Here is a 57,671-nt window from a genome sequence, read left to right as displayed (position 1 = left end):
CGAGGAGCCCCTGCCCGTGCCGGGCGTCTCCGACGTGGAGGTCACCGCGGAGTTCTCCGCGATCAGCCGCGGCACCGAGGCCCTCGTGCTGGCCGGGGCCGTGCCGCCCAGCCAGCACGACGTGATGCGCGCGCCGTACCAGTCCGGGGAGTTCCCCTTCCCCGTGAAGTACGGGTACCTGTCGGTGGGCACCGTCACCGCCGCGGGCGGGCGGGTGCCGGAGCTGCTGGGGCGGCGGGTGTTCTGCCCGCACCCGCACCAGGACCGCTACGTCGTGCCCGCCTCGGCGGTGCTGGCGGTGCCCGCCGCGGTGCCGGCGCCGCGCGCGGTGCTGGCCGGGATGATGGAGACCGCGGTCAACGGTGTGTGGGACGCGCAGGTCGGCGTCGGCGACCGCGTCAGCGTCGTGGGCGCCGGCGTGCTGGGGATGCTCGTGGCGGCCCTGGCCTCCCGGGTGCCCGGCACCGACGTCGAGCTCGTGGAGGTGCGCGCCGACCGCGCCCGCGTCGCCGCCGCGATGGGGGCGCGGCTGGCGGCCCCCGACGACGCGCGCCGCGGGCGCGACGTCGTCCTGCACACCAGCGGCACCGGGGCGGGGCTGTCCACGGGCCTGGCGCTGCTGGGCGACGAGGGCGTGCTCACCGAGCTGAGCTGGTACGGCGACCGGCCCGTCGAGGTGCACCTGGGGGAGGGCTTCCACTCCCGGCGCCTGGCGGTGCGGGCCAGCCAGGTCGGGCGCGTGCCGCCGTCGCGGGCGCCGCGCTGGACGCCGCGCCGACGCCTGGCGCTGGCGATGCAGCTGCTCGACGACGCCGCCTTCGACGTGCTGCTGGACGGGGAGAGCGCCTTCGAGGACGCCGCGGACGTCGTCCCGGCCGTCGCCGGGCCCGGCGGGGCGGCCCTGTGCCACCGGCTGCGCTACGCCGCGGCCGACGCCCCCGCGAGCTGAGCGGCCCCCGCGCGCAGCCCGGCGCGCCCGGTGCGGGCGCGGGTGCCGCCACGGGCGCCGGGCAGCACGATGGGCGGGTGCAGCCGCCGGCCGTCCCCGGGTGCGGGTGCCGCACCTGCGCCGGGCGCCGCCGCGCGGGCGCGTCCGGGGGCTGCGCCGGGGGCTGCGCCGGGGGCGCGGTGGTCCTGGTCCTGGTGGGGGCCGCGGGCAGCGGCAAGACGACGCTGCGCCGGCGGCTGCTTGCCGCGGTGCCCGCGCTGCCCGTCGTGAGCCTGGACGACCTGCGCCGCGAGCTGCGCGCCGCCGACGCCGCCGCGCACCGGCCCGTGCGCGGGCTGCAGGCGTACTCGCCGGCCGCGGTGCGCCGGGCGCAGCGCCGCTGCCAGGCGCTGGCGGGCCTGGGCGCCGGCTACCTGGCCGACGCCACCCACCTGCGCCGCGCCGAGCGCACCGGGCACCTGCGCGCCGCGGCCGCCGCGCACCTGCCCGCCGAGGCGGTGCTGCTGCCGGACCTGCCGCTGGCGGAGCTGCTGCGCCGCGACGCGGCACGGCCGGCGGACGAGCGGGTGCCCGCGGACGTGCTGGCCCGCCACGCCCACCGGCGCTCGCTGCTGTCGGCGCCGGCGCTGCTCGCCGACGGCTTCGCGGTGGTGCACGAGCTGCCGACCCGGCCGCGGTGCACGAGCATGGCGGGCGGGTGCAGCCGGTCGCCCGGGACGGCACGGGACGGGGACGGCGGGACGGACGTGGAGCGAGCGGTGGGGACGGGCGCGGGGCGGTCGAGGGGCGCGGTGCTGCTGTCGGCGGCCGGGCGCGGGGCGCTGGCCGGGCTGGCGGGGGTGGCCGCGATGACGGCCGGGGAGAAGGTGGAGCAGGCGCTGACGCACCGGCCGGACTCGTACGTGCCCGGGCGGGCGCTGCTGGGCCTGCTGGGGCGCCGGGCCGGGGACGGCGAGCGGCCGCTGCTGGCCAACCACGCCATGCACTGGGGCACCGGCGCGACGCTGGGCGCGCTGCGCGGGGTGTGGTCGGCACTGGGGATGCGCGGCCCGCGCGCTCACCTGGCGCACACCGCGGTGCGGCTGTCCTTCGACCAGACCGCGGAGAACGTCTCCGGGGCCGGTGCGCCGCCGCACACGTGGCCGGTGCGCGAGCAGGTCGTCGACGTGGCGCACAAGGCGGTGTACTCGCTGGTGACCGGGCTGGTCGCCGACCGCGTCGTGGCCCCGGCGCTGGTGTCGCGGCGCGGCACCGGCAGCCGCTGAGGGGCGGCGTGGACCGGCGGCGGGAGGACGCGGGGGCCGCCGGACCGGGCACGGGCACGGGGCCGGGCGGCGGGCCGCAGGACGAGCCGGGTGCCGGGCCGCCGGTGACGCCGGACGGTCGCTACCTGGTGGTGCGCGGGCGGTTGTGGCGCCGCGCGGACCCGGCGCTGGGCGAGGAGCGCCGGGCCGCGCTGGTGGCCGAGCTGATGGCGGCGCGCCGGGCCAAGGGCGCGGCCCTGCGCGCCGGCGACGAGGAGGGGGTGCGCTCGGCCAGGGAGCGCGTGCAGGCCGCCAAGGAGGCCCTGGGCGAGCGCGGGCCGGTGTGGTGGTCCGACGGCGCCCCGGACTTGACCCGCCGGATGGCCCGCACCACCGCCTACGCGGACTGGTTCGCCGCCCTGGGGGAGCCGAGCGGGGCGCAGGAGCCGGGCCGGGCGCAGCGGCGCTGAGCGCGGGCGCTCAGGACACGCCCGGCAGGCGGTGCCCCATCCGGTCGCGCTTGGTGCGCAGGTAGCGCACGTTGTCGGTGGTCTGCGCCACCGGCAGGTCGCGGCGGGCGGTGACCGGCACGCCGTGGGAGCGCAGCGCCTCCACCTTCACGGGGTTGTGCGTCATCAGCTCCACGCTGCGCACGCCGAGGTCGCGCAGCACGGCCGCGGCGCCGGTGTAGTCGCGCGCGTCCACGGGCAGGCCGAGGTCGAGGTTGGCCTCGACGGTGTCGCGGCCGCGCTCCTGCAGGGCGTAGGCGGCGATCTTCTCCGCCAGGCCGATGCCGCGGCCCTCCTGGCCGCGCAGGTACAGCACCACGCCGCGGCCGCGCTCGCGCACCGCGGCCAGCGCGGCGTCGAGCTGCGGGCCGCAGTCGCAGCGCAGCGAGCCCAGCACGTCGCCGGTGAGGCACTCGGAGTGCAGCCGCACCAGCACCTCGCGCCCGTCGCCGAGCTCGCCGGCCACGAGCGCGAGGTGCTCCACCCCGTCGGCCTGGCGGTACGCCACCGCGCGGAACGTGCCGCGCGCGGTGGGCAGGTTCGCCTCGGCGACCCGCACCACCGGCAGCGCCGGGTGCTGCGCCGGCAGTGCGCCGCGCTGCTGCGGGGCGGTGCCCGTGGGGTCCTGGACCTCGGTCACGTGCGTCTCCTCGTGGCGCCCGCGGGCGGGCGGCTCGTCGTCGCCCGCGCGCGGGCGCTCGTCGTCGGGGCGGTGGCCGGCGGGCCGCCCGTTCAGCCCGCCGCGGTGGCCAGCCGGACCTGGCGCTTGACGCGGGCGAGCATGCCGGTCATGCCGCGCATGCGCAGCGGGCTGACCGCCTGCTCCAGGCCCAGGCGCGAGCACACGTCCGGGGGCAGGTCGAGCACCTGCTCGGCGGGCAGGCCCTCCAGGCCCTCGCGCAGCACGCCGGCGAAGCCGCGCGTGGTCGGCGCCTCGGGCGGGGCGGACACGTGCAGGTGCACCGCGGAGGTCTCGTCGACCTCGACGTTGACGAACACCGGCGACTGGCACTCGTCGACGCGCTCCATGAGCTCGGGGTGCCCGGCCAGGTGTTCCGGCAGCGGCGGCAGCCCACGGCTGAACTCCAGCAGCAGCTGCAGGCGCTCGCGCTCGGGCAGCGCCCGGAAGTCCTCGACGATCTCGGCCATGGCCGGCGGCAGGCCGGCGGTGGGGGAGAAGGGGTCCTCGTCCACGGCGCTCACCGGCGCACCGCCGGGGCCTGGCCCTTGTCCGGGCCGGTGGCGATGGGCACGCGCACCGCGTTGCCCCACTCGGTCCAGGAGCCGTCGTAGTTGCGCACCTTCTCGAAGCCGAGCAGGTGCGTCAGCACGAACCAGGTGTGGCTGGAGCGCTCGCCGATGCGGCAGTAGGCGATGACGTCCTCGTCGGGCGACAGGCCCTTCTCCTGCTGGTAGATCGCCTCCAGCTCCGCGCGGGGCTTGAACGTGCCGTCCTCGGCGGCGGCGCGCGCCCACGGCACGCTGTCCGCGCCGGGGATGTGCCCGCCGCGCACGGTGCCCTCCTCGGGGTAGTCGGGCATGTGGGTGCGCTCGCCGGTGTACTCCTGCGGGGAGCGCACGTCGACGAGGCGCCCGCCCAGGTGGGCCAGCACGTCGTCCTTGAAGGCGCGCACCGCGCCGTCCCGGCGCGCCACGACGGGGTAGTCCGCCGGCTCGGGCTCGGGGGCCTCGGTGGTCGTCGGGCGGCCCTCGGCGATCCACTTGGCGCGCCCGCCGTCGAGCAGGCGCACGTCGGGGTGCCCGAAGAGGGTGAACACCCACAGCGCGTAGGCGGCCCACCAGTTGTTCTTGTCGCCGTAGATCACCACGGTGTCCTCGCGCGAGATGCCCTTGCGCGACATCAGCGCCGCGAAGCCCTCGCCGTCGACGTAGTCGCGGGTGACCGGGTCGTTGAGCTCGGTGTGCCAGTCGACCTTCACCGAGCCGGGGACGTGGCCGGTGTCCCACAGCAGCACGTCCTCGTCGCTCTCCACGACCTTCAGGCCCGGTGCGCCGAGGTGCTCGGCCAGCCAGGCGGTCGTGACGAGCTTCTCGGGGTGGGCGTAGGCGGCGAGCTTCTCGTCACCGTCGTGGGGCAGGGCCACTGTCTCGTCCTCCTGGGTGGGGGCGTCCGGCGTCCGCGGGCTCGGGCCCGCTCGACGGGACAACACCGCGCGGCGCGCTCGCGTTCCCCGTCGCGGCGCGATCCTGCCAGACGGCGCGGACACCGCCGCGCCCCGCCGCGGCGGCCCGGCTCGCCCGCCGCGCGCGGCTCACTAGGGTGTCGCGGGTGAGCCGACCCGAGCAGACGCCCGTGCAGGCCGGGCAGCCGCAGCGCCCGGGCGCGGCCTCCCTGGCCGAGCGCGACCCGAGGGTGCCGCCGCAGCAGCTCGTGGCCGAGCTGGTGCCGCCGCCGCGCTTCGCCGACGTGCGCTTCGCCAGCTACGTGCCCGCCCCGGACCAGCCCACCCAGGCCGAGGCGGTGGCGGGCATGAGCGCCTTCGGCGAGCGGGTGCTCGCCGGCGGCGGGGGCCGCGCCGGCGGGCTGGCCGGGCTCTTCAAGCGCCGCAGCGCCCCGCAGGGCGCCCCGGGCATCTACCTCGACGGCGGCTTCGGCGTGGGCAAGACGCACCTGCTGTCCTCGCTGTACCACCAGGTCGTCACCGAGGGGGGCCGCACCGCGGCGTACGGCACGTTCGTGGAGTACACCAACCTCGTCGGCGCGCTGGGCTTCCGGCAGGCCGTGGACGCCCTGGCCCCGCACGACCTGGTGTGCATCGACGAGTTCGAGCTGGACGACCCCGGCGACACGGTGCTGATGTCGCGGCTGATGCGCGAGCTCGTCGACCGCGACGTCAAGCTGGCGGCCACGTCCAACACGCTGCCCGGCGCGCTGGGCGAGGGGCGCTTCGCCGCGCAGGACTTCCAGCGCGAGATCCAGGCCCTGGCCGGGCAGTTCGCCGTGCAGCGCGTCGACGGCGAGGACTACCGCCACCGCGGCCTGCCCGCCGCTCCGGCGCCGCTGGACGACGCCGCCGTCGAGCGCACCGCCGCCGGGAGCCCGGGCGCCACCCTGGACGACTTCGGCGCGGTGCTGGCCCACCTGGCCCGGGTGCACCCCAGCCGCTACGGCGCGATGGTGCGCGACACCGCCGCGGTGTGCCTGCGCGGGGTGAGCACCGTCTCGGACCAGATGGTGGGCCTGCGGCTGGTGGTGCTCGCCGACCGCCTCTACGACCGGGACATCCCCGTCGTGGCCTCCGGCACGCCCTTCGACGCGGTGTTCACCGAGGAGCTGCTGCAGGGCGGCTACCGCAAGAAGTACCTGCGGGCGGTCTCGCGCCTGTCGGCGCTGGCCCGCGACGGCGCGGCCCTGGCCGGCCCGGCGGCCTAGCCGCCGGCGCGCCGGCCGGCGGGTGCGCGCCGCGCCAGGCGCCACCACAGCAGGGCCCCCAGCCACACGAGCACGAACAGCGCGACCACCGCGTAGCCGACGCGCCCGGTGTCCAGCCCGGCCACCCAGCCGGAGAACGCGTCGTGCAGACCCAGCGCGTCGCGGGCGACGGAGACCAGCTGCACGGTGCCCACGCCCAGCGCCACGGCCACCGACACCCCGGTGACCACCGCGTTGTACGCCAGCCGGCGCAGCGGCTCGGCCAGCGCCCAGTCGTAGGCGACGTTGACCAGCGCCCCGTCCAGGGTGTCGAACAGGCTCATCCCGGCGGCGAAGAGCACCGGCAGCACCAGCACGGCGTACCAGGGCAGCGCCACGGCGGCGGTGCCGGCCAGCACCAGCAGCGCCACCTCGGTGGCGGTGTCGAAGCCCAGGCCCATGAGCAGCCCGGCGGGGTAGACCTGCCGCGGGGAGCGGATGCGGGCGGTGAAGCGGCGCAGCAGCCGCGCCAGCGCCCCGTCGACCGCCAGGTGCTGGTGCAGGGCCGCGTCGTCGAGCTGCCCGCGCCGGCGGCGCGCCGCGGTGCGCGCGATGCCGGCCAGCGCGGCGAGGTTGACCAGGCCGATCACCCACAGGAACACCCCGGCGGCGGTGGTGCCGAAGGTGGCCAGCGCGTCGTGCGCGGCGCTGCCCTCGCGCACCAGCCCCGAGGCCGAGCGCACCCCGGCGGCCACGAGCAGCGCCATGGCGAACACGACGCTGGAGTGGCCCAGGGAGAACCAGAAGCCCACCGACAGCGGCCGCTGCCCGTCGGCGGTCAACTTGCGGGTCGTGCCGTCGATGACGGCGATGTGGTCGGCGTCGAAGGCGTGGCGCACCCCGAAGACGTAGGCGGTCAGCCCCAGGCCCCAGCCGAAGACCTGCTCGCCCACGCTGAACCCGCGCGGGACGACGAGCAGGCCCAGCACCCCCCAGCCGACCGCGTGCAGGGCGGCGACGACGCCGAGCAGGCGCAGCAGCCGCCGGGTGTCGCGGCGGTCCCAGCGCCGGCCGGCGGCGCGCGCGGCGGGGGAGGTGCTGGTGGGGGTGGCGGGCACGGGCGGCTCCTCGCTGGCGCGGCGCCGCGGTCGGGCTTGTTGCGAACCGCTGGCGACAGCGGCGGATCCTAGTCCCACTCCGCGGGCAGCGAGGGGTCCCGGTGGTGCGCGAGCACCCGCTCCAGCTCCGCGCGGGTGACGCGCGAGGTCGACAGCGCCGGCAGCTCGTCCAGGCCGAACCAGCCGACCTCCAGCGTCTCCAGGTCCTGCGGGGGCACCGGCTCGCCGACGACCCGGCACAGGAAGAACAGGTGGAAGACCGCCACCGGCAGCGGCGGCTGCTTGCCGCGCACGTCGCGCTCCCACACGGCGACCAGCTTCACGACCTCCACGGGCAGGCCGGTCTCCTCCAGCACCTCCCGCACGGCGGACTCGCCGGGACGGTCGCCGGGGTCCACCCAGCCCCCGGGCAGCGACCACAGCCCGTCGCTGCGCTCGCGCAGCATCAGCAGCCGCTCGCGCTCGTCGACCACGCCGGCGCGCACGTCGACCTTGGGGGTGGCGTAGCCGGCGTCGCGGCCCAGGACCAGGCGCAGCTCCTCCACGGGCGTGGCGGAGACGGTGGCCAGCAGGGACGCGGCCAGCTCGGCGATCTGCCGGTAGCGCGCGGTGTCGTAGTCCTTGGTGGCGTCGCCGACGGAGTACGCCAGGCCGTCCTGGGCCAGGGCGGCGAGCCGCACCGCGGCCCGCCGCACCTCCTCGGCCCGCTGCGGGCCCGCGCTCACGCCACGCGCACGACGGCGACGCCCTCGCCGAGCAGGCGCACGCCCCCGGCCAGCAGCTCCGGCTGCGGGCCGGAGGGGAACGCCGCCAGCACCTCCACCGGCGCGCCGTCGACCTCGACGTCGTCCCCGCCGCCGAGGGAGACCACGACCCGGTGCGCGCCGCGGTGCAGCACCAGCGCCCCGCCGGCCACGTCCACCCGCACCGCGCTCAGGTCGTCGGCGCGCAGGTCCGGCACCTCGCGGCGCAGGCGGATCAGGGTGCGGTACCACTGCAGCACCCGCTCGTGCGGCTCGGCGCCCACCTCGTCCCAGCGCAGCACCGAGCGCTCCTTGGTGGCGGGGTCCTGCGGGTCGGGCACGTCCTCGGCGCTCCAGCCGTGCTCGCCGAACTCCGAGCGGCGGCCCTTGCTGACGGCCTCGCCCAGCTGCGGGTCGGGGAAGGAGGTGAAGAACTGCCAGGGGGTGGAGGCGTTCCACTCCTCGCCCATGAAGAGCATGGGGGTGAACGGGCCCAGCAGGTACAGCGCGGCGCCGGCGGCCAGGCGCGCCTCGCTCAGCAGGTGCCCGATGCGCTCGCCCACGGCGCGGTTGCCGACCTGGTCGTGGGTCTGCAGGTAGCCCAGGAACGCCGTGCCCGGCACCCGCTCCCGGTCCACCCTCCTGCCCCACACCTCGCCGCGGAAGGTGGAGAAGCGCTCGGCGTGGAAGAACGCCTCCTCGAAGGTCGTCTTGAGCACCTCGGGGGAGCCGAAGTCGCCGTAGTAGCCCTGGCGCTCGCCGGTCAGCAGCGCGTGCAGGGCGTGGTGCACGTCGTCGTCCCACTGGGCGGTCATGCCCTGGCCGCCCTCGGCGGTGGCGGTGACCATCGCGGCGTCGTTGAGGTCGGACTCGGCCACCAGCGACAGCGGCCGGCCCAGCTCGGCCGACAGCGCGGCGACCTCGTCGGCGAGCTGCGCCAGGACGTGGGTGGGGGAGTCGTCGACGAGGGCGTGCACGGCGTCCAGGCGCAGCGCGTCGACGTGGAAGTCGCGGAACCAGCGCAGGGCGTTGTCGCAGATCCAGCGGCGCACCTCCACCGAGCCGGTGTCGTCGAGGTTGACCGCCGCGCCCCAGGGGGTGTCGTGCTTGTCGGTGAAGTACGGCCCGAACTCGCCCAGGTAGTTGCCGCTGGGGCCGAGGTGGTTGTAGACGCAGTCCAGGGCGACGGCCAGGCCCTTGCCGTGGCAGGCGTCGACGAAGGCCGCGAAACCCTCCGGGCCGCCGTACTCGTGCTGCACCGCGTAGGGGGCCACGCCGTCGTAGCCCCAGTTCCAGGCCCCGTCCCACGCCGAGACGGGCAGGACCTCCACGACGTCCACGCCGAGGTCGACGAGGTGGTCCAGCCTCTGCGCAGCCGCCGCGAACGTGCCCTCGGGCGTGAAGGTCCCCACGTGCATCTCGTAGAACACCGCGCCGCGCGCCTCGCGGCCGGACCAGCCGGCGTCGCTCCAGGAGAACGCCGAGGGGTCGACCACCGCGCTGGCGGCGTGCACGCCCTCGGGCTGCCAGCCCGAGCGCGGGTCGGGGCGCGCGTCGCCGCCGTCGAGGGAGAACGCGTACCGGGTGCCGTGCCCGGCCCCGTCGACCTCGGCCGTCCACCACCCCTCGCGCGGGGAACCGCTGCGGCGCATCGCGTGCCGCTGCGCGTCACCGCCCGTGCCGACGAGAAGGTCCACCTGCTGCGCCTCGGGCGCCCACACCCCGAACTCCATGGCCCCAACCCTGGCGGACGCGGCGGCCTCCGGCGAGTCGGCGCGACCGCACCGGGCGGGCACCCGGTGGGCGCGCACCCCCGGTGGGCGGGCGGGACCCGCCCACCGGGGGGGGTCAGCCCTCGCGCACCAGCAGCGCCACCGGCAGCGCGCCCAGCACGTCCGCCACGCGCGCGGGACCACCGGTGACGACCGCGCCGGTGAACGCGTCGCGCCAGGTGCCCTCGGGCAGCGAGAGCGTGTGCTCCCCCCAGCCGCCCAGGCGCTCCAGGGACACCGGCAGCCGGGTCGCCACCGCGATCGCGCCCGGCGCGCCGACCGGGCCGCGGGCGAAGGCAAGCACGTTGCCCGTGGTGGTGGGCACGGGAGAGTAGCCCGCCTCGTCCCCGATGAACCACTCGGCGTGGTCGCGGCGCACGCGCAGCGTGCGCGAGACGACCAGCAGCTTCTCGTCCTCCAGGTCCGCCGGGTCCGAGCCGCCGTCCAGCGCCGCCAGGCGCCGGTCGCGCTCGGCGTAGTCCACCGGGCGGCGGTTGTCCGGGTCCACCAGCGACAGGTCCAGCAGCTCGGTGCCCTGGTAGACGTCGGGCACGCCCGGCATCGCCAGCTGCACGAACTTCTGCCCCAGCACCGCCACCCGGGCCGCCGCCGCGGTCTCCTCCACGAACTCGCCGACCGCGGCCAGGACGGCCTCGTCGCCCAGCACGCCGGTGGCGAAGCGCTCCACCGCGGACTCGTACGCCTCGTCCGGCGCCGTCCAGGTGGTGTGCTCCTTGGCCTCGCGGGTGGCCTTCTGCAGGTACCCCAGCAGCCGCTCGGCGCTCAGCGGCCCGCGGCCCCAGGTGCCGAACACCGTCTGCCACACCAGCAGCTCGGTGCGCGCGTCCAGCTCGCCGGCCCGGTGCTCGGTGGCCAGCTCGCGCCAGCGCGCCAGCGCCGCGCCCCACTCCTCGGTGCGCTCGGAGAGCACCGACAGGCGCGCGCGCACGTCCTCGCTGCGCTTGGTGTCGTGGGTGGTCAGGGTCGTCATGGCCGCCGGCCACTCGCGCTGCAGCGTGGAGCAGAACGAGTGGAACTCCTCGGGCGAGCAGCCGAAGCGGGTGGGGTCGCCGCCCACCTCGTTGAGCGAGGACAGCCGGAACCAGCGGTAGAACGCGGTGTCCTCGATGCCCTTGGCCATCACCGGCCCGCAGGTCTGCTGGAAGCGCACGACGAACTCCGCCACCCGCCGGTCCCCGTCGGCGCCGGCGCGCCCCAGCGCCAGGTCGACGACGACCTGCAGCGTGTCGTGCCGCTCCTCGGGCAGGTGCGCGCGGGCGTGCTCGGCGGCGTGCTCCACGACGCGCACGGCCTCCGCCGGGGCCTGCTCCCCGGGCACCACGTACGCGCGGTACTGGTCGAAGGCCACCAGCAGCTCCACCACGCACTCGTGCAGCCCGCGGCGGGTGTGGTCGCGCAGGTCGACGTCGTCGTGGCAGATGCCCGAGAGCAGGTCCACCAGGCGGTGCACCTCGGCGTACAGGCCGTGCTCGACGATCTCGCGCTTGGCGTTGTCCACCACGGCCTGGAAGGTGCCGGTCTCGCCGGTGAGGGCCACGTACTGCTCGGTGAGCGGTTCCGCGCCGGCCGGGTCCAGGAAGAGCCCGCCCACCCGCTGCAGGGCGTCGTAGCCGGTGGTGCCGGCGCACGCCCAGTCCTCGGGCAGGCCCTCCTCGCCCTCCAGGATCTTCTCCACGACCACCCAGGCGCTGCCGTCGCCGGTGGCGTTGGAGGTCGTCTCGGCCAGCCACCGCAGGTAGCCGCGCGGGTCGGCCAGCCCGTCCGGGTGGTCGATGCGCAGGCCCTGCAGGTCGCCGCGGCCCACCAGCTCCAGCAGCAGCGCGTGCGAGGCGTCGAACACCTCGCGGTCCTCCACGCGGATCGCCGCCAGGGTGTCCACGTCGAAGAAGCGGCGGTAGTTCAGCTCCTCGTCGGCCACCCGCCAGTGCGCCAGGCGGTACCACTGGCGGTCCACCAGCTCGGCCATCGGCAGGTCCTCGGTCCCAGGGCGCACCGGGAAGACGTGGTCGTAGTAGCGCAGCACCCGCTCCTCGCCCTCGGGCGTGGAGCGCGTGCCCAGGCTGAGCTCGCCGGCGGCCAGGACCTGGCCGATGCGCTGCCCGAGCACCGCCATGAGGATCGCGCGGTCCTGCACCGACCAGTCCACGTCGAACCAGCGGGCGTAGGGCGAGCGCGGGCCCTCCTTGAGCACCGACCACAGCTGCGCGTTCTCGTGCGCCGGCGTGGGCACCGCCATGTGGTTGGGCACCACGTCGGCGACCGCTGCCAGCCCCGCGCCGCGCAGCGCGCTCACGAGGCGGTCGAAGCCGGCGCGGCCGCCGGCCTCCTCGTTCAGGCGCGAGTGGTCCACCACGTCGTAGCCGTGGGTGGAGCCCTTCGCCGGCGCCAGGATCGGCGAGAGGTAGGCGTGGCTGACGCCCAGGCGCCGCAGGTGGTCCACCTGCGCGGCGGCGTCGTCGAAGGTGAAGGCCGGCTGCACCTGGAAGCGGTAGGTGCTCACCGGCACGACGGTCGGGCGGTAGGTCGGGTCGGTCACTTCTCTCCCAGCGGTCCACGGGCCAGCACGAGCACGGAGCGGGCGGCGACGGGCAGCGTCGTGCCGGGCGAGAACGCCGACTCCTCGGTGAAGATCGAGACCAGGCCGACCTGGTCGTCGGCGGTGTCCAGGCGCGGGCGCCAGTCGTCGCCGTACGCCTTCTCCGGCAGCGTGAACTCCACCGGCTCGTGCCAGGGGTTGTACATGACGAGGAAGGAGTCGCCGACGATGCGCTCCCCGCGCCGGTCCGGCTCGGGGATGGCCTCGCCGTTGAGGAAGACCATGACGCAGCGGTTGGCGCCATCGCCCCAGTCGGCGCCGGTCATCTCGGTGCCGTCGGCGGCGAACCACTCGATGTCGCCGATCTCGCTCTCGCCGCCGTGCTGGGCGTCGCCGGCGAAGAAGCGCCGGCGCTGGAAGACCGGCTCGGTGCGGCGCAGCTGCACCACGCGCCGGGAGAACTCCAGCAGCTCGCGCTGCGGGGCGCTCAGCTTCCAGTCCACCCAGGCCAGCTCGTTGTCCTGGCAGTAGACGTTGTTGTTGCCCGCCTGCGTCCGGCCCAGCTCGTCGCCGTGCAGGATCATCGGCACGCCCTGGCTCAGCAGCAGCGTGGCCAACAGGTTGCGGTGCTGGCGCGCGCGCAGCGCGACGACCTCCGGGTCGTCCGTGGGGCCCTCCACGCCGCAGTTCCACGAGCGGTTGTGGCTCTCGCCGTCCGCGCCGCCCTCGCCGTTGGCCTCGTTGTGCTTGTCGTTGTACGAGACGAGGTCGCGCATGGTGAAGCCGTCGTGCGCGGTGACGAAGTTGATGCTGGCGATCGGCTTGCGGCCGGAGTGCTCGTACAGGTCCGAGGAGCCGGTGATGCGGCTGGCGAAGTCCGCCAGGGTGCCGGGCTCGCCGCGCCAGAAGTCGCGCACGGTGTCGCGGTAGCGCCCGTTCCACTCCGTCCACAGCGGGGGGAACCCGCCGACCTGGTAGCCGCCCTCGCCGACGTCCCACGGCTCGGCGATGAGCTTGACCTGCGAGACGATCGGGTCCTGCTGCACCAGGTCGAAGAAGGCGCTGAGGCGGTCGACCTCGTGGAACTGGCGGGCCAGGGTGGCGGCGAGGTCGAAGCGGAAGCCGTCGACGTGCATGTCCGTCACCCAGTAGCGCAGCGAGTCCATGATCAGCTGCAGGACGTGCGGGGAGCGCATGAGCAGGCTGTTGCCGGTGCCCGTGGTGTCGAAGTAGTGCTTCTGGTCGCCGTCGACGAGGCGGTAGTACGCCTGGTTGTCGATGCCGCGGAAGCACAGCGTCGGGCCCATGTGGTTGCCCTCGGCGGTGTGGTTGTAGACCACGTCGAGGATGACCTCGATGTTCGCCTCGTGCAGCGCGCGCACCATCGACTTGAACTCCTGCACCTGCTGGCCGCGCTGGCCGGTGGAGGAGTACGCGTTGTGCGGGGCGAAGAAGCCGATGGTGTTGTAGCCCCAGTAGTTCGACAGGCCCTTGTCGACCAGGTGGGTGTCCTGCACGAACTGGTGCACCGGCATCAGCTCGACCGCCGTGACGCCCAGCGCCGTCAGGTGCTCGATCATCGCCGGGTGCGCCATGCCGGCGTAGGTGCCCCGGATCTCCTCGGGGATGTCCGGGTGCAGCTGGGTGAGGCCCTTGACGTGCGCCTCGTAGATCACCGACTCGTGGTACTCGTGGCCCGGGCGGCGGTCGCTGCCCCAGTCGAAGAACGGGTTGACGACCACCGAGAGCATCGTGTGGCCCAGGCTGTCGTCGGTGTTGACGACCGAGTTGTCGCCGAAGCGGTAGGAGAAGAGGGACTCGTCGCCGTCGACCTGCCCCTCGATCGCCTTGGCGTAGGGGTCCAGCAGGAGCTTCTCCGGCTGGCAGCGCGCCCCGCTCTCGGGGTGGAAGGGGCCGTGCACGCGGTAGCCGTAGCGCTGGCCGGGCAGCACCGAGGGCAGGTAGGCGTGCCAGACGAAGCCGTCGACCTCGGGCAGGTCGATGCGCTGCTCCTTCCCGGACTCGTCGATCAGGCACAGCTCGACGCGCTCGGCCACCTCCGAGAAGAGGGCGAAGTTGGTCCCCGCACCGTCGTACGTGGCGCCCAGGGGGTACGGCCGTCCGGGCCAGATCTGCATCGCGGGTCCTTCCAGTGCCTAGCTCGTGCCCGGCTCGTGCACCGGGCGTGGGCGGTCGACGGTCATCATCGCGGGTCCGGGCCCCGCGCACACCCCGGCCGCCGCCGGGCACCCGCCCGCCCGCCCCGAGCGCCCCGAGCGCCCCGCCCGGACGGGTGCGCCCGCCGCGCGCACCCCGGCGCCGCGGCTACCCTGCCGCGGTGCCCGAAGACCGGCCCCGGCCCGCGGGCGCGCACCGCCGCCCCGTCCAGACCCCCGTCCCCGCCACCGCCGCCCCGGCCGTCCCCGCGTCGGCCCCCCCGCGGGCGCGGCGCGCCCTGCGGGCCGCGCGCGAGCTTGTCGTCGGCACAGTCGGCGCCTGCCTGCGCTTCCGCGTCACCGGCCTGGCGGCCGAGGGCGGCTTCTTCGCCCTGCTGTCCCTGCCGCCGCTGGTCTTCGGCCTCGTGGCCAGCCTGGGCTACGTCGGGCGCTGGCTGGGCGCGGCCGAGGTCGCCGCGGCGCGCGGGGAGCTCACCCGCCTGACGGAGACCTTCTTCACGCCCGAGGTCGTCGCCGAGGTGGTCCTGCCGACCTTCGACTCGGTGACCACCACCGGCCGCGCCGACCTGACGCTGCTGGCCTTCGCCTTCAGCGTGTGGTCCGGCTCGCGCGCGCTGAACGTGCAGGTCGACACCATCTCGATCATGTACGGCCTGGGCGGGCACCGCGGCGTCGTGCGCACGCGGCTGCTGTCGCTGTCGACGTACCTGGTGGGCCTGCTGGCCGCGGTCGTCGTCGTGCCGCTGCTGCTGGTGGGCCCGCGCGCGGCCGCCCGCTGGCTGCCCAGCCACCTGGAGGTGCTCTCGGACGCCTACTGGCCCGCGGTGCTGCTGCTGTCGGTGGCCACCCTGACCACCCTGTACCACCTGGCCACCCCGGTGCGCAGCCGCTGGTGGCGCGACGTGCCCGGCGCCGTGCTGGCCCTGGTGCTGTGGCTGGTGACGTCCTCGGTGCTGCGCACGCTGCTGTCGGCGTCCGTGGGCGGCACCTCCACGTCCATCTACGGGCCGCTGGCCGCGCCGATCGTCGTGCTCGTGTGGTTCTACTTCCTGGCCATCGCCGTGCTGATCGGGGCGGCGCTGAACTCCGCGGTGGACCGGGTCTGGCCGGACCCGACGAAGGCGGCGGCGCGCGAGGCCGCCCGGGCGGAGGCCGTCCGGCGGCGCCGCTGGGTGCCCTGAGGGCGCCGGCCCACCGCCCACCGCACCGCCGCCCCCGCCGGGGCCGGGAACGCCGGGGCACCCCCGCGGCGTTATGCGGGCAACGACGACCCCGGGAGGACCCGTGCGCAGCGCCGCGACCACGTTGACCTTCGCCGCCCTGATCGCCCTGCTGGGCGCGACGGGCGCCGCCGTCCAGGACGGCGCCACCGACGGACCGGTGGCACCGCGGGAGGACTACGCCTCCCGCGCCCCCTCGGTGCCGCCGGCGGCCTCCGAGCCGTCCGGCTCAGAGGCCGCCGAGCCCTCCGAGCCGTCGGCAGGGGACGCCGAGCCGGTCTGAGCACCGTTCCCGCCGCCCCCGCCGCCGCGCCGCCGCACCGGGGGCGGTGCGGCGCTCCACGAGCGCAGGACCAGGCGGGCCGCCGCCCGGCGGTGGCGCTGCGCCGCGCGCTCGGAACCGGCCGTGCGCGCGCGCCAGTCGTGCCAGCGCACCCGCCAGCCCGGCCGCTCGTCGTCCACGCCCCACGCTCCTCGGGGTGCGCCGACCGCGCCGCACCCGGCTCCAGCGTGCTCCGCCCGGGGCGCGGTGTCACCCCGCACCGGCGGGTCCCGCGCACCGGGGCGGTGCGGGAACGCGGAAGGCCCCGTCCCCCTCGAGGGGGACGGGGCCTTCCGGCGGGACCTGCTGCGTGGGCGATACTGGGATCGAACCAGTGACCTCTTCCGTGTCAGGGAAGCGCGCTACCGCTGCGCCAATCGCCCTCGAGCACACCGGGAGCTACCCGATGGGCTGTGAGGTGGAGACGGGATTCGAACCCGTGTGGACGGCTTTGCAGGCCGCTGCCTAACCTCTCGGCCACTCCACCGCGAGGCTCGCGCCTGTGAGCCGGCCTCCGAGCGGACGACGGGACTCGAACCCGCGACCCTCACCTTGGCAAGGTGATGCGCTACCAACTGCGCTACGTCCGCACGCCTCCGGTTCCCCGCCCTTCCGGCCGGTTCCCCGTGACGTCGTAGACATTAGCCGACGGGTGAGGGTCCAGTCCAACCGCCCCCGCGCGGGCCGTTCACCCGCCGTTCGCCCGGGGTGGGGGCGGACGTGCGGAGGGGCCCGCGTCCCGGCGTCGGTGCCGGGGGCGGGCCCCTCCTCGAGCGTCGTGCTGTCGCTGCTCCTCAGGCGGTCAGCCGGGCGATCAGGTCGTCCAGGTCCAGGTGACGCGCCTCGCGGCCCGGGGGCACCAGGGCCTCGGCCCGGCGCAGGAAGCGCCGGACGTCGGCCTCGTCGGCCTCCAGCTCCGCGTTGCCGTCCGGGGACGACAGGCGCAGCAGGACCCGGGGGCGACCGTCGGGGGAGTCCGTGCACGGGCGCACTTGCACGTCGCCGTCGCCGGCGGGTGCGGTGAGCCCCTCCCTCAGCAGGTCGCGGGCGAACACCCACTCGACGTCCGCGTCACCCCCGCGGAAGACCGCGTGGATGGCGAAGGGGTCGTCAGCCCCGTAGTGGAGGCTGGCGGGGACCGGGAGCCCGGGCCCGCTGGTGGTGCGTAGGCGCAGCGACACGTCGACGTCGACCTCGGTCTTGCGGTGCGGCAGTGCAGGCACGTCGACCTCCGTGTGCTCATGGCCGCTGACGGGCTCCAGCGACCGTGCCCAGGAGTTTCCCACCATCCGCGCCCTTCAAACACCGGAACGCGCAACTCGGCGCCCGGCGCGTCGCGGCGGGCCCGCGACCGGGGCGCACCGTCACGGGCGGGTCGCCGCGCGGTCGCGGGCGGGTCGCGGTGGCGGCCCGGCGCCGACCCCGCCCACTCCGGGTCATGATTGGTCACCCGCCGTGGTCGCCGGGGGCCGTCGGGAGGTGGTCGCGCCGGCGCGGGAGCGCTGCGGGCCCCTCGCGCGTTGCACCGTCGGCGACCCGCGCGGGCGGGGGCGAGCGGGGAGGGCGAGTGCGGGTGACGGCGGGCAGCCAGGACGGTCGCGGGGCGGCGCACGGCGACGCGCGGAGCGCGCCGGGCGGGGCCGGCGGGGAGCGGCGCGTGCGCGAGGCGCCGCGACCGCGCGGCGGCGGCGCGCACGGCGCCCGCCCGACCCTGCCCGACCCGCCCCGCGCCCCGGCGCCGCTGCCCGGCCCGCCCCCCGGCGCGGGAGCGCAGCGGCCCGGTGCGCGCCGGCACCGCGTCGAGCGGCTGCGCGCGGCCTTCCGCGCCCGCCGCGAGCGGCTGCGCGCCGACCCCCACGCCGACCGGGTCTACCGCACCGCCGTCGGCGTCGTGGGCAGCGCCGTGGTGCTGCTGGGCCTGGCGCTGGTCCCCCTGCCCGGGCCCGGCTGGCTCGTGGTCTTCCTCGGCCTGGCGCTGCTGGGCACGGAGTTCGCCACCGCGCGGCGCGCCCACCGCTTCGGCCGCCGGCAGCTGCACCGGTGGACCGCCTGGGTCTCGCGCCGCTCGCTGGCCACGCGCACCGCCATGGCCGCGGGCACCGCGGCGGCCGTGACCGCCGCGGCCTGGGGCTACCTGGCCTGGCAGGGGGTGCCGGCGTGGAGCCCGGACGTCGTCACCGCCCAGCTGGTGCGCCTGCCGGGCCTGTGAGGGCCCCCGTCCCGCGCCCGCCGCGGGGGGTGGTCGAGACAGCCCCGCCGGATGCGGTACGGTTCTTCCACCGGTCGCGGACAGCGGTCGCACCGGGCGATTAGCTCAGCGGGAGAGCACCTCGTTCACACCGAGGGGGTCACTGGTTCGATCCCAGTATCGCCCACACCGTTCCACCCAGGAGCAGCGCATGCAGAGCCCCGAAGCCCCCGGCTTCGGGGCTCTCGTCGTCGAGGTGGCCCTCTTCCCCGTGAAGTCCGTCGCCGGTCTGCGGCCCGCGCACGCGCAGGTGGGGCCCGAGGGCCTGGCCGGGGACCGCGGCTTCGTGCTCGCCGTCGCCGGCGGGCCGGCGCTGACCGCCAAGACGACCCCGCGCCTGCGCGCGCTGGAGCTGTCCGGTCCCGCCGCCGCCCCGGTGCTGCGCGCCCCCGGCGCAGCGCCCGGCGACCTGGGTGCGGTGGCCCGCTTCCTCGGCGTGGACGCGCCCCTGGAGCTGCGCCCGGCGCCCGGCGGGGCGCGCCAGGTGGCCGCCGTGCACGTGGTCAGCACCCTGGAGCGCGACGACCCGGCCGCCGGGGACTCCTCCCGCGCCAACCTCGTCCTGCGCCCCGCGCCCGGCGCGCGCCCGCCGGCGCCCGCCCGGCTGGCGGGCTCGCTGCTGGAGGTCGGGCCGGTGCTGCTGCGCCTCGGTGAGCCGCCGCGGCACTGCGCCGGCTCCTTCGCCGAGGTGCTGCGCGGCGGGCGGGTGCGCACCGGCGACGCGGCGCGGCTGCTGGCGCGCGCCGACGGCGGGGGCGGGGCGCCCGGATAGAGTCGCGGGCGTGGAGCCCGCGCTCCACGGCCCTGACCGACGCACCCCCCGGAGGCACGCAGTGTCCGCCCAGCTCACCGTCACCCGTTCCGGCGCCTCCGCGCCCGCGACGACGGTGCAGGTCGCGGCGGGCACCACCGCCGCCGAGCTGTTCGCCGACGAGCGCGACGTCGTCGTCGCCCGCGTCAACGGCGAGCTGCGCGACCTCTCGCACCCGCTGGCCGACGGCGACGAGGTCGAGGGCGTCCTGATCACCTCCGAGGACGGCCTGGCCGTGCTGCGCCACTCCGCCGCCCACGTCGTGGCGCAGGCCGTGCAGCAGCACTTCCCCGCGGCCAAGCTGGGCATCGGCCCGCCGATCCGCGACGGCTTCTACTACGACTTCGACGTCGAGACGCCGTTCACCCCCGAGGACCTGAAGACCCTCGAGAGGACGGCGCAGCGCATCGTCAAGGAGGGCCAGCGGTTCGTGCGCCGCGAGGTCGGCGACGACGAGGCCCGCGCCGAGCTGGCCGGCGAGCCGTACAAGCTGGAGCTCATCGGCCTGAAGTCCAGCGCCGGCGACGCCGCCGAGGGCGCGGACGTCGAGGTCGGCGCCGGCGGGCTGACGATCTACGACAACGTCCGGCGCGACGGCACCGTGGCCTGGAAGGACCTGTGCCGCGGCCCGCACCTGCCCAGCACCCGCCTGATCGGCAACGGCTTCACCCTGCTGCGCTCGGCGGCGGCGTACTGGCGCGGCAGCGAGAAGAACCCGCAGCTGCAGCGCGTGTACGGCACCGCCTGGGCCAGCAAGGACGACCTGAAGGCCTACCAGGAGCGCCTGGCCGAGGCCGAGCGGCGCGACCACCGCCGCCTGGGCGCCGAGCTGGACCTGTTTTCCTTCCCCGACGAGATCGGCTCGGGGCTGGTGGTCTTCCACCCCAAGGGCGGCGTCGTCAAGCGCGTCATGGAGGACTACGTGCGCCGCCGGCACGTGGAGGAGGGCTTCGACTACGTCGGCACCCCGCACATCTCCAAGGGCGGGCTGTTCGAGACCTCCGGGCACCTGCCCTACTACGAGGACACGATGTTCCCGGCGATGGAGCTGGAGAACAGCAAGTACTACCTCAAGGCCATGAACTGCCCGATGCACAACCTGATCTTCCGCTCGCGGGGGCGCTCGTACCGGGAGCTGCCGCTGCGGTTCTTCGAGTTCGGGTCGGTGTACCGCTACGAGAAGAGCGGCGTCGTGCACGGCCTGACCCGCGTGCGCGGGCTCACCCAGGACGACTCGCACAGCTACGTCACCCCCGAGCAGGCCCCCGGGGAGATCAAGCACCTGCTGGACTTCGTCCTGGGCCTGCTGCGCGACTTCGGCCTGGACGACTACTACCTGGAGCTGTCCACCCGCGGGGACTCCGCGAAGTTCATCGGCAGCGACGAGGAGTGGGCCACCGCCACGGCCGTCCTGGAGACCGCCGCGCGCGAGACCGGCCTGGACCTGGTGCCCGACCCCGGTGGGGCGGCGTTCTACGGCCCGAAGATCTCCGTGCAGGCGCGCGACGCCATCGGCCGCACCTGGCAGATGTCGACGATCCAGTACGACTTCAACCAGCCCGCGCGCTTCGACCTGGAGTACACCGCCGCCGACGGCTCCAAGCAGCAGCCGGTGATGATCCACTCGGCGAAGTTCGGCTCCCTGGAGCGCTTCTTCGGCGTCCTCACCGAGCACTACGCCGGCGCCTTCCCGCCCTGGCTGGCCCCCGTGCAGGTCGTGGGCGTCCCCGTCGCCGACGCGCACGTCGAGCACCTGCGGGCGGTCGCCGCGCAGCTGCGCGAGCGCGGCGTGCGCGTGGAGGTCGACGCCTCCGACGACCGCATGCCCAAGAAGATCCGCACCTGGACCAAGCAGAAGGTGCCCTTCCTGCTCATCGCCGGCGCCGAGGACGTCGAGGCCGGCGCGGTCTCCTTCCGCTACCGCGACGGCAGCCAGGAGAACGGCGTGCCCGTGGCCGAGGCCGTCGCGAAGGTCGTCGACGCCGTCGAGCGGCGCGTGCAGGTCTGATGGCGGGCGTGGACGAGCCCGGCGCGGCGCCGGGGGTGGAGCCGGCCGCGGCCTTCGCCGGCGGCCCCGACGGCTTCGAGCGGCTGTGGACCCCGCACCGCATGGCCTACATCACGGGCGAGGAGAAGCCCGCCGACCCCGACGACGCGCGGCAGTGCCCGTTCTGCCGCGCCCCCTCGCGCACCGACGAGGAGGGCCTGGTGGTGCACCGCGGCGAGCGGGTGTTCGTCGTGATGAACCTCTACCCGTACAACCCCGGGCACCTGCTGGTGTGCCCGTACCGGCACGTGTCCTCCTACGTCGACCTCGACGCCGCCGAGCTGGCGGAGTTCACCGCCCTGACCCGCGCGGCCGTGTTCACCCTGCGCGCGGCCTCGAACCCCGCGGGGTTCAACGTGGGCATGAACCAGGGCGCCGTGGCCGGCGCGGGCATCGCCGCGCACCTGCACCAGCACGTCGTGCCCCGCTGGGCCGGCGACGCGAACTTCCTGCCGGTGGTGGCGCGCACCAAGGCGCTGCCGGAGCTGCTGGAGGACACCCGGCGGCGCCTGGCCGCGGCCTGGACCAGCACCGACCCGGCCGACCCGGCCGCCGGCGAGGGCTGAGGGGTGCTCGGCCGCAACGCCCGCACCTTCGCGGCCCGCGTCTTCACGCCCCCGGCCAGGCTGCTGCTGCGCCTGGGCGTCGACCCGGACGCGGTGACGATCGCCGGCACCGTCGGCGTGCTCGTCAGCGCCCTGGTGCTCTTCCCGCTGGGGCACCTGTTCTGGGGCTCGATCGCGGTGGCGTTCTTCGTGCTGTCCGACACCGTCGACGGCATCATGGCCCGCACCCTGGGCCGCTCCGGGCGCTGGGGCGCCTACCTGGACTCCACCCTGGACCGCTTCGGCGACGCCGCCGTCTTCGGCGGCCTGGTCGTGTGGTTCGCCCGCGGCGGCGACTCGCCCGCCACGGCCGGGCTGGCCCTGCTGTGCCTGGTGCTGGGCAGCCTGGTCTCCTACGCCAAGGCCCGCGCCGAGGGGCTGGGGTTCACCGCGGACGTCGGCATCGCCGAGCGCTCCGACCGCCTCCTCGCCGTCCTCACCGGCACCGCGCTCGTCGGCCTGGGGGTGCCGCTGCCGTTCCTGACGGTCGTGCTCGCCCTGCTCGCCGCCGCCAGCCTCGTCACGGTCGTGCAGCGCATGGCCGCCGTGCGGCGCCAGGCCACGGCCGGTGCCGCGGCCGCCCCCTCGCCCGGCGCGTGAGCGCCACCCGCGACGACCTCACCGCGGCCGGCTTCCGGCTGGCCTGGCGGCTCGTGCGCGCCGTGCCCGAACCGGCGGCGCTCGCGCTGGCCGAGCGCGCCGCCGACCGCGTCCACGCCCGCGGCGGGGCCCGCGTGGAGCAGCTGCGCGCCAACCTGCGCCGCGCCCGCCCCGGCGCTGCGCCGGACGAGCTGGACGCGCTGGTGCGCGAGGGGCTGCGCTCCTACGCCCGCTACTGGTGCGACGTCTTCCGGCTGCCGGGCTGGTCGCGCGAGCGCACCGTCGCCTCCGTGCGCGCCGTGGGCGACGGCCCGCTGCGCGAGCGGCTGAGCGCGGGCCGGGGCGTGGTGGTCTTCCTCGGCCACACCGGCAACTGGGACCACGCGGCGGCCTGGTCGGCGCTGGAGCTGGCGCCCGTCGTCACCGTCGCCGAGCGGCTGCGCCCGGAGGCGGTCTTCGAGGGCTTCCTCTCCTTCCGGCGCTCCCTGGGGATGGAGGTGCTGCCGCTGGGCGACCCCGGCACCTTCCCGACCCTGGTGCGCCGCGCCCGCGCCGGGGCGTTCGTGCCGCTGCTGGGCGACCGCGACCTGTCCGGCAACGGCGTGCCCGTGCGCTTCCTGGGGGAGCAGGTGCCCGTGGCCGCCGGCCCGGCCGCGCTGGCGCTGGCCTCCGGTGCCGCCCTGTTCCCCGCCTCGCTCTGGTACGAGGGGGCGCCCGGCCGGCCGCGCACCCTCGTCGTGGAGTTCGGCGCGGAGGTGCGGCGCCCGCCGGCCGACCCCGCCCGCGGCGCCCGGGCGGCCCGCGACGCGGCGGTGGCCGCCATGACGCAGGCGTGCGCGGACGCCGTGGCCGCGGGCGTGCGCGCCCACCCGCAGGACTGGCACGTCCTGCAGCCGCTGTTCGCCGACGACGTCGCGCGGGCCGCCCGGGCCGCCCGGGGGGAGCGCGGGGAGCGGGGGCGGCGGTGAGGATCGGGATCGTCTGCCCGTACTCCTTCGACGTGCCCGGCGGCGTGCAGTTCCACGTGCGCGACCTCGCCGAGCACCTCACCGGCCTGGGCCACCACGTGCGGGTCCTGGCCCCGGCCGACGACCCCGCCACGCTGCCGCCGTTCGCCGACGCCGCCGGCGGCGTCGTGGCGGTGCCCTACAACGGCTCGGTGGCCCGGCTGTCCTTCGGGCCGCTGACCGCCGCCCGGGTCCGGCGCTGGGTCGCCGACGGCGGCTTCGACGTGCTGCACGTGCACGAGCCGCTCTCCCCGAGCACCTCCCTGCTGGCGCTGTGGGCCGCCCAGCGCCCCGTCGTGGCGACCTTCCACACCGCCAACCTGCGCTCGCGGGCCATGCAGGCGGCGTTCCCGCTGCTGCGCCCCAGCCTGGAGAAGATCGCCGCGCGCATCGCCGTCAGCGAGGACGCCCGCCGCACCGTCGTCGAGCACGTCGGCGGCGACGCCGTGGTGGTGCCCAACGGGGTGTTCACCGAGCGCTTCGCCCGCGCCCCGCGCCGGCCGGAGTGGTGCGGCACGCCCGAGCGGCCCGTCGTGGCCTTCGTCGGCCGCCTCGACGAGCCGCGCAAGGGCCTGGGGGTGCTGTGCGAGGCCGTGCCCCGGGTGCGCGCGGCGCTGCCCGGCGCGCGCTTCCTCGTCGCCGGCCGCGGCGACGTCGAGGCCGCGCGCGCGACGCTGGCGGACCCCTCGGCGGTGGAGTTCCTCGGCGCCGTCGACGACGACGCCAAGCGCTCCCTGCTGGCCTCGGCCGACGTCTACCTGGCCCCGCACACCGGCGGGGAGAGCTTCGGCATCGTCCTGGTGGAGGCCCTGGCCGCCGGGGCCGCCGTCGTCGCCAGCGACCTGGGCGCCTTCCGGCGGGTCCTCGACGACGGCGCGCACGGGGTGCTCTTCCCCACCGGCGACGCCGCCGCCGCCGCCGGGGCGCTGCTCGGCCTGCTGGGCGACCCGGACCGGCGCGAGCGGCTGGCGCGCGCCGGGCAGCGCGCCGCGCGCCGCTACGACTGGGCGGCCGTGGGCGCCGACGTCCTGGCCGTCTACGAGACGGTGCGCACGGGCGAGGACGCGCACCGGCCCGGGGAGCAGCGCAGGGCCGGCGGGTGACGGCGCTGGCGTGGGCGCTGGCGGCCCTGCTCCTGCTCTGCCTGCTGGCCTGGTACCTGTCGGCCACGGCGCAGCGGCTGGACCGCCTGCACCGCCGGGTGGAGACGAGCCGGGCGGCGCTGGACGCGGAGCTGACGCGGCGGGCCTCGGCGGCGCTGGAGCTGGCCACCTCCGGCCTGCTGGACCCGGCGTCCTCGCTGCTGCTGGCCGACGCCGCCACCGCCGGCCTGGACGCCCCGCGCACGCCCGCGGCGCTGCGCGACGCCGCCGCCGCCGACGACGCGCAGCGCTGGCGCGCCGAGAGCGACCTCACCCGCGCCCTGGCCGCCGCCCTCCCCGCCCCCGGCGCGGACGACGGCGCGGACGACGGCGCGGACGGGGGTGCGGACGGGGGTGCGGACGGGGGTGCGCAGACCGGTGCGGAGGGCGGCGCCGCGCGGGTGCGCGACGCCGCGCGCCGGGTGGGCCTGGCGCGGCGCTTCCACAACGACGCCGTCGTGCAGGCGCGGCGCCTGCGGGCCAAGCGGCTGGTGCGCTGGGCGAGGCTGGCCGGGCACGCCCGCCTGCCCGAGACCGCCGACTTCGACGACGGCACCGAGGACGGAGCTCCGGGCGGGGGCGTCGCGACCGGCTCGTAGGATGACCCCCCAGGTCCGGGCGAGCCCGGAGCAGACCCCAGAGCAACCGCGAGGCGTGAGCACCGTGAGCACCGAGCAGAGCACCCGCAGCGCCGGGCACCCCGTCCCGCAGGCCGAGACCGCGGCCGGCGCCGGTCCAGCCGTCGGCACCGACCGCGTCAAGCGCGGCATGGCGGAGATGCTCAAGGGCGGCGTCATCATGGACGTCGTCACCGCCGAGCAGGCCAGGATCGCCGCCGACGCCGGCGCCGTGGCGGTCATGGCGCTGGAGCGCGTGCCCGCCGACATCCGCGCCGAGGGCGGCGTCTCGCGCATGTCGGACCCCGACATGGTGCAGTCGATCGTCGACGCGGTCTCCATCCCGGTGATGGCCAAGGCGCGCATCGGCCACTTCGTCGAGGCGCAGGTGCTGCAGTCCCTGGGCGTGGACTACGTCGACGAGTCCGAGGTCCTCACCCCCGCCGACTACGCGCACCACATCGACAAGCACGCCTTCACCGTGCCGTTCGTGTGCGGGGCCACCAACCTCGGCGAGGCGCTGCGGCGCATCACCGAGGGCGCGGCGATGATCCGCTCCAAGGGCGAGGCCGGCACCGGCGACGTCTCCAACGCGGTCACGCACATGCGCACCATCCGCGCCGAGATCAACCGGCTGCGCTCGATGGCCCCGGACGAGCTGTACGTGGCCGCCAAGGAGCTCGCCGCCCCCTACGAGCTGGTCCGCGAGGTCGCCGAGAAGGGGAAGCTGCCCGTCGTGCTGTTCACCGCCGGCGGCATCGCCACCCCGGCCGACGCGGCGATGATGATGCAGCTGGGCGCCGAGGGCGTCTTCGTCGGCTCGGGCATCTTCAAGTCCGGCGACCCCGTCAAGCGCGCCGAGGCCATCGTGAAGGCCACGACCTTCCACGACGACCCCGACATGATCGCCAAGGTCTCCCGCGGGCTGGGCGAGGCCATGGTCGGTCTGAACGTCGAGGCGATCCCGGAGCCGCACCGCCTGGCCACCCGCGGCTGGTGACCCGCTGACCGAGCACGACCCGCTGGGGCCCGAGTGGGGCACCGACCCCGACGGGACCCGTACCCGCAGCGCGGCCCGCGTCGTCGTCCTCGACGGCGCGGACCGCGTCCTGCTGGTGCGCGGCACCGACCCCACCGCCCCCGGCCGGGCGTGGTGGTTCACCGTGGGCGGCGGGCGCGCCGCGGGGGAGCCGGCCCGCGAGGCCGCCGCCCGCGAGCTGCTGGAGGAGACCGGCATGGTCGTCGCCCCCGCCGACCTGACCGGCCCGGTGTGGGTGCGCACCGCCGACTTCCCCTACCTGGGGCAGCCCTGCCGCCAGCACGAGGAGTTCTTCGTGCACCGCCCGGACGCCCCGGCGCAGCTGTCGCGCGAGCGGTGGACGCCCCTGGAGCTGGCCACCCTGACCGACGTGCGCTGGTGGACCCCGGAGGAGCTGGCCGGCACCGCCGAGACCGTGTACCCCGCCGGGCTGGCGGGGCTGCTGGCCGAGCTGCTGGCCGAGCTGCCCGCACCGCCCGGGCGCTGGGCGGGCCCACCCCGGCGCATCGGCTGAGCCGCGCGGCCCTACCCTCGCCCCCGTGGTGCGCGACGAGCCCGTGATCGGTGTGCTGGCCCTGCAGGGCGACGTGCGCGAGCACGTGGCGGCCCTGACGGCCGGCGGGGCGCGCGCGGTGACGGTGCGCCGCGAGGGCGAGCTGGACGCGGTGGACGGCCTGGTGCTGCCCGGCGGGGAGTCCACCACCATCGACCGCCTGCTGCGCGCCTTCGAGCTGCACGGGCCGCTGCGCGAGCGCATCGCGCAGGGGCTGCCCGTGTACGGCTCGTGCGCGGGCATGATCCTGCTGGCCGACCGCGTCCTGGACGGCGCGGCGGACCAGCGCACCCTCGGCGGTCTGGACGTCACCGTGCGCCGCAACGCCTTCGGCCGGCAGGTGCAGAGCTGGGAGGAGGACCTGCCCGTCGAGGGCGTCACCGGCGACGGCGGGCCCGTGCGGGCCGTCTTCATCCGCGCCCCCTGGGTGGAGGAGGCCGGTGAGGGCGTGCGGGTCCTCGCCCGCGTGGGCTCCGGCCCGGCCGCGGGTAGGATCGTCGCAGTGCGTTCCGGCGATCTGCTGGCGACGTCGTTCCACCCGGAGATCACCGGGGACGACCGGGTGCACCGCTACTTCGTGGAGCTCGTGCGAGACCGGCTCCGCGGACGGGGGCACGAGGAGCGGCGCGGCTTGGGGTCGGCGGGCAGCCCACGGGGCAGTTGACGAGTCAGCGAGCGAACGGCGGAGGGAACAGCAATGTCCGGCCACTCCAAGTGGGCGACGACCAAGCACAAGAAGGCCGTCGTCGACGCCAAGCGCGCCAAGAGCTTCGCTCGGCTGATCAAGAACATCGAGGTCGCGGCCCGCACCGGCGGGGGTGACCCGGCGGGCAACCCCACGCTCTACGACGCCATCCAGAAGGCGAAGAAGACCTCCGTGCCCGCGGACAACATCGAGCGCGCCGTCAAGCGCGGCTCGGGCGCCGAGGCCGGCGGGGCCGACTGGCAGACGATCATGTACGAGGGCTACGGCCCCAACGGCGTGGCGCTGCTCATCGAGTGCCTCACCGACAACAAGAACCGCGCGGCCATGGAGGTGCGCACGGCCATGACCCGCAACGGCGGGTCCATGGCCGACCCGGGCAGCGTGGCGTACATGTTCAGCCGCAAGGGCGTCGTCGTCATCGGCAAGGAGGGCACCGGCCTCACCGAGGACGACGTCCTGACCGCCGTCCTGGAGGCCGGGGCCGAGGAGGTCACCGACCAGGGCGACACCTTCGAGGTCGTGTGCGAGCCGACCGACCTGGTGGCCGTGCGCGAGGCGCTGCAGGCCGCCGGCATCGACTACGACTCCGCCGACGCCAGCTTCGTGCCCAGCGTGCAGGTGCCCCTGGACGCCGAGGGCGCCGCGAAGGTCTTCCGGCTCGTCGACGCCCTCGACGACTGCGACGACGTGCAGAACGTCTTCGCCAACTACGACGTCTCCGACGACGTCATGGCCGCCCTCGAGGACGCCTGAGCGGCACCGCCGCCCGCTGAGCGCGCCGGGCCCCGCCCGGCGCGCGCGGCCCGCTGCCACGGCCCCCGCCCCGCACCGTGCGAGGGTGGGGGCCGTGCGCGTCCTCGCCGTCGACCCAGGTCTCACCCGCTGCGGGCTGGGGGTGGTGGAGTCCCCCGGCGCGGGGGGCCGGCGCGTGCGCATGGTCGCCGTCGGGGTGGTGCGCACCCCGGCCGACGAGCCGGTGCCCGCCCGCCTGCTCGCCGTGGCCGAGGGGCTGGAGCGCTGGCTGGACGAGCACGAGCCGGACGTGGTGGCCGTGGAGCGGGTCTTCGCCCAGGCCAACGTGCGCTCGGTGATGGGCACCGCCCAGGCCGCGGGCCTGGTGATGGTCGCCGCCGCCCGGCGCGGGCTGCCGGTGGCGATGCACACCCCCAGCGAGGTCAAGGCCGCCGTCACCGGCTCGGGCCGCGCCGACAAGGAGCAGGTGACCGCGATGGTCACGCGCATCCTGGGCCTGGACGCCCCGCCCCGGCCCGCCGACGCCGCCGACGCCCTCGCGCTGGCGCTGTGCCACCTGTGGCGCGGCGCGGGCACCACGCGCCTGGAGGCCGCCGCGCACGCCGCCCTGGTCACCGGGCGCCGCAACTCCTACGCGGAGGCGGCGCGGGCAGCGGCCCGGCGCCCGGTGGGCCGCCCGCGCTGAGGCGCGGCCCGGCCCACCGGCGGTCAGCCCCGGCGGTCAGCCCCGGCGGTCAGCCCCGGCGGTCAGCCCCGGCGGTGCGGCAGCGTCGCCGCCAGGGTCAGCGCCAGCGCCACGGCGTCCTCGGCGAGCGCGGCCTCCACGTCCGGCACGCGCTGCCCGGCCCAGGCGCGCCACGCCGCCCCGGCGTGCGAGCCCGCCAGGGCCCCGGCCGCACCGGCCAGGGCGGGCAGCAGCGTGCGCGCGTGCTCGCGGCGGGCCAGCACCGCGCCCCCCGCGAAGCCGGAGACCAGCCGCGCCGGCAGGCCGGCGGCGCTGAGCCGGCTGGGGGTGGAGGGCAGCTTGTCGGCGACGAGCTCCCCGCCCAGGGCCAGGGTGCTGAGCACCGCGGCGGGCGCCCCGCCGGGCAGCGCGCGGGTCCCGGCGGACAGCAGCGCCGGGCCGGCCAGGCCCAGGGTGCTGCGCCCGCCGGCGGCCACGCCCAGCAGCGCGCTGCGCACCACCAGGCCCGCCGAAGCGCGCGAGGGCGTCCGCGCGCCCCGCGGGCCGACGCGCCCGCCGTGACCGCCGAGGGAGGGCAGGTCCACGATCGTCGCGCGCTCGTGCGCGGCCGGCGGGTCCAGCGCGCGCAGCGCCGCGTGCGTGGTCAGCCCGTACGCCAGGTGCGGCAGCGCGTCGGAGACCCAGTCCTGCGCCGTCCAGGTGCGCAGGTCCGTCACGCCGAGGGCGTGCGCGGGCAGGTCGCTGGCCGCCATGGCCAGCGCGCCGGTGACGACGCCGCCCAGCCCGGCGGGCATGCGCAGCCCGGCGGCGCGGGTCAGGCCCACCAGCTTGCCCACGCCCACCCCGGCCGCGTAGCCGGACAGGGCGCCCAGGGCGGTGGTGCGGTGCTCGAGCTCGGCGCCGCGGCCGCCGACCGGGCGGCCCAGCCGCTCGGCCAGCGCGGTCGCCGTCCGCTCGGGCACGGTGCTCGGCGCCCGGCCGCGCACGGCCATGTCGCCGTAGGTGACGGCGTTCAGGACGGTGGTGCCGGCGGCACCGGCCACGGCGCCGGCGAGGACCGTGTGGACCGGGCGGCGCGGGCGCGGGGAGCGTGTTCGGGTCACCGCGCCACTGTCCTGCCGTCCCGGGCGCTCGGCCACTCGGCGGCCGGGCCCGGGACGGCGCGGGGGTCAGCGCACGTGCTCGCGCAGGAACGCGGTGGTGCGCCCCCAGGCCAGCTCGGCGGACTCGCGGCGGTAGTTGGGCCGCTCGTCGTTGTAGAAGGCGTGCGGGGCCGGGTACACCTCGAAGCGGGCGTCCACCCCGGCCTGCTCGCGCAGGCGCTGCTCGGTGGCGCGCACGGCGTCCAGGGGCACGGAGGCGTCCTCCTCGCCGAAGTGGCCCAGCACCGCGGCCCGCACCCCGGAGAAGTCGGTGTCCGGGCCGGGCACGCCGTACCAGGGCACGGCCGCGCCGATCCGCTCGCCCTGCTGCGCCGCGAGCGTCAGCACGAACGCCCCGCCCATGCAGAAGCCGACGGCGCCGACGGTGGAGGAGGTGGTCTCCGGCCGCTGCAGCAGGTACGTCACCGCGCCGGCGAGGTCGCGGGCGGCGCGCTCGGGGGGCAGCTCGACGAGGAAGCGCCGGGCCTCCTCGGAGTCGTGGGTGGTGCGCCCGCCGTACAGGTCGGGGGCCAGGGCGACGAAGCCCTCGGCGGCGAGGCGGTCGACGATGCCGGCGACGTGGTCGGTCAGGCCCCACCACTCCTGCACGACGACGACGCCGGGACCGCTGCCGGAGTCCGGCACCCGCAGGTAGCCGTGCGCGTGCCCGCTCTCGGAGGCGGAGTCGAAGGTGACGTTCTGACGGGGGTTGGCGTGCTGCTCGTGGCTCACGGCACCCGATCGTGCCCGGTGCCGCCGCGCGCCGCGCGGGGGGTGTCGCCGCCCCTGGTTAGCCTTCGCTCGTACAGGTGTTCGCGCGGGCTGCGTCCCGCGCCGGGGCTGGAGGTCGTGTGATCGCGTCGGTGCGCGGGCGGGTGCTCGCGGTGCGGCTGGACTCGGCGGTCGTCGAGGTCGGCGGGGTGGGGCTGCTCGTGCACGCCGCCCCCGCCACCCTGGCGGCGCTGCGCGTCGGCGAGGAGGGCTCGCTGGCCACGAGCACGGTGGTGCGCGAGGACTCCCTGACGCTGTTCGGGTTCGCCGACGCCGACGAGCGCGAGGTCTTCGAGGTCCTGCAGACCGTCTCCGGCGTGGGCCCGCGCCTGGCGCTGGCGATGCTGGCGGTGCACCGCCCCGACGGCCTGCGCGCCGCCGTGGCCGCCGAGGACCACGCGGCGCTGGTGCGGGTGCCGGGCATCGGCAAGAAGGGCGCGCAGCGCATCTGCCTGGAGCTGGGGGACCGGCTGGGGCCGCCGCTCGGCGCGCCGGGGGCCCCGCCCGCCGCGGCGCCCGCGGCCGACGACGACGCCCGCCGCCGGCAGGTCGTCGACGCCCTGGTCGGGCTGGGCTACCCGCTCAAGCAGGCCGGGGACGCCGTGGACGCGGTGGTGGAGCAGGACGCGGACGGCACCCCGGACGTGCCGGCCGTGCTGCGGGCGGCGCTGCGCCACCTGTCGGGACGCTGAGGGGGAGGGGGAGGGGCACGTGAGCGAGCGGATCGTCACCCAGGGGGCCGACGAGGGCGAGCGCGCCGCCGAGTCGGCGCTGCGCCCGCACGGGCTGGACGAGTTCGTCGGCCAGAAGGTGGTGCGCGAGCAGCTGTCCCTGGTGCTCGACGCGGCCAGGGCGCGCGGCGGCACCAGCGACCACGTCCTGTTCTCCGGCCCGCCCGGCCTGGGCAAGACGACCCTGGCGATGATCGTCGCCTCGGAGATGGGCGCGCCGCTGCGCCAGTCCAGCGGCCCGGCGATCCAGCACGCCGGGGACCTCGCCGCCGTGCTCAGCTCCCTGGACGAGGGCGAGGTGCTCTTCCTCGACGAGATCCACCGCATGGCGCGCCCGGCGGAGGAGATGCTCTACATGGCCATGGAGGACTACCGCGTCGACGTCGTCGTCGGCAAGGGGCCCGGGGCCACCGCCATCCCGCTGGAGCTGCCGCGGTTCACCCTCGTGGGCGCCACCACCCGCGCCGGCCTGCTGCCGGCGCCCCTGCGCGACCGCTTCGGCTTCACCGGCTACCTGGACTTCTACACCCCCGAGGAGCTGGTGCAGGTGCTGCGCCGCTCGGCCGCGCTGCTGGGGGTGCAGCTGACCGCGGAGGGCGCCGCCGAGATCGGCCGGCGCTCGCGCGGCACCCCGCGCATCGCCAACCGCCTGCTGCGGCGGGTGCGCGACTGGGCGCAGGTGCGCGGCTCGGGGCTGGTGGACCGCCACGCGGCGCGCGCCGCGCTGGAGGTGTACGAGGTCGACGAGCGAGGCCTGGACCGGCTGGACCGGTCGGTGCTGGACGCGCTGTGCCGCCGCTTCGGCGGCGGGCCGGTGGGCCTGTCGACGCTGGCGGTCGTGGTGGGCGAGGAGGCCGAGACCGTCGAGACGGTCGCCGAGCCCTTCCTGGTGCGCGAGGGGCTGCTGGGGCGCACCCCGCGCGGGCGGGTGGCGCTGCCGGAGACGTGGGCGCACCTGGGGCTGACCCCGCCGCGCGACGCGCCCTGGCAGCTGCCGCCGGAGCCGGAGGGGGCCGGCGCCGACCCCGCCGAGGGTCCCGGGACGGTCTGAGGCCGACCGCCGGATCGGCCCGCGGATCGACCGCGGGACCGGCCGCGTCGCTGTCCAGGGCCGTCCGGGTGACCCGTCTAGACTGCGCGGGCGGGTCGGGCGACCGGCGCCGGCCGGGGCGAGGAACCCGCGGCGGGTGCCTGCCGTTGGCCCGCCGTGCCGGCACGAGGCCGGCGCGGGCGCCGGTGAGCCGTCGAACCCACCGGTGCGGAGAGGGATGTCGTGGGTGGTGGCGGCGGTAGCCAGCTGATCTTCCTGGTGCTGATGATCGCCCTGCTGGTCTTCATGTTCAGCCGGACGCGCAAGCAGCAGCGGGCGCAGCTGGAGATGCAGAGCAGCGTCGGGCCGGGCGCGGAGGTCATGACGTCCTCGGGGACCTACGGGACGGTCGTCGCCGTCGACGGCGACGTGGTGACCCTGGAGATCGCCCCGGGCGTGCGCACCCGCTGGGCGCGCCGCGCCGTGGCCCGCGTCGTGACCCCGGCGCTCGCCGGTGCCGACGGGGCGCCGGGCGCGACCGCCGCCGGTCAGGCCGGCGGCCTGGACCTGCGCAAGGACGTCGCCGAGGGCGACGGCCCCGCGGACGGCGGTGCGCCGCGGCCCTGAGGCTCCGTCCGCCGATCCCCCGTCCCCGTGCACAGCGGTGACTGGTAAGACGGCACCTGTCCACGAAGAGTGACAAGCTTGCGTCCACCGGGTGACGACCGTCACCCGGTGAGCGCCGTCCCGAGGTACCCAGTGTCCAACGACAGGCCCCCGCGCGTGCGCCGAGGCGCACCCATCCGCCGACCCCGCCCCGGCCGCTTCCTGGTCCTGCTGGTCCTGCTGACCGCGCTCGTCTTCGGCGCCGTCGGCGCCGGCTCGATCTGGGGGGCCGCGCGGTGGGCGCCGGGTCTGGCCCTCGACCTCGAGGGCGGCACCCAGGTGGTGCTCACCCCGCGCGCCGTCGGCGGCGGCGAGGTCGACAGCGAGCAGGTGCAGCGCGCCGCGAACATCATCCGCCAGCGCGTCGACGCCACCGGGCTGTCCGAGTCGCAGGTGCAGGTGCAGGGCGGGCAGAACATCTCGGTGTCCATCCCCGGGCAGGCCAGCCGCGAACAGCTCGACCTCATCGCCCGCTCCGCGCAGCTGCGCATGCGCGTGGTGCTCTTCGCCGAGCCGGTCGCCCCGCCCGCCGCCCCGGCGCCCACGGGCGCCCCCACCGACGGCGCGACGCCCACCGACGGGGCCACGCCCACCGACGGCGCGACGCCCGCCCCGACCGACGGCGCCGCCCCGACCGACGGCGCCGCCCCCGCCGACGGCGCGACGGCCTCCCCGGCGGCGACCCCCGAGCCCACGCAGAGCGCCGACGGCGCCGCCGCGCCGGCGGCCCTGCAGCAGGCCGGCGCCGTCCCGACGGAGACCACCGCGCCCGCGGAGACCGCCGCGCCCGCGGAGACCGCCGCGCCCGCGGACCCGGCGGTGCCGGCGGAGCCCGCCGCGCCGGCCACCCCGCCCTCGCTGGCCGACATCGCCACCCCGGCGCCCACCCCGGGCCCGGGCCAGCCGAGCCAGACGCCCAGCCCGGCCCCGACCGACGCCAGCGACGACGCCTGGCTGTCCAGCCCCGGCCTGGTGGAGGTGTTCCAGAACCTGGACTGCACCGACCCGGCCCAGCGCACCGGCGGCCTCGTCGACGACCCGGCCCTGCCGCTGGTCACCTGCAGCCAGGACGGCACCGAGAAGTACGTGCTCGGCCCGGCCGAGCTCGAGGGCACCCAGCTGACCAACGCCACCGCGGCCCAGGCGCGCAACTCGCAGGGCTACGCGACCGGCGGCTGGACCGTGCAGCTGTCCTTCAACGCCAGCGGCGACGACGCCTTCGAGGCGCTCACCGCGCGCATCTCGCAGCTGAGCGACCCCAAGAACCGCTTCGCCGCCGTCCTGGACGGCCTCGTCGTCACCGCCCCGGTGGTCAGCCAGACCATCGCCACCGACCCGGAGATCACCGGCAACTTCACGCAGGCCAGTGCCGACGCGCTGGCGCAGCAGCTGAAGTTCGGCGCCCTGCCGCTGTCGTTCGTGCCGCAGACCGAGGACCAGATCTCCGCCACCCTGGGCGAGGACCAGCTGCGCAACGGCCTCATCGCGGGCCTGGTCGGCCTGGTGCTCGTCGTGGCGTACTCGTTCGTGCAGTACCGCGGCCTGGCGCTGGTGACCGTCGGCAGCCTGCTGCTGGCGGCCGCGCTGAACTACGGCGTGCTGCTGCTGCTGAGCTGGCTGCAGGGCTTCCGCCTGAGCCTGGCCGGCGTCGCCGGTCTCATCGTCGCGATCGGCACCACCGCCGACTCGTTCATCATCTACTTCGAGCGCGTGCGCGACGAGATCCGCGACGGGCGCATCCTCACCTCCGCCGTGGAGGCCGGCTGGCACCGGGCGCGGCGCACGATCCTCATCTCCGACGCGGTGACGCTGTTGTCGGCGGTCGTGCTGTTCGTCCTGGCCACCGGCAACGTGCGCGGCTTCGCCTACACCCTGGGCATCAGCACGCTCGTCGACGTGGTCGTGGTCATGCTGTTCACCCACCCGGTGGTCGCGCTGCTGGCGCGCACGAAGTTCTTCGGCGGCGGGCACAAGTGGTCCGGCTTCGACCCCGAGCACCTCGGCTCGGTCGTGGCGCGCCACGCGCTGCACAGCGGGGTGCGCCGCCCGACGGTCGCCGAGCGGCGCGCCGCGGAGCGCGCCGCCGGCGGGACCGGTGCGGGTGCGGACGGCGCGGACGGCGGCACCGCCGCGGACCGCGCGGACGGGGAGCAGGCGCGCACCGGCGGGGCCGGTGCGGCGGACGACAGGAGCGACGCCTGATGGGCATGGCAGCACTGGGCAACCGGCTCTACACCGGTGAGTCCTCCTACGACTTCGTCGGCAAGCGCAAGCTGTGGTTCCTCATCGCCCTGGCCTGCGTGGTGGTCTCCGCGCTGCTGCTGGTCAAGCCGGGCCTGACCTTCGGCATCGAGTTCGAGGGCGGCTCGCAGTTCCGGGTGACCGGCTCCACCGACCAGGAGGCGGCCCGCGAGGCCGTCGAGTCGGTCGTGCCGGGCGCGGTGCCCGAGGTGACGCAGGTCGGCGGCAACGGCGTGCGCGTGCAGACCGAGACGCTGAGCACCGCCCAGCTCGACGAGATCCGCCAGTCCCTGGCCGAGCGGACCGGCGTGCCGCTGGAGAGCGTCACGTCCTCCACCGTCGGGCCCAGCTGGGGCGCGGACGTGACGAACAAGGCGCTCACCGCGCTGGTGATCTTCTTCGTCCTCGTCTCGGTCATCATGGCGCTGTACTTCCGCACGTGGACGATGGCGCTGGCCGCGATGGCCGCCCTCGTGCACGACCTCGTCATCACCGTCGGGGTGTACGCCCTCGTCGGCTTCGAGGTGACGCCGGCGACGGTCATCGGGTTCCTGACGATCCTGGGGTACTCCCTCTACGACACCGTCGTGGTCTTCGACAAGGTGCGCGAGAACACCACCGAGGCGTTCACCAAGCGCGACCGCTCCTTCGCGCAGGCCGCCAACCTCGCGGTCAACCAGACCGTCGTGCGCTCCGTGAACACCACGGTCGTGGCGCTGCTGCCGGTCGCGGCGATCCTCTTCATCGGCGACCTGCTGCTGGGCGCGGGCACGCTGCGCGACATCAGCCTGGCGCTGTTCGTCGGCACCCTGGTCGGCGCGTACTCCTCGATCTTCGTGGCGACGCCGCTGCTGGTGGCGCTGCGCTCGCGCGAGGCGGGCGTGCGCGCCCTGGACGCCGAGGTGCGCGAGCGGGCCGCGGGCACCGCGCCCGCCGGCGGGGCCACGGCCGCCTCCGCGGCCGGGGGAGCCGCGTGAGCGGGCCGCAGCCGGTGGTGCCCGACGCCGGGGCGGTCTCCGCTCTGGTGGACGCGGGGCTGCGCACCGTGGCGGACTTCCCCCGCCCGGGCGTGCAGTTCAAGGACATCACGCCCCTGCTGGCCGACGCCGCCGCCTTCGCGGCGGTGGTGGCCGCCCTGGGCGGCCTCGCGCGCGCGGTGGGCGCCGAGGCCGTGGCCGGCGTCGAGGCGCGCGGCTTCATGCTCGCCGCTCCCGTGGCCGAGCGGTGCGGGCTGGCGTTCTGGCCGGTGCGCAAGGCCGGCAAGCTGCCCGGCCCGGTCCTGCGCCGCGAGTACGCGCTGGAGTACGGCACCGCGGCGGTCGAGCTGCGCGGCGACCTGGTGCGCCCGGGGCAGCGGGTCCTCGTCCTCGACGACGTGCTGGCCACCGGCGGGACCGCGCGGGCCGCGTGCGAGCTGGTCGAGGAGGCCGGGGCGCACGTGGCGGCCGTGGCGGTGCTGCTGGAGCTGGCCGAGCTGGGCGGGCGCGCGCAGCTCGGCGACCGCCCCGTGGTCGCCCTGCGCACCTCCTGAGGCGCCGCGCGCCCCCGGCGCGCCCCGCCGCGTCACCGCGCGGGGCCGCGGGCTCCTAGACTGGGCCTCCGCGGACGGGAGGAACGCCATGGCGGACGGCACGGGCACTGAGGGCCGAGCGGTGGAGACGCGCCCGGCGGTGCCCGACGGTGCCGCCGACGCCCTCCCCGGCGCGCAACCGAGCGCCGCGCCCGCTCCCTCGTCGGTCCTGCCCGCCCCGGGCGCCGGCTCGCACCCGGCCCCGGTCAGCCGGCCCGCCGGTCCCGAGCGCCGGCGCACCGGCGAGCGCACCCGCCAGGGCGGGGAGGTGGCGCACACCGGGCCGGTCACGGCCAGCCGGATGCTCTCGCGGCTGGCGCGCTTCGGCCAGCACCGGCAGTCCAACGTCTCCCCGGTGCTGGAGCCGCTGCTGCGCACGGTCCGCGTGACGCACCCCAAGGCCGACCTCAGCGTCGTCGAGCGCGCCTTCGACCGCGCCGAGAACGCCCACGACGGCCAGCGCCGCAAGAGCGGCGACCCGTACATCACCCACCCCGTCGCGGTGGCCACGATCCTCGCCGAGCTGGGCATGACGCCCTCCACGCTGGCCGCGGCCCTGCTGCACGACACGGTGGAGGACACCGACTACTCGCTGGCGGACCTGCGCCGGGAGTTCGGCGACGAGATCGCCCAGCTCGTCGACGGCGTCACCAAGCTCGACAAGGTCACCTACGGCGAGGCCGCGCAGTCCGAGACCGTCCGCAAGATGATCGTGGCGATGGCCAAGGACATCCGCGTCCTGGTCATCAAGCTCGCCGACCGCCTGCACAACGCCCGCACCTGGCGCTACGTGCCGGCCGCCTCGGCGGAGAAGAAGGCCCGCGAGACGCTGGAGATCTACGCGCCCCTGGCGCACCGGCTGGGCATGAACACGATCAAGTGGGAGCTGGAGGACCTGGCGTTCGCCACGGTCTACCCCAAGCGCTTCGACGAGATCGTGCGCCTGGTGGCCGACCGCGCCCCGGCGCGCGAGGAGTACCTCGCCGGGGTGCGCACCCAGATCGAGGACGACCTCAAGAGCGCCCGGGTGCGCGCCACGGTCACCGGCCGGCCCAAGCACTACTACTCGATCTACCAGAAGATGATCGTGCGCGGGCGCGACTTCGCGGAGATCTACGACCTCGTGGGCGTGCGGGTCCTGGTGGACTCCGTGCGCGACTGCTACGCGGTCCTCGGCGCCCTGCACGCGCGGTGGAACCCGGTCCCGGGCCGGTTCAAGGACTACATCGCGATGCCCAAGTTCAACATGTACCAGTCGCTGCACACGACGGTCATCGGGCCCGAGGGCAAGCCCGTCGAGATCCAGATCCGCACCTTCACGATGCACCGCCGCGCCGAGTACGGCGTGGCGGCGCACTGGAAGTACAAGGACGACCCCAACGCCACCGGCGGCAAGCGCGACAACGAGATGGACTGGCTGAAGTCCGTCGTCGACTGGCAGCGCGAGTCGCCCTCCAGCGAGTTCCTCGACGACCTGCGCTTCGAGATCAACGCCGGTCAGGTGTTCGTCTTCACCCCCAAGGGGGACGTGCGCGAACTGCCCGCGGGCTCCACGCCGGTGGACTTCGCCTACGCGGTGCACACCGAGGTGGGGCACCGCACCATGGGCGCCCGGGTCAACGGCCGCCTCGTGCCGCTGGACTCCACCCTCGACAACGGCGACCTGGTGGAGGTCTTCACCTCCAAGGCCGACGGCGCCGGCCCCAGCCGGGACTGGCTGCAGTTCGTCAAGTCCCCGCGGGCGCGCAACAAGATCAAGCAGTTCTTCTCCAAGGAGCGCCGCGAGGAGGCCATCGACCTCGGCAAGGACGAGATCGCGCGCGCCATGCGCAAGCAGCACCTGCCGCTGCAGCGCCTGATGTCGCACGACTCGCTGCTGGCCGTGGCGCGCGAGCTGAACCTCGCCGACGTGTCCGCGCTCTACGCGGCGGTGGGGGAGAAGCACGTCTCCGCCCAGCACGTGGTGGAGAAGCTCATCGTCGCCGTCGGCGGCGAGGCGGCCGTGGAGGAGGACCTCGCCGAGGCCACCACGCCGGGGGTGCCGCGCACCGGGCGCGCGGGCGGGGACGCCGGCATCGTCGTCAACGGCAGCGACGACGTGTGGGTCAAGCTCGCCAAGTGCTGCACGCCGGTGCCCACCGACGACATCGTCGGCTTCGTCACCCGCGGCGCGGGGGTGTCGGTGCACCGGCAGGACTGCGAGAACGTCGCGCGGCTGCGCCGTGAGCCCGAGCGCATCGTCGACGTGGAGTGGGGCTCCACCGGCGCCACCTCCACCGGGTCCCGGTTGTTCCTGGTGCAGATCCAGGTGGAGGCCCTGGACCGGGCGCGGCTGCTGTCGGACGTCACGCGGGTGCTCTCCGACAACCACGTCAACATCCTGTCCGCCACCGTCAGCACCAGCCGCGACCGCGTGGCGGTCTCGAAGTTCTCCTTCGAGATGGCCGAGCCGAACCACCTCGGGCACGTGCTCAGCGCGGTGCGCCGCGTGGACGGCGTGTTCGACGCCTACCGCGTCTGACGCGGGCGCCGTCACGGCGCCACCGCCGCCCCGCCGTCCGCGGGCGCGGCCAGCGCGCGGCGGGCGGAGCGCACGTTCGCCCGCCCGCGGGCGCGCTGCGCGGCCAGCTCCACGTCGCGGCCGCGCAGCCCGCTGGCGGCCAGCAGCCGGCGCAGCTGCGCGGCCCGGCGCGGTTCGGCCCGCGCGACGTCCAGCAGCGTGCGGGCCGGCGAGCTGAGCGCCAGGCCCGCCACGTGCACGACGTCCTCCGCGTCCAGCCGGGCGCGCGAGGCCAGCAGCCGCACCCCGCCGCGGGCGGGGTGGCGCGCCGCGGTGCGCCGCACCAGGTGCACCTGCGCCGGTGCCGGCAGCGGCGCCCCCACGTGCACCCACGCCGCGGCCGCCCCGACGACCACGGCGTCCCCGGGCACCAGCAGCGCCAGCGCGCGCGCCCGGGCGGCGGCGTCCACGCGCACCCCCGCCCCCACCACGACGTCCCCCACCAGGCGCTGCAGCAGCCCCTCGCGCACGTCGCGGGCCACGGCGGCCCGTGCGGCGGCGGTGGCGGCGGGCCGCCACGGCCGGGCCGGGTCCGGGCACCGCCCGCGCGCCAGCAGCTCACCCAGCCAGGTGGGCTCGCCGGTGGCGGTGCGCCCCGGGGCGCTGGACGCGGGTGCGGTGGGCGCGGGGGCGGGTGCGGGGGCGGGTGCGGCGGTGGTGGGCACCGGCGCAGTCGACCGCACCGGTGCGCCGCCGCGCCGCACCGGGGTGCGGGGTTGTGGACGACGAGCGCGCGCGAGCACCTGTGGGCACCGACGCGCCCGTGCCGCACGGGGCCCCGCGCGCGGCAGTGCCGCACGAGACCCCCACCGCGCCGGACCCCACCGGTGCGAGACGGCACGAGGCGCGGGGGTCGCACCCCCGCGCCTCGTGCCGTGCGCGCCCCGCAGGCACCCGGAGCGCCTCGTCGGCCCCGGGTCGGCCCGCGGTCAGCCCCTGCTCAGCGACCCTCGCGCAGCGTGGCCTGGGCCGCGTCCAGCCAGGCGCGCCGCGCGCGCAGCGCCTCCTCGGCGCGGGCCAGGGCCCGGGCGTCGCCGCGGGCGCGGGCCTTCTCCACGTCCGCCTCGAGGTCGCGGATGGCGGACTCGAGCTGGCTGGCCAGGCCGCCGGCGCGGGCCTTGGCCTCCGGGTTGCTGCGCGACCAGCGGGCCTGCTCGGCGTCGCGCACCGCGGTCTCCACCGCCCGCAGGCGGCCCTCGACCCGGTTGAGGTCCCCGCGCGGCACCTTGCCGGCCTCCTCCCAGCGGTCCTGGATGCTGCGCAGCGCCGCCTTGGCCGCGCCCAGGTCCTTGATCGGCAGGAGCGCCTCGGCCTCGACGAGCAGCTCCTCCTTGACGGCGAGGTTGCCGCGGAACTCCTCGTCCACCTGGTCGTTGGCGGCGCTGCGGGCGGCGAAGAAGACGTCCTGGGCGGCGCGGAAGCGCTCCCACAGGGCGTCGTCGTCCTTGCGGCCCAGCCGGCCCGCGGCCTTCCAGCGGTCCATGAGGTCGCGGTACGCCGAGGTGGTCTCGCGCCAGTCGGTGGAGGTGGACAGCGCCTCGGCCTCGGCCACCAGCGCCTCCTTCTCCGAGCGCACGCCGGCGCGCTGCTCGCCGAGCGCGGCGAAGTGGTGCCGGCGCATCTTGTCGAAGGCGCTGCGGGCGTGGCTGAACCGCTTCCACAGCTCGTCCTCGCTGCGCTTGTCCAGCCGGCCCTCGCGCTGGGCGGCCTTCCACTCCTCGAACAGGGTGCGCAGGCGCTCGCCGGAGGCCCGCCACTGCACCTTCTCGGGGTCCTGCCCCGCGATGGACTCGGCCTCCTCCACGATGGCCACGCGCCCGGCGCGCAGCCGCTCGCGGTTGGCGGCGCGGGCCCGGTCGGCCGCCGCGCGCGCCTCGTCGGCCACGGTCGCCAGCGCCTCCACGCGCGCGGTCAGGCCGTCCAGGTCGCCCACGGCGCGGGTCTCGGCCAGCGCGGTGCGCAGGGCCGCGACGCCGCTGACGATGTCCTTGCCGGCCAGCTCGGTGCTGCGCAGCCGCTGGTCGAAGAGGTCGACCTGCGCCACCAGCTCCTCGTACTTGCGCACGAAGTAGGCCAGCGCCTCCTCCGGCGTGGCGTCGGGGTACTGCCCGACCTCGTGCTCGCCGTCGGCGCGGCGCACCCACACGGTGCCGTTCTCGTCCACGCGCCCGAAGGCGGCCGCGGCCGCGCGGTCCACGGACGTGGTGTGCGGGACCTCCGCGGCGGGCGGCTCGGCGGCCGGGTCGTCCGGCAGCGCGCGCGGCGCCGGCGGCACGGGCCGCGGCGCGGGGCGACCGGCCACGCTGGCGGGCGAGGGGCGCACCGGCACCTGCACGGCCGCGGGCTCCGCCGTCTCGGTGGCCGGCTCGCCGGCCTCCCCGCTCCCCGGGGCCTGCTGGGCGTCCGGGGCGTCCGGGGCGTCCGGGGCGACCTCGGGGTCCGCGGACCCCTCGGCCCCCGCCGCCTCGGCGGTCTCGACCGCCTCGACGGTCTCGGCCGCCTCGGCGGTCTCGCCGCCCTGCTCGCTCGCGCCGGTCTCGCTGGTCTCCGCGGGGGAGGGGGTGTCGGGCTGCGGCTCCTGCGCCGCCGCGTCCGCCGGTCCCGCCGGGGTCGCGCTCGTGGGGTCGCTGGGGGTGTCCTGAACGTCCTGGGCGGACGCCGGCTCCTGGGGCTGCTCGCTCACCCGCCGCAGTCTAGGTGCCACGGGCCCCGGACGGAGCAGGCGGTCACGCCGAGTCGCTGTACGATTGCCCCGCGTGCTGTCCTCGGGAGCGGGGAGGAGCCCGGCCGCGCAGCCGCCGGCGGGCCCACCCCCGCTGGCCGGGCCGCACCCGCAGCACCGGCGAAGGGGCCGGCGCGGCGGTGCCGGCGCCGGTCCGCGGCCCGGCGGGCGCCCTCCCGGGCGCTGCGGCGGGGTGGTCGAGAGGTGGGCCCGGGGCTGCGCGCGGTGAAACATCCGGTTAACACCACGGCAGTACGCTCGGGCAAGAGATACTCGCCGAGAGTTCTTGTGTCACGGCGACAGCCGTGCCTAGGGTGCCTCCGGCGCCGGACCGACGGGGTTCCGGACGCCGCTTTCGACAGGGAGATTCGTGGCAGGGTTCCTCCTCCGGCGGCTGCTGAACTACCTCGTGCTCGTCCTCGTGGCGACCACGATCGGGTACTTCGTGGCGTCGCTGAGCCTCGACCCGCGGTCGAACTACGCGGGCCGCAACCCGGCCCCGCCGGCGGCCGTCGTCGACCAGCAGCTGAGCGACATCGGCGTCAACGACAAGGACCCGCTGCTCGAGCGCTACGGGCACTGGGTCTCCGGCGTCGTGCAGGGCGACTTCGGGCGGACCATCGACAACCGGCCGGTCACCGGCGAGCTGGGGACCCGGGCGCTGGTGAGCCTGCGGCTGCTGGTCGTCGGCTCGATCATCGGCGCGGTGGTCGGCATCACCGCCGGCGTGGTCTCGGCGGTGCGCCAGTACCGGTTGTCCGACCGGCTCATCACCGTGTTCTCCTTCGTCATGATCGCCACCCCGGTGTTCTTCACGGCCGTGCTGCTGAAGTACGGCGCGCTGAGCCTGAACAACGCCGCCGGCAGCACCGTCCTCTTCTACACGGGCTTCGAGACGCCGAACCTGACCGGCTCGTTCGCCACGATCGCCTGGGACCGGGTGGCCCACCTGATCCTGCCGACGCTGTCCATCGCGCTGGGGCAGATCGCGTACTTCAGCCGCTACCAGCGCAACGCGATGCTCGACGTGCTGGGCAGCGACTACCTGCGCACCGCCCAGGCCAAGGGCCTGACCCGCGGCGCGGCGCTGCGCCGGCACGGCCTGCGCACCGCGCTGATCCCCATGGCGACGCTGCTGGCGTACTCCTTCGGCACGATGGCCGTCGGCGCGACCTTCACCGAGAAGATCTTCGGCTGGCACGGCATGGGCGAGTGGCTCATCGACTCGATCACCCGCAACGACGTGAACGTCGTCGCGACGGTCACCATGTTCACGGCCGTGTTCATCCTCATCTCCGGGTTCCTCGCGGACGTCTTCTACGTCCTGCTGGACCCGCGGGTGCGGATGTGAGCGCGGCCGCGCCCCGCACCGGAAGGCTCACCCCGTGACCGCGCAACCCGAACCCGCCGACGTCGCCGAGGCGCTGACCGCGGCCCCCGACGAGGTGGCCGCGCACCACCGCGCCCTCGGCCGGCGCAAGCTCATCACGCGCCGCTTCCTGCGCAACCGCACGGCGGTCGCCGGCCTGGTCGTCATCGTGCTGCTGTTCCTCGCCGCGTTCGCGGGCCCGTCCCTCTACAGGGCGCTCACCGGCTGGACGTGGACCGACAAGGACTTCGACGCGTTCCTGCAGCCGCCCTCGCCGCAGCACTGGTTCGGCACCACGCAGATCGGCCAGGACGTGTTCGCGCAGACCATGCGCGGGTTGCAGAAGTCGCTGCTGATCGGGTTGCTCGTGGCGCTGTTCTCCACCGGCATCGCCTCCGTGGTGGGGGCGTGTGCGGGCTACTTCGGCGGCTGGGTGGACCGGGTCCTCATGTGGGTGGTCGACCTGCTGCTGGTCGTGCCCTCGTTCCTGCTCGTGGCGATCCTGAGCCGCTCGGCCGGCCGCTCCGGCTGGCTGGTCCTCGTCCTGCTCATCGCGCTGTTCGCCTGGATGATCACCGCGCGGATCGTGCGCGGCATGACGCTGAGCCTGAAGGAGCGCGAGTTCGTGCAGGCCGCGCGGTACTCCGGCGTCGGCCCCGCCGCCATCATCGCCCGGCACATCCTGCCGAACATGTCCTCGCTGCTGATCATCGACGCGACCATCACGGTCGCCACCGCGGTCATCTCCGAGTCGAGCCTGTCGTACTTCGGCTTCGGCGTGCAGGCGCCGGACGTCTCGCTGGGCACCCTCATCGCCGCCGGCACCCAGTCGGCGTTCACGTTCCCCTGGTTGTTCCTCTTCTCCGGAGGTCTGCTCGTCATGTTCACCCTCGCGGTCAGCCTCGTGGGCGACGGGCTGCGCGACGCCTTCGACCCCTCGAGCACCAGGAGCGGGCGGTGAGCGAGGTCCTGCTGCGGGTCGAGGACCTGCACGTCGAGTTCCCCAGCGAGGCCGGCACGGTGCACGCCGTGCGCGGGCTGAGCTACGAGGTGCGCGCCGGCGAGGTGCTGGGCATCGTCGGCGAGTCCGGCTCGGGCAAGTCGGTCTCCTCGATGGCCGTCATGGGTCTGCTGCCGCCGCGCGCGAAGGTGCGCGGCTCCATCACCTTCCGCGGCGAGGAGCTGCTGGGGGCGAGCGAGCGCACGCTGGCCCGCGTGCGCGGCGGGTCCATCGCCATGGTGTTCCAGGACCCGCTGTCGGCGCTGACGCCCGTGTACCAGGTCGGCGAGCAGATCGCCGAGACGCTGCGCGTGCACCGCTCGATGTCCCGCGCGGCCGCGGCGGAGCGGGCCGTGCAGCTGCTGGACACCGTGGGGATCCCCGACGCCGCGCGCCGCGCGCGCGCCTACCCGCACGAGTTCTCCGGCGGCATGCGCCAGCGCGCGATGATCGCCATGGCGATCGCCAACGACCCGGACGTCCTCATCGCCGACGAGCCGACCACCGCGCTGGACGTGACGATCCAGGCGCAGGTGCTCGAGGTGCTCGACACCGCGCGCCAGATCACCGGCGCGGCGGTCGTGATGATCTCCCACGACCTCGGCGTGGTCGCCGGCATGGCCGACCGCGTCGCGGTGATGTACGCCGGCCGGGCGGTGGAGACCGGTGCGGTGCGCGACGTCTACCACCGCCCCCGCATGCCCTACACCCTCGGCCTGCTGGGCGCCGTGCCGCGCCCGGACGACCGCGAGGGCGAACCGCTGGTGCCCATCGCGGGCACGCCGCCGCAGCTGCACGCCCTGCCCGCCGGCTGCCCCTTCCGCGCGCGCTGCCCGGTCTCGGTGCCGGTCTGCGCGGAGGTGGAGCCGCCGCTGGCCGAGACCGGCACCGGCGGCCGCGCCGCCTGCCACCGCGCGCACGAGATCCGCGACGGCGCGATCGGCGGGGTCCCGGTGTTCGCCCGGCCGCCGGCGCCGGAACCGGTGCTGCGCGAGCCGCGCGAGCGCCGCGAGGTCGTGCTGGAGGTGCAGGACCTCGTGCGGGAGTACCCGCTGACGAAGGGCGCGCTCTTCCGCCGCCGCTACGGCACCGTGCACGCCGTCGACGGCGTCAGCTTCGACGTGCGCGCCGGCGAGTGCCTCGGCGTGGTCGGGGAGTCCGGCTGCGGCAAGACCTCGATGATCACGCAGATCCTCGAGCTCGTCGCCCCGCAGTCCGGCACGGTGCGCCTGGGCGGGCGCGACGTCGGGCAGCTGTCCGCCCGCGACCGGCGCGCGCTGCGCCGCGACGTGCAGATCGTCTTCCAGGACCCGATGGGTTCCCTGGACGCGCGCATGCCCGTGGGCGACGTCATCGCCGAGCCGCTGCTGGCGGCCGGCGCGAGCGCCGCCGAGCGCCGCGCGCGGGTCGCCGAGCTGCTGGAGCTGGTCGGCCTGCAGCCGGACCACGCCGACCGCTACCCCGCGGACTTCTCCGGCGGGCAGCGCCAGCGCATCGGCATCGCCCGCGCCCTGGCGGTGCGCCCGAAGCTGCTCGTGCTCGACGAGCCGGTCTCGGCGCTGGACGTGTCCATCCAGGCCGGCGTGCTGAACCTGCTGCAGAAGCTGCAGGCCGAGCTGGGGCTGAGCTACCTGTTCGTCGCGCACGACCTGTCGGTGGTGCGGCACCTGGCGCACCGGGTCGCCGTCATGTACCTGGGCCGGATCGTGGAGGTCGGGGACGTGCGCGACGTCTTCGAGCGCCCGTCCCACCCGTACACGCAGGCGCTGCTGTCGGCGGTGCCCGTGCCCGACCCGGACGTCGAGGCGGACCGGCGCCGCATCGTGCTGCGCGGGGACCTGCCCAGCCCGGCGAACCCGCCGGCCGGGTGCCACTTCCACACCCGCTGCCAGCGCTTCGACAGCCTCGACGAGGCCCGCCGCGCCGCCTGCCTGACCATCTCGCCGCAGCTGCGGCCCGTGCGCGCCACGACCGCGGAGACCGCCCCCGAGGCCGCGTGCCACTACGCGGGCTGACCGACCCCTCCGCCCACCCCCCGCACCACCCGAACAGCACGACCCACGAGGAGAAGCACCATGAACGCGACGACGACCCCGGCGCTCACGCGGCGCTCGGTGCTGGCGGCCGGGACCGCCGGCGGAGCCGCCCTCGCGCTGGCCGCGTGCAGCGGCGGGTCCGGCGGCGGCAACGGCTCCGGCGGCGGTGGCGCCGCTGAGCCGGCCGCCGCGACCACGAACGAGATGAACCCGGTCGACTACGACCAGGTCGCCGCCGGCGGGGAGCTCCGCTGGCCGCTGTCGCAGATCCCGACGAACTTCAACTACGGGCACCTCGACGGCACGCTCAACGACAACGCCAACGTCATCTTCGCCTGCCTGCCGCGGCCCTACGCCTTCGACGCCGGCGCGACGCCGGTCGTCAACGAGGACTACTTCACCTCGATCGAGCTGACCAGCGAGAGCCCGCAGGTGGTGACGTACACCATCAACCCGGACGCGACCTGGTCGGACGGCACGCCCATCACGGCCGCGGACTTCATCGCGCAGTGGCAGGCGAACAACGGCACGAACCCGGCGTTCACCATCTCCGCCTCCAACGGCTACGACCAGATCGCCGACGTCAAGCAGGGCGCCGACGAGAAGCAGGCCGTCGTCACGTTCGCCACCACCTACGGCGACTGGCAGGCCATCTTCGACCCGCTGTACCCGGCGAGCACGAACACCGACCCGGCCGTGTTCAACGAGGGCTGGATCGAGAAGATGCCGGTGACCGCCGGCCCGTTCACCCTCGAGGGCATCGACCAGGCCTCGCAGACCATCAGCCTGGTGCCGGACCCGAAGTGGTGGGGCCGCGCCCCGAAGCTGGAGCGCATCACCTACCGCGTCCTGGACTCCGACGCGCAGGTCGACGCCCTGGCCAACGGCGAGGTCGACTACGTCGACCTGGGCGCCAGCGCCAGCAACTACCAGCGCGCCTCCACCCTGACCGGCGTGCAGGTGCGCCGCGCCGGCGGGCCGAACTACCGCCACATCACCTTCAACGGCGGCTCGGCGCTGCTCTCCGACGTCGCCGTGCGCCACGCGGTGGCCCGCGCGATCGACCGGCCCACCATCGCCAAGGCGCTGCTCGGCCCCCTGGGCGGCACGCCCAAGCCGCTGGACAACCACATCTTCATGACCAACCAGGACGGCTACGAGGCCAACGCCGGGGACCTCACCACCGGTGACGCCGCCGCCGCGGGTGCGGAGCTCGAGGCCCTCGGCTGGGTGGCCGGCTCCGACGGCGTGCGCGCCAAGGACGGCCAGCGCCTGTCGCTGCGCGTGGTCATCCCCTCCGGCGTCTCCTCTGCGCAGCAGGAGTCCGAGCTGGTCCAGGGCATGCTCACCGAGGCCGGGGTCGAGGCCCAGATCCAGGCCGTGCCCAGCGCGGACTTCTTCGAGCGCTACGTCAACGTCGGCGACTTCGACCTGGTCATCTTCACCTGGATCGGCACCCCGTTCCCGGTGAGCAGCAGCCAGTCGATCTACCAGTCGGTGACCGGCGACGACGTGCGCCAGAACTACGGCCGCGTCGGCTCCCCGGAGGTCGACGCCGCCATCGCCGCCGCCACCGCGGAGCTGGACCCCGCCCGCAAGGCCGAGGTCGGCAACGCCCTGGACAAGGCCATCTGGGCGGCCGTGCACTCCCTGACGATGTACCAGCGCCCCGACCTGGCCGCCTGCAACGAGAAGCTGCAGAACTTCGGCGCCAAGGGCTTCGCCACGGTGGACTACACCTCGATCGGCTTCTCCGCCTGATCGCGCGCCGACCCGGCGCCGACCCGCGCTGACCCCGCGCACGGGGCGGCACCCCCGCGGTGCCGCCCCGTGCGCGCGTGCGCACCCGCGCGCCGGGCGCCCCGGGCGCCCCCGGCGTCTAGGCTCGGCGGCGTGCTCGTGCAGACCGTGGAGGCGACCGTCGCCGGGACCAACTGCTACGTCGTGGCGCCCGCCGCCGGCGAGGAGTGCGTGGTCGTCGACCCCGGCGTCGACGTCGCCGACCGCCTGGCCGAGGTGCTGCGCGCGCACCGGCTGCGCCCGGCCGCGGTGCTCCTGACGCACGGCCACTTCGACCACACCTGGTCCGTGACCCCGGTGTGCGGCGCGCACGGCGTCGCGGCCACCATCCACGCCGACGACGCGCACCGCCTGCGCGACCCGCTGGCCGGGATGGGCCCGCAGCTGCGCGCCGCGCTGGACGCCTCCGGCGCCGGGACCTGGCGCGAACCCGACGACGTCGTGACCGTGGCCGACGGCGCCCGCCTGGCGCTGGCCGGGCTGGACGTCACCGTCAGCCACGCCCCCGGCCACACGGAGGGCTCGGCGCTGTTCAGCGTCGCCCGCCCGGGGCAGAGCGACCTGCTGCTGGCCGGCGACGTGCTCTTCGCCGGGTCCGTCGGGCGCACCGACCTGCCCGGCGGCGACGGGCGGGCGATGCTGCGCAGCCTGGCCACCCGCGTCCTGCCGCTGGACGACGCCACCGACGTCCTGCCCGGCCACGGCCCCGCCACCACGATCGGCCGCGAGCGCGCCACCAACCCCTGGCTGCGGCAGCTGCAGGGCTGAGGACCTCCTCCGGCCCGGGGGAGCCGGGGTCAGTCCACCACCACGATCCCCAGGTGCGCGGCCAGCAGCGGCGCCAGGCGCAGCAGCTGCACCTCGTCCACCACCAGCCCGCGCAGGCCGTCCAGGCCGCTGACGGCCTCCACCTCGCTGGTGGAGACGTCCACCGCGGACAGCCGCGCCCCCGACAGCTCCAGCGCGCCCAGCCGGCAGTCCTCGAAGCGCACCCGCGTCCAGCGCGCGCCCGCGGCGTCCACGTCGCGCAGGTCGCACCCGGTGAACGTCACGTCCGTCAGCTCCGAGGAGCGCAGGTCCGCGAAGTCCACCCGCCCGCCGGTGAGCGCCACCCGCTCCAGCACCGCTCCGGGCGCCGACAGCACCCCCACCCGCGGCTGCTCCAGCTCGCACTCGCGCCACGAAGACGCCCGCGCCGTCAGCTCGGTGGCCACCAGGGCGCTCAGCCGGCAGTCCACGAACCGCGCGCCGGTCAGCACCACCTCCCCGGCGCGGCAGTCCCGCAGCCAGCAGCCCAGGAACCGCGCGTCGGTGGCGTCCACCCCCGACAGGTCCACCCCGTCCAGCAGCAGGCCGTCGTGGGCGCCGGCGGCCACGGGCCGGGCGGTGCTCGCGGCGAGGTCCTGCGCGCGGGGCAGGTCCGGTGCGGGCAGCGCCGGCCGGCGCCGCGGGGTGCGGGTCACGGGGCCAGCGTGGCGCACGCCCCCGACGGTGCGCCCGACGGTGCGCCCGCCGCCCGCAGGTCCGCCGCCACGCCCCGCGGCGCGCGGCCGTGCCACCGCCCGCTGGTCAGCACCGGGAAGGCGCTGGAGGCCACGACACGGGCCCGCGGCAGCGCGCGCACCGCGGCGGCCAGCAGGTGGTCCTCGTGGGCGGCCACCGGGGCGAAACCGCCGGCGGCCAGGTAGGTGGCGGCGCGCACCCCCAGGTTCGCCCCGTGCACGTGCCGGTGCCCGCCGCCCGGCTCCAGCCCGCGCGCGTACGCCGCCCGCCACGCCGCGTCCCGCCACGCCGGGCCCGCCAGCCGCACGGTGCCCAGCAGCAGGTCCGCGCCCGCGCCGGCCGCGGCCGCGTGGTGCCGCAGCCAGCCCGCCGGCACCCGCGAGTCCGCGTCGGTGCACGCCACCCACGTGCCCCGGGCGTCCGTCCCGGCCTGCTCGCGCAGCGCGACGGCCACCCCCGCCGCGCGCGCCGCGCCCACCCGGCCCGCCGAGGAGAGCATCACGCGCGCCCCGCCCGCCGCCGCCAGGTCCGCGGTGGCGTCGGAGCAGCGGTCGGCGACGACGACCACGCGCACCGGCACCGGGCACGCGCCCGCCGCGCGGCGCAGCGCCGCCAGGCAGCCGGGCAGCGACGCCTCCTCGTCGCGCGCGGGCACCACCACCACGACCCGCCGCACCGCGCCGCCCCCGCGGGCGCTCACGGGGTCAGCCCGCCCGCGCGGGCCACCGACACCGCCGGCGCCGGCACCAGCACGTCCAGCAGGAAGTCCTCCTCCTCGTGGGAGACCAGCACCTGCAGCCCCGGCTCCGCGCGCAGCACCCGGTGCACCTCGTCGCCGGTCAGCGGGTACCCGCGCACCAGGTGCCGCCAGTGGCAGGCCACCAGCACCCCGTCGTGGGCCAGGGACCCCGCCGCCCGGGCCACCAGCTCCGCCAGGTCGCGCGGCCCGCAGTAGTAGGCGACCTCCGAGAGCACCACCAGGTCGAAGACGCCGGGCGGCCAGTGGCCCGGCACCGTGCCCACCCGCGCGGTGACGCGCTGCCCGAACCCGGCCGCGCGCACCCGCTCGCCGGCGCGCCGCACCGCCGAGGCCGCCGCGTCCAGCGCCAGCAGCTCCCCGCAGCGCGGGGCCAGCTCGGCGGTGAGCACCCCGCCGCTGCAGCCGACCTCCAGCGCGCTGCGGAAGCGCTCGCGCGGCAGCGAGGCCAGCGTCAGGGCCCGCTTGCGCCGCTCGTACCAGCGGTCCTCGAAGCCCCACGGGTCCTCGCCGTGCTCGGCGTAGAACTCCTCGAAGAACGAGGCCGGCAGGCTGCCCCCCGCGCCGTCCCCGTCCCCGTCCGCGCCGACGTCGCCGTCCGCGTCCCCGTCCCGGTCGCCGTCGTCGCCGCCGTCGTCCCGGCCGGGGGCCGGTGCGATGAGGAACACCTCCGCGGGGCGGGTGAAGTGCTGCAGGACGCCCGGTGCCAGCAGCGCCCCGTCGCCCGGGTGCGGCGACAGCGGGGCGGTCTGCGAGACGTGCTCGGCCAGCGCGGAGCGCTTGCGCGCCAGCACCTCCTCGTCCAGCGGCAGGCGCACCGCCCGCGCCCACGGCACCCGCGCGTCGCCCGGGTGCGCCCAGTGCCACGCCCACACGGGAAACTCCAGGACCCGCGCGCCCGCCGCGCGCGCCGCCGCGCCCGCGGCCCGGGCGGCGGCCTCGTGGTCGGGGTGGCCGTCACCGCGCCAGGGGGGCACGACCCACGAGCCCGGCCGCACCAGCGCGGCCACCGCCCCGCGCAGGGCTCCGGCCCGCTCCGGCTCGGCCAGGCGCCCGTCGCCCAGCTCCAGGCGGTGCACCCGCGCGCCCGGCGCGAGCACCGCCACCGCACGCTCCAACTCCGCCGCGCGCACCCGCGCCAGCCGCTCCGGCGTGGTGGTGGGGGAGTGCGGGTGGGACGCCTCGCCGTCGGTGGCGACCACCACGTCCACCCGCGCGCCGGCGGCCGCGGCGCGGGCGATCAGCCCGCCGGCCCCCAGCGTCTCGTCGTCGGGGTGGGCGGCGACGACCAGCAGGTGCGCCAGGCCCTGCAGCTCCAGCACCGGCAGGTCGCCCAGCCCGGGCCAGCGCCGCCAGGCCTCCTCAGGCGTGCCCGCGCCGTCGTGGGTGAACGCGGCCGTCCTGCCGGCGCCACCCCGCCCGGGCGCGGTGCCGCCCGCCGTTCCCTCCGCGGAGCGGGTGTCGGCCTCGGCGCTCACCGCGGCCACCCCCCGTCCCCGGGCGCCTCGCCGGGCACCTCCCCGGGCGCCTCGCCGCCGGGCCCGTCACCGCCGGCGGCCAGGGCGGCGCCCAGGGCGGCCACGTCGCGCTCGGCGTGGTGCTGGCGCAGGTACAGCGTCAGGTCCGCCACCCGCGCCGCGTGCGCCCCGTCCAGCGCCAGCGGCGCGGGCCCCAGGGCGTGCCCGACCCGCTCCAGCACCCGCTCGGCGGCGGCGGCCACCAGGGAGCGGGTGCGCAGCGCCAGCACCTCCCCGGCGGTGCCGGTGGCGGCCCCGGCGTCGACCTGCGCGGCGGCGGCGTCCAGCGCCAGCCGGGCCCCCAGCAGGTCCAGGTCCACGGCGCCGGCGTGCCAGCGGGCCAGCTGGTCCGGCTCGCGCCCCGGTGCACGCAGCGCCCGGGCCACCCCGACGGCCCCGCCGTACCAGCAGGCGGCCACGCCGATCCCGCCGTGCGCGAAACCCGGCCGGCGCAGGTACCAGCCGGTGGCGCCCACCGGCTCGGCGGGCACCGAGGCGAACCCCACCGGCCCGCTGGGCACCTCGGGCAGCCCCCGCGCGTGCCAGGCGCCCGGCACCACGCGCACCCCGGGGTGGCGCAGGTCCACCGCGAACAGGCGCCGGCCGTCGGGCACGTGGGCCGTGACCAGGGCGTGGGTGAGGTCCCCGGCCAGCGAGCACCACGGCTTGGTCCCGCTCAGCGCCCAGCCGTCCGGGCCGCGCACCCCCTCCAGCCGCGCGCCGGGCGCCTCGGCGGCGAACACCCCCCACGTCGAGCCCGGCGGCACCGCCCGGCCCGCCTCGGCGAGCACCGCCACGGCGTCCAGGTGCGCCTCCACCACCCGCGCGGTCGTCAGGTCGCCGGCCGCCAGCCGGGCCAGCAGGTGCCAGCGCCGCGCGGTGGCCCCCGAGCCCGGCAGCGGTGCGGTGCCGGTCAGCTCCACCGCCCTGCGCAGCGCGGCGGCCACGGCCGGTGAGGGCGGTGGCGGCGGTGGCGGGTCCGCGGAGGGGCGGGGCGGGGACGCGGGAGCGGTGGGCAGCGGCACGCTGCGGACCTCCGTGGACGGGTGGTGCGGGACGAGGGCGGCCGCGCTGGTTGCACGGTGCCCGCACCGTAACCGCGCCCGTCCCGCGCGGCCCGCCGAGAGCCGCGCCGGGGCCCCGGGCGCGAAGTTCACCCGAACGCCCGGGGGCGCGCGTTCAGGTCCCGGGCGGCGGGGTCGAACCACAGGGGGACAGGACGGGCCGCGGAACAGCCGCCGCCCGCGGTCCACCCAGGAGGTCCCGCATGGCCAACGTCGACGCCACCCTCAAGGCCGCCCTCGAGATCGACGGTGCGACCGCCGTCGCCCTCGTCGACTGGGAGAGCGGCATGTCCCTCGGCCAGGCCGGCGGGGGCACCCTCGACCTGGACGTGGCCGCCGCCGGCAACACCGACGTCGTGCGCGCCAAGATGCGCACGATGCAGCGCCTGGGCCTGCAGGAGAAGATCGAGGACATCCTCATCACCCTGGGCACCCAGATCCACCTGATCCGCCTGCTGCAGTCCTCCGACGGGCACGGGCTGTTCCTGTACCTGGTGCTGAAGAAGGACTCCTCGAACCTGGCCATGGCCCGCCGCCAGCTCTCCACCCTCGAGCGCAACCTCGAGGTCTGAGCCCGGCAGCACCCCGCCCGGCCCGGCCCCGCCCGGACCCTCACGGGTCCGGGCGGCCGCCGGCCGCCGCACCACCCGCGCCACCCGCACCGCCCCGTCCGCCGAGGAGCCACCGGTGACCAGCACCACCCGCAAGATCGTCGTCACCGGGCCCTTCGGCGCGGGCAAGAGCACCTTCGTGGCCACCGTGGCCGCCGGCGCGCCGGGGCCCCACGCCACCACCGAGACCGGCGTCTCCGACGGCACCGCCGCCCTGAAGACGTCCACGACCGTCGCGCTGGACCACGTGGCGCTGGTGCTGGACCCGCCGCCGGCCTCCACCTGGCCGGCCACGACCGTCACCCTCTTCGGCACCCCGGGCCAGGACCGGTTCGGGTTCATGCGCGAGGTCCTCCTCCAGGGCGCCGACGCCTACGCCGTCCTCGTCGACGCCAGCCGCGCGGTCAGCGTGCGCGAGGCCGCCGGCATCGCGGCCGACTTCGCCCGCCTGGCCCCCGCCGCTCCGCGGCTGGTGGCCGTCAACCGCTGGGCCGACCCGGCCGGCACCCGCGCGCCCCTGGCAGGGCTGCTCGGGGTGCCGCCGCAGGCCCTGGTCGCGTGCGACCCGCGCGCGGCCGCCGACTGCCGCACCGTGCTGCACCTGCTGCTGGACGGGGTGGCCCTCACCGAGGCGCGGCGGGCCGCCGCCGCGCCGGCCGCCGCCCGAGGGGATCAGCAGTGATCGTCAAGTACCACGCCGCCCGCGTCACCACCGCCCTGCACCGCGACGTCGAGGGGGTCCGCCGGGTGCTGCTCGCCCGCACCGACGGGCTGGCCTTCCACGACGACGGCCCCGAGTCCGACCACGCCGGGACCGCCGCCGTCGTCGCCGCCGTGCTGGGCCTGGCCCAGCGCGCCGCGGCCGCCAACGTCCTGGGCGACCTGCGCGGCACGACGGTGCGCGGCACCGACGGCAACCTCGTCGTCTACCCGGTGGACCAGAGCCACGTCCTGGCCGTGATCACCGAGCCGACCGCGAACCTCGTCCTGCTGGACCGCCTGGCCGCGCGGCTGGCCGGCGATCTCGCCGGCGCCGAGGCCGGCGTCCCCGCCCGCGCCCGCTGAGCGCCCGCGCCCGCTGAGCGTCCGCACCGCCGGGCGCACGCGGACGGGCCCGCCGCGACGTCCGTAGGATCGTCCGTGCGCACTCCCGCGCACGGACGACCGAAGGGACCCTCCTGTGCTCCGCACGCACGAGGCCGGCAGCCTGCGCGCCGGTCACGCCGGACAGACCGTCACGCTCACCGGGTGGGTGGCGCGGCGCCGGGACCACGGCGGGGTGGCCTTCCTGGACCTGCGCGACGCCTCGGGCGTCGTGCAGGTCGTCGCCCGCGACGAGATCCTCGACGCCGGCGGCGCGCACGACCTGCGCAACGAGTACTGCGTCAGGATCACCGGCGAGGTCCGCCTGCGCCCCGAGGGCAACGAGAACCCCAACCTGCCCACCGGCGGGGTCGAGGTCGACACCACCGCGCTGGAGGTCCTCAGCGAGGCCGCGCCGCTGCCGTTCCAGATCGACGACCACCTCACCGTCGGCGAGGAGGTGCGCCTGAAGCACCGCTACCTGGACCTGCGCCGCAGCGGTCCCGCGCACGCCCTGAAGCTGCGCTCGGCGGCGAACAGGGCCGCCCGCGAGGTCCTCGAGGCCCACGCCTTCACCGAGGTCGAGACCCCGACGCTGACCCGCTCCACCCCCGAGGGGGCCCGCGACTTCCTCGTCCCCGCGCGCCTGGCGCCCGGTTCGTGGTACGCGCTGCCGCAGAGCCCGCAGCTGTTCAAGCAGCTGCTCATGGTCGGCGGCCTGGAGCGCTACTACCAGATCGCCCGCTGCTACCGCGACGAGGACTTCCGCGCCGACCGGCAGCCGGAGTTCACCCAGCTCGACATCGAGATGAGCTTCGTCGAGCAGGACGACGTCATCGCCCTGGGCGAGGAGGTCGTCGCCGCGCTGTGGAAGCTCATCGGCCACGACGTGCAGCTGCCGCTGCAGCGCATGCCCTTCGAGGAGGCCATGCGCCGCTACGGCTCCGACAAGCCCGACCTGCGCTTCGGCGTCGAGCTCGTCGAGTGCGCGGAGTTCTTCGCCGACACCACCTTCCGGGTCTTCCAGGCCCCCTACGTCGGCGCCGTCGTCATGCCCGGCGGGGCCTCGCAGCCGCGCAAGGTCCTCGACGCGTGGCAGGAGTGGGCCAAGCAGCGCGGCGCGCGCGGGCTGGCGTACATCCTCGTCGGCGAGGACGGCGAGCTGTCCGGGCCGGTCGCCAAGAACCTCTCCGACGCCGAGAAGGCCGGCATCGCCGCGCACGTGGGGGCGAACCCCGGTGACTGCATCTTCTTCGCCGCCGGCGCCGTGAACCCCTCCCGCGCGCTGCTGGGCGCGGCCCGCGGGGAGATCGCCCGCCGCTGCGGCCTGATCGACGAGGACGCCTGGTCGTTCCTGTGGGTCGTGGACGCGCCGATGTTCAAGTCCGCGGCCGAGGACGACGACGTGTCGATCGGCGGCGGGGCCTGGAACGCGGTGCACCACGCCTTCACCGCGCCCAAGCCCGAGCACCTGGACACCTTCGACGCCGACCCCGGCTCGGCGCTGACCAACGCCTACGACATCGTCTGCAACGGCAACGAGATCGGCGGCGGCTCGATCCGCATCCACCGCCGCGACGTGCAGGAGCGCGTGTTCGCGGTCATGGGCATCTCCGAGGAGGACGCGCGCGAGAAGTTCGGGTTCCTCCTCGACGCGTTCTCCTTCGGCGCCCCGCCGCACGGCGGCATCGCGTTCGGCTGGGACCGCATCGTCGCGCTGCTCGCCGGGGCGGACTCCATCCGCGAGGTCATCGCCTTCCCCAAGTCCGGCGGCGGCTACGACCCGCTGACCGCCGCGCCGGCGCCCATCACCGCCCAGCAGCGCAAGGAGGCCGGGGTGGACGCGAAGCCGCAGCCGCGCGAGGAGGCCGGTGCTTGAGACCGGTGCCTGAGGACGGTGCGCGCGGCCGGTGCGCGCGGCCGGTGCGCGGGCCCCGTGCCTGACGCCGGGGCGTGATGCCCGTGCGCGAGCGCGGCGCCGCGCGCTGGGCGGGGGCGGCCGCGGCGTGCGCGGCCGCCCTGGCGGTGCTCGCGCTCGCCGTCTCCGCGGGGTGGACGGCGGGCCTGGACCGACCCCCCTCGCGCGCGGCGGTGTCCGCCGCTCTGGGCGCGCCGGGCGCCACCGGCCTCGCGCAGGTCGTCGAGCACGTCACCGAACCGGTGTGGGTGTACCTGGCCGGCGCCCTAGGCGCGCTGCTGTGCGCCCGCGCCGGACGGCGCCGCGAGGCGCTGTGCGCGCTGGCCGCCGGTGCCCTGGCCTCCGTGGCCTCCCCGGTGCTCAAGGCGCTGGTGGGCCGCCCGCGCCCGGCCCTGGAGGCGGGGCTGACGAGCGCGCAGGGCGGGGCGTTCCCCTCCGGGCACGCCACCGCCTCGGCCACCGTCGTCCTGCTGGTGCTGGTCGTGCTGCTGCCGCCGGCGCGCACCGCGGCCGCCCGGTGGCGGCGGGCCGCGGCGGGCGGCGCGTTTGTGCTGCTCGTGGCCGTCGACCGGGTGTGGCTGGGGGCGCACTGGCCCACGGACGTCCTGGGCGGCTGGCTGCTGGCCGGGACCCTCGCCGCGGCCGCGGCGGCCCTGGCCGCCGGGGGCCGCCCGGCGGGGGCGGGTCCGCCCGCGCCCCCCCGGCGGCCCGGGGGCGGAGGGCCCGCCCTCACTGCGCGCGCGGCGGTAAAGCGTGCGGCCGTGCCGGTGGCGGGGCCGCGGG

The 57,671-nt window shown here is 76.6% G+C and carries 52 protein-coding genes, 4 tRNA genes and 1 pseudogene (1 of these 57 running past the window's edge); 37 read left to right on the top strand and 20 right to left on the bottom strand.

The genetic code is table 11. The annotated features are described in order from the left end of the window. The 3 genes from ACRYR7_RS01970 to ACRYR7_RS01960 form a co-directional block, all read left to right on the top strand. On the top strand, positions 1–949 hold the 3' portion of the coding sequence (locus ACRYR7_RS01970; protein WP_432570380.1) for a zinc-dependent alcohol dehydrogenase. It extends 56 nt beyond the left edge of the window; the window shows 949 of its 1,005 coding nt (coding positions 57–1,005); its start codon lies beyond the left edge, outside the window; its stop codon occupies positions 947–949. 179 nt (positions 950–1,128) lie between these two features. Further along, positions 1,129–2,214 carry an AAA family ATPase gene (locus ACRYR7_RS01965; protein ID WP_432570379.1) on the top strand — a complete coding sequence of 362 codons (1,086 nt, stop codon included), beginning with the start codon at positions 1,129–1,131 and terminating at the stop codon, positions 2,212–2,214. 104 nt (positions 2,215–2,318) lie between these two features. Then, positions 2,319–2,663, top strand: coding sequence for a hypothetical protein (locus tag ACRYR7_RS01960; RefSeq protein ID WP_432570400.1), 345 nt, complete (start codon positions 2,319–2,321; stop codon positions 2,661–2,663). A gap of 10 nt (positions 2,664–2,673) precedes the next feature. Here the strand turns inward: ACRYR7_RS01960 and ribA are convergent. From ribA to ACRYR7_RS01945, 3 genes and pseudogenes are all read right to left on the bottom strand, one after another. Further along, positions 2,674–3,264: pseudogene (gene ribA / locus ACRYR7_RS01955) on the bottom strand (GTP cyclohydrolase II); the annotation flags it as partial. A gap of 170 nt (positions 3,265–3,434) precedes the next feature. Further along, positions 3,435–3,851: a SufE family protein gene (locus ACRYR7_RS01950; protein WP_432570399.1), complete on the bottom strand. Its 417-nt coding sequence runs from the start codon at positions 3,849–3,851 to the stop codon at positions 3,435–3,437. 50 nt (positions 3,852–3,901) lie between these two features. Beyond that, positions 3,902–4,807, bottom strand: a complete 906-nt coding sequence (locus ACRYR7_RS01945; protein ID WP_432570378.1) for a sulfurtransferase — start codon at positions 4,805–4,807, stop codon at positions 3,902–3,904. 185 nt (positions 4,808–4,992) lie between these two features. Here ACRYR7_RS01945 and zapE point away from each other — a divergent pair, with 185 nt between their 5' ends. Continuing rightward, positions 4,993–6,096 carry a cell division protein ZapE gene (gene zapE / locus ACRYR7_RS01940; RefSeq protein ID WP_432570377.1) on the top strand — a complete coding sequence of 368 codons (1,104 nt, stop codon included), beginning with the start codon at positions 4,993–4,995 and terminating at the stop codon, positions 6,094–6,096. Here the strand turns inward: zapE and ACRYR7_RS01935 are convergent. The 5 genes from ACRYR7_RS01935 to glgX form a co-directional block, all read right to left on the bottom strand. Then, entirely contained in the window at positions 6,093–7,193 is a 1,101-nt protein-coding gene (locus tag ACRYR7_RS01935; protein ID WP_432570376.1) for a HoxN/HupN/NixA family nickel/cobalt transporter, read from the bottom strand. The genes zapE and ACRYR7_RS01935 overlap by 4 nt on opposite strands. A 68-nt stretch (positions 7,194–7,261) precedes the next feature. Then, entirely contained in the window at positions 7,262–7,918 is a 657-nt protein-coding gene (locus ACRYR7_RS01930) for an NUDIX hydrolase N-terminal domain-containing protein (RefSeq protein WP_432570375.1), read from the bottom strand. Further along, positions 7,915–9,669 carry a malto-oligosyltrehalose trehalohydrolase gene (gene treZ, locus ACRYR7_RS01925; protein WP_432570374.1) on the bottom strand — a complete coding sequence of 585 codons (1,755 nt, stop codon included), beginning with the start codon at positions 9,667–9,669 and terminating at the stop codon, positions 7,915–7,917. Before treZ ends, ACRYR7_RS01930 begins: the two co-directional genes overlap by 4 nt. Before the next feature lie 115 nt (positions 9,670–9,784). Beyond that, positions 9,785–12,265, bottom strand: a complete 2,481-nt coding sequence (gene treY / locus ACRYR7_RS01920) for a malto-oligosyltrehalose synthase (protein ID WP_432570373.1) — start codon at positions 12,263–12,265, stop codon at positions 9,785–9,787. Then, the gene (gene glgX / locus ACRYR7_RS01915) at positions 12,262–14,403 is read right to left on the bottom strand and encodes a glycogen debranching protein GlgX (RefSeq protein WP_432570372.1); all 2,142 of its coding nucleotides are present in this window, start codon (positions 14,401–14,403) and stop codon (positions 12,262–12,264) included. Before glgX ends, treY begins: the two co-directional genes overlap by 4 nt. A 200-nt stretch (positions 14,404–14,603) precedes the next feature. Between glgX and ACRYR7_RS01910 the strand changes: the two genes are divergently transcribed. Then, positions 14,604–15,623 (top strand): YihY/virulence factor BrkB family protein, encoded by a 1,020-nt coding sequence (locus ACRYR7_RS01910; RefSeq protein ID WP_432570371.1) that lies wholly within the window; start codon positions 14,604–14,606, stop codon positions 15,621–15,623. 103 nt (positions 15,624–15,726) lie between these two features. Next, complete coding sequence (locus ACRYR7_RS01905) at positions 15,727–15,945, top strand: hypothetical protein (protein ID WP_432570370.1); 219 nt, start codon at positions 15,727–15,729, stop codon at positions 15,943–15,945. A gap of 350 nt (positions 15,946–16,295) precedes the next feature. Here the strand turns inward: ACRYR7_RS01905 and ACRYR7_RS01900 are convergent. From ACRYR7_RS01900 to ACRYR7_RS01885, 4 genes are all read right to left on the bottom strand, one after another. Beyond that, positions 16,296–16,367: transfer RNA gene (locus ACRYR7_RS01900), tRNA-Val, on the bottom strand. A gap of 33 nt (positions 16,368–16,400) precedes the next feature. Beyond that, a tRNA-Cys gene (locus ACRYR7_RS01895) sits at positions 16,401–16,471 on the bottom strand. 30 nt (positions 16,472–16,501) lie between these two features. Continuing rightward, positions 16,502–16,574 (bottom strand) — tRNA-Gly (locus ACRYR7_RS01890). Between the two features lie 204 nt (positions 16,575–16,778). After that, positions 16,779–17,207: an SsgA family sporulation/cell division regulator gene (locus tag ACRYR7_RS01885; RefSeq protein ID WP_205706404.1), complete on the bottom strand. Its 429-nt coding sequence runs from the start codon at positions 17,205–17,207 to the stop codon at positions 16,779–16,781. Positions 17,208–17,641: 434 nt separating this feature from the next. Between ACRYR7_RS01885 and ACRYR7_RS01880 the strand changes: the two genes are divergently transcribed. From ACRYR7_RS01880 to ruvC, 14 genes are all read left to right on the top strand, one after another. Next, positions 17,642–18,193, top strand: a complete 552-nt coding sequence (locus ACRYR7_RS01880; protein WP_432570369.1) for a TIGR02611 family protein — start codon at positions 17,642–17,644, stop codon at positions 18,191–18,193. A gap of 94 nt (positions 18,194–18,287) precedes the next feature. Beyond that, positions 18,288–18,359, top strand: a tRNA-Val gene (locus ACRYR7_RS01875). 24 nt (positions 18,360–18,383) lie between these two features. Next, a complete protein-coding gene (locus ACRYR7_RS01870; RefSeq protein WP_432570368.1) occupies positions 18,384–19,004 on the top strand; it encodes an MOSC N-terminal beta barrel domain-containing protein in 621 nt (206 codons plus the stop codon). Between the two features lie 61 nt (positions 19,005–19,065). Next, complete coding sequence (gene thrS / locus ACRYR7_RS01865) at positions 19,066–21,051, top strand: threonine--tRNA ligase (RefSeq protein ID WP_432570367.1); 1,986 nt, start codon at positions 19,066–19,068, stop codon at positions 21,049–21,051. Continuing rightward, complete coding sequence (locus tag ACRYR7_RS01860) at positions 21,051–21,656, top strand: HIT family protein (protein WP_432570366.1); 606 nt, start codon at positions 21,051–21,053, stop codon at positions 21,654–21,656. The genes thrS and ACRYR7_RS01860 overlap by 1 nt, the downstream gene beginning before the upstream one ends. A gap of 3 nt (positions 21,657–21,659) precedes the next feature. After that, positions 21,660–22,295, top strand: a complete 636-nt coding sequence (gene pgsA, locus ACRYR7_RS01855; protein WP_432570365.1) for a phosphatidylinositol phosphate synthase — start codon at positions 21,660–21,662, stop codon at positions 22,293–22,295. Next, positions 22,292–23,263, top strand: a complete 972-nt coding sequence (locus tag ACRYR7_RS01850) for a phosphatidylinositol mannoside acyltransferase (RefSeq protein ID WP_432570364.1) — start codon at positions 22,292–22,294, stop codon at positions 23,261–23,263. The genes pgsA and ACRYR7_RS01850 overlap by 4 nt, the downstream gene beginning before the upstream one ends. Then, on the top strand, positions 23,260–24,405 hold the full coding sequence (locus ACRYR7_RS01845; RefSeq protein WP_432570363.1) for a glycosyltransferase family 4 protein: 1,146 nt from the start codon (positions 23,260–23,262) through the stop codon (positions 24,403–24,405). Before ACRYR7_RS01850 ends, ACRYR7_RS01845 begins: the two co-directional genes overlap by 4 nt. Before the next feature lie 5 nt (positions 24,406–24,410). Beyond that, positions 24,411–25,043, top strand: a complete 633-nt coding sequence (locus ACRYR7_RS01840; RefSeq protein ID WP_432570398.1) for a hypothetical protein — start codon at positions 24,411–24,413, stop codon at positions 25,041–25,043. A 64-nt stretch (positions 25,044–25,107) separates the two neighbouring features. After that, positions 25,108–26,061, top strand: coding sequence for a pyridoxal 5'-phosphate synthase lyase subunit PdxS (gene pdxS, locus ACRYR7_RS01835; protein WP_432570397.1), 954 nt, complete (start codon positions 25,108–25,110; stop codon positions 26,059–26,061). 4 nt (positions 26,062–26,065) lie between these two features. Beyond that, positions 26,066–26,614 (top strand): NUDIX hydrolase, encoded by a 549-nt coding sequence (locus ACRYR7_RS01830; protein ID WP_432570396.1) that lies wholly within the window; start codon positions 26,066–26,068, stop codon positions 26,612–26,614. Between the two features lie 28 nt (positions 26,615–26,642). Further along, the gene (gene pdxT, locus ACRYR7_RS01825; protein ID WP_432570395.1) at positions 26,643–27,317 is read left to right on the top strand and encodes a pyridoxal 5'-phosphate synthase glutaminase subunit PdxT; all 675 of its coding nucleotides are present in this window, start codon (positions 26,643–26,645) and stop codon (positions 27,315–27,317) included. A gap of 33 nt (positions 27,318–27,350) precedes the next feature. Further along, positions 27,351–28,112, top strand: coding sequence for a YebC/PmpR family DNA-binding transcriptional regulator (locus ACRYR7_RS01820; RefSeq protein WP_432570362.1), 762 nt, complete (start codon positions 27,351–27,353; stop codon positions 28,110–28,112). 94 nt (positions 28,113–28,206) lie between these two features. Further along, on the top strand, positions 28,207–28,797 hold the full coding sequence (gene ruvC / locus ACRYR7_RS01815; RefSeq protein WP_432570394.1) for a crossover junction endodeoxyribonuclease RuvC: 591 nt from the start codon (positions 28,207–28,209) through the stop codon (positions 28,795–28,797). Between the two features lie 62 nt (positions 28,798–28,859). Here ruvC and ACRYR7_RS01810 read toward each other — a convergent pair whose 3' ends face one another. After that, positions 28,860–29,900, bottom strand: a complete 1,041-nt coding sequence (locus tag ACRYR7_RS01810) for a hypothetical protein (protein ID WP_432570361.1) — start codon at positions 29,898–29,900, stop codon at positions 28,860–28,862. Between the two features lie 66 nt (positions 29,901–29,966). Further along, on the bottom strand, positions 29,967–30,671 hold the full coding sequence (locus tag ACRYR7_RS01805; RefSeq protein ID WP_432570360.1) for a dienelactone hydrolase family protein: 705 nt from the start codon (positions 30,669–30,671) through the stop codon (positions 29,967–29,969). Positions 30,672–30,790: 119 nt separating this feature from the next. On the opposite strand from ACRYR7_RS01805, the gene ruvA reads away from it, so the two are divergent. The 7 genes from ruvA (at position 30,791) to ACRYR7_RS01770 (ending at position 39,469) form a co-directional block, all read left to right on the top strand. After that, the gene (gene ruvA / locus ACRYR7_RS01800; protein ID WP_432570359.1) at positions 30,791–31,402 is read left to right on the top strand and encodes a Holliday junction branch migration protein RuvA; all 612 of its coding nucleotides are present in this window, start codon (positions 30,791–30,793) and stop codon (positions 31,400–31,402) included. Between the two features lie 19 nt (positions 31,403–31,421). Beyond that, positions 31,422–32,492, top strand: a complete 1,071-nt coding sequence (ruvB, locus tag ACRYR7_RS01795; protein ID WP_432570358.1) for a Holliday junction branch migration DNA helicase RuvB — start codon at positions 31,422–31,424, stop codon at positions 32,490–32,492. Between the two features lie 222 nt (positions 32,493–32,714). Further along, entirely contained in the window at positions 32,715–33,098 is a 384-nt protein-coding gene (gene yajC, locus ACRYR7_RS01790; RefSeq protein WP_432570357.1) for a preprotein translocase subunit YajC, read from the top strand. Positions 33,099–33,254: 156 nt separating this feature from the next. Then, positions 33,255–35,339, top strand: a complete 2,085-nt coding sequence (secD, locus tag ACRYR7_RS01785; protein WP_432570356.1) for a protein translocase subunit SecD — start codon at positions 33,255–33,257, stop codon at positions 35,337–35,339. Next, positions 35,339–36,355 carry a protein translocase subunit SecF gene (secF, locus tag ACRYR7_RS01780; protein ID WP_432570355.1) on the top strand — a complete coding sequence of 339 codons (1,017 nt, stop codon included), beginning with the start codon at positions 35,339–35,341 and terminating at the stop codon, positions 36,353–36,355. Before secD ends, secF begins: the two co-directional genes overlap by 1 nt. Then, on the top strand, positions 36,352–36,909 hold the full coding sequence (locus ACRYR7_RS01775; protein ID WP_432570354.1) for an adenine phosphoribosyltransferase: 558 nt from the start codon (positions 36,352–36,354) through the stop codon (positions 36,907–36,909). Before secF ends, ACRYR7_RS01775 begins: the two co-directional genes overlap by 4 nt. 88 nt (positions 36,910–36,997) lie before the next feature. Next, a complete protein-coding gene (locus tag ACRYR7_RS01770) occupies positions 36,998–39,469 on the top strand; it encodes a RelA/SpoT family protein (protein WP_432570353.1) in 2,472 nt (823 codons plus the stop codon). Positions 39,470–39,480: 11 nt separating this feature from the next. On the opposite strand, the gene ACRYR7_RS01765 is transcribed toward ACRYR7_RS01770, so the two are convergent. Together ACRYR7_RS01765 and ACRYR7_RS01760 are read right to left on the bottom strand one after the other, a co-directional pair. Beyond that, positions 39,481–40,173, bottom strand: a complete 693-nt coding sequence (locus ACRYR7_RS01765; protein WP_432570352.1) for a hypothetical protein — start codon at positions 40,171–40,173, stop codon at positions 39,481–39,483. Positions 40,174–40,448: 275 nt separating this feature from the next. Then, positions 40,449–42,191 carry a DUF349 domain-containing protein gene (locus ACRYR7_RS01760; RefSeq protein ID WP_432570351.1) on the bottom strand — a complete coding sequence of 581 codons (1,743 nt, stop codon included), beginning with the start codon at positions 42,189–42,191 and terminating at the stop codon, positions 40,449–40,451. 409 nt (positions 42,192–42,600) lie between these two features. On the opposite strand from ACRYR7_RS01760, the gene ACRYR7_RS01755 reads away from it, so the two are divergent. From ACRYR7_RS01755 to ACRYR7_RS01735, 5 genes are all read left to right on the top strand, one after another. Further along, positions 42,601–43,581 (top strand): ABC transporter permease, encoded by a 981-nt coding sequence (locus ACRYR7_RS01755; RefSeq protein WP_432570350.1) that lies wholly within the window; start codon positions 42,601–42,603, stop codon positions 43,579–43,581. 34 nt (positions 43,582–43,615) lie between these two features. Then, entirely contained in the window at positions 43,616–44,560 is a 945-nt protein-coding gene (locus ACRYR7_RS01750; RefSeq protein WP_432570349.1) for an ABC transporter permease, read from the top strand. Next, positions 44,557–46,614 (top strand): ABC transporter ATP-binding protein, encoded by a 2,058-nt coding sequence (locus ACRYR7_RS01745; RefSeq protein ID WP_432570348.1) that lies wholly within the window; start codon positions 44,557–44,559, stop codon positions 46,612–46,614. Before ACRYR7_RS01750 ends, ACRYR7_RS01745 begins: the two co-directional genes overlap by 4 nt. A 60-nt stretch (positions 46,615–46,674) precedes the next feature. Next, positions 46,675–48,396, top strand: coding sequence for an ABC transporter family substrate-binding protein (locus ACRYR7_RS01740; RefSeq protein ID WP_432570347.1), 1,722 nt, complete (start codon positions 46,675–46,677; stop codon positions 48,394–48,396). Between the two features lie 132 nt (positions 48,397–48,528). Beyond that, the gene (locus ACRYR7_RS01735; protein ID WP_432570346.1) at positions 48,529–49,203 is read left to right on the top strand and encodes an MBL fold metallo-hydrolase; all 675 of its coding nucleotides are present in this window, start codon (positions 48,529–48,531) and stop codon (positions 49,201–49,203) included. A gap of 29 nt (positions 49,204–49,232) precedes the next feature. Here the strand turns inward: ACRYR7_RS01735 and ACRYR7_RS01730 are convergent, their stop codons facing one another. From ACRYR7_RS01730 to ACRYR7_RS01715, 4 genes are read right to left on the bottom strand one after another with little or no spacing between them, the layout of a single operon-like run. Continuing rightward, entirely contained in the window at positions 49,233–49,898 is a 666-nt protein-coding gene (locus tag ACRYR7_RS01730; protein ID WP_432570345.1) for a pentapeptide repeat-containing protein, read from the bottom strand. Further along, the gene (locus ACRYR7_RS01725) at positions 49,895–50,638 is read right to left on the bottom strand and encodes a glycosyltransferase (RefSeq protein WP_432570344.1); all 744 of its coding nucleotides are present in this window, start codon (positions 50,636–50,638) and stop codon (positions 49,895–49,897) included. The genes ACRYR7_RS01730 and ACRYR7_RS01725 overlap by 4 nt, the downstream gene beginning before the upstream one ends. After that, complete coding sequence (locus tag ACRYR7_RS01720; RefSeq protein WP_432570343.1) at positions 50,635–52,173, bottom strand: PIG-L family deacetylase; 1,539 nt, start codon at positions 52,171–52,173, stop codon at positions 50,635–50,637. The genes ACRYR7_RS01725 and ACRYR7_RS01720 overlap by 4 nt, the downstream gene beginning before the upstream one ends. Next, positions 52,170–53,159 carry an acyl-CoA dehydrogenase gene (locus ACRYR7_RS01715; RefSeq protein WP_432570342.1) on the bottom strand — a complete coding sequence of 330 codons (990 nt, stop codon included), beginning with the start codon at positions 53,157–53,159 and terminating at the stop codon, positions 52,170–52,172. The genes ACRYR7_RS01720 and ACRYR7_RS01715 overlap by 4 nt, the downstream gene beginning before the upstream one ends. 320 nt (positions 53,160–53,479) lie before the next feature. Between ACRYR7_RS01715 and ACRYR7_RS01710 the strand changes: the two genes are divergently transcribed. From ACRYR7_RS01710 to ACRYR7_RS01690, 5 genes are all read left to right on the top strand, one after another. Beyond that, positions 53,480–53,848: a hypothetical protein gene (locus ACRYR7_RS01710; RefSeq protein WP_432570341.1), complete on the top strand. Its 369-nt coding sequence runs from the start codon at positions 53,480–53,482 to the stop codon at positions 53,846–53,848. A gap of 115 nt (positions 53,849–53,963) precedes the next feature. Beyond that, entirely contained in the window at positions 53,964–54,569 is a 606-nt protein-coding gene (locus tag ACRYR7_RS01705; RefSeq protein WP_432570340.1) for a GTP-binding protein, read from the top strand. Next, a complete protein-coding gene (locus ACRYR7_RS01700) occupies positions 54,566–54,952 on the top strand; it encodes a roadblock/LC7 domain-containing protein (RefSeq protein ID WP_432570339.1) in 387 nt (128 codons plus the stop codon). The genes ACRYR7_RS01705 and ACRYR7_RS01700 overlap by 4 nt, the downstream gene beginning before the upstream one ends. A gap of 115 nt (positions 54,953–55,067) precedes the next feature. Beyond that, positions 55,068–56,849: an aspartate--tRNA ligase gene (gene aspS / locus ACRYR7_RS01695; RefSeq protein WP_432570338.1), complete on the top strand. Its 1,782-nt coding sequence runs from the start codon at positions 55,068–55,070 to the stop codon at positions 56,847–56,849. An 83-nt stretch (positions 56,850–56,932) separates the two neighbouring features. Further along, positions 56,933–57,671: phosphatase PAP2 family protein (locus tag ACRYR7_RS01690; protein WP_432570337.1), on the top strand; the 739-nt coding region annotated here is incomplete at its 3' end.

This window comes from Kineococcus gurbantunggutensis, assembly GCF_050871925.1.
Lineage (GTDB): Bacteria > Actinomycetota > Actinomycetes > Actinomycetales > Kineococcaceae > Kineococcus.
This window is presented reverse-complemented; position numbering and strand designations above follow the sequence as displayed.

Coding starts and splice junctions, on each gene's coding strand:
- ACRYR7_RS01950 (WP_432570399.1), bottom strand. CDS start 3,851: ATGGCCGAGATCGTCGAGGACTTCCGGGCGCTGCCCGAGCGCGAGCGC.
- treZ (WP_432570374.1), bottom strand. CDS start 9,669: ATGGAGTTCGGGGTGTGGGCGCCCGAGGCGCAGCAGGTGGACCTTCTC.
- glgX (WP_432570372.1), bottom strand. CDS start 14,403: ATGCAGATCTGGCCCGGACGGCCGTACCCCCTGGGCGCCACGTACGAC.
- ACRYR7_RS01870 (WP_432570368.1), top strand. CDS start 18,384: ATGCAGAGCCCCGAAGCCCCCGGCTTCGGGGCTCTCGTCGTCGAGGTG.
- ACRYR7_RS01860 (WP_432570366.1), top strand. CDS start 21,051: ATGGCGGGCGTGGACGAGCCCGGCGCGGCGCCGGGGGTGGAGCCGGCC.
- ACRYR7_RS01820 (WP_432570362.1), top strand. CDS start 27,351: ATGTCCGGCCACTCCAAGTGGGCGACGACCAAGCACAAGAAGGCCGTC.
- secF (WP_432570355.1), top strand. CDS start 35,339: ATGGGCATGGCAGCACTGGGCAACCGGCTCTACACCGGTGAGTCCTCC.
- ACRYR7_RS01770 (WP_432570353.1), top strand. CDS start 36,998: ATGGCGGACGGCACGGGCACTGAGGGCCGAGCGGTGGAGACGCGCCCG.
- ACRYR7_RS01740 (WP_432570347.1), top strand. CDS start 46,675: ATGAACGCGACGACGACCCCGGCGCTCACGCGGCGCTCGGTGCTGGCG.
- ACRYR7_RS01710 (WP_432570341.1), top strand. CDS start 53,480: ATGGCCAACGTCGACGCCACCCTCAAGGCCGCCCTCGAGATCGACGGT.